Genomic DNA, 45,980 nt, shown 5'->3' with positions numbered 1-45,980 from the left:
GAACGGGGCAGGGGGAAAGGTACAAACCTTGATGCCACTTCACTCAAGTCGGGAAACCCGCCCACGTGAGTGGCTCCCCCTTGTGGGCAAAAGCCCCCTTGCTCCTTTTCTCCCTTGGTTGTTCGCGTAGCGTCCCGTAGGGAAGCCCCACCCCTTGTGGGTGGTTTTTCTCCCCTGCTCCCTGCTCCCCTGCTTTTTTCACCTAAACTGTATTGCCCTAGACCTTACGCAATCTATAGGAAATGCTTACTTATCAGCCTTAAAATTTCACCCTAATTAACCAAAGTTAATTAGGGTGAAATTGCTACTTTAAAAAAAAACGGAGAGGGAGGGATTCGAACCCTCGTTGAAGTCACCCCCAAACAGACTTTCCAGGTCTGCGCCTTCAACCACTCGGCCACCTCTCCAGGTGTCACAGTCTTCCATCGTAATATACAATTGTAGAAAATGCAAATATATTAAAAGTAAAAGACATTTTAGAGTAGATATCTAAAGGTCAAAAACCCAAATCCACAATCAAGATGTCCCGTACATACACAATTAAAGTCCGCGATCGCGCCACTGGCAAAGAATACACCCTAAAAGTCCCAGATGACCGCTACATCCTACACTCTGCCGAAAAACAAGGGTTGGAATTGCCTTTTTCTTGTCGCAATGGGGCTTGTACCACTTGCGCTGTCAGGGTTTTGTCGGGAGAAATTGACCAACCAGAGGCGGTTGGCTTGTCATTAGAGTTGCGTCGGAAAGGTTATGCTTTGCTGTGTGTAAGTTACGCTCGTTCTGACTTGGAAGTGGAGACACAAGACGAGGATGAAGTCTATGAACTCCAATTTGGGCGTTACTTCGCTAAAGGTAGAGTGAAAGCGGGTTTACCATTAGACGAAGATTAAGTAGTCGGACACAATAAGATTCATGGGTGGAGATAGGTGACAGGTTACAGGTTACAGGTTACAGTCAAAAATTTGCGTAATTAATTCTGTCTGATTACTTAAAATTTATTTTTCCGAGTAGAGGCCGTTTGGCTTCTGAATTATGGGGTTTAAAGGGGCAAATATGCAAATCTCTACAGTTTCAGCGCGTCTTAACTTCTGGACGCGCAAAATAGCTATATTAGCTTGCTTATTACTACTGGTAAGTTGTCAAGCCAAAAATCAGCCAGCAGACAATCAAATGCAGGTAAAAGTGGCGCGTGTGATGAGTGGGCAAAGTTTAGAAGTGCTGGGTATGGCGGAACAACCCAATTTTGCATCCCCAGTGCGGTTAATTGGGATTGATGCGCCCGATTTGCGGCAGAATCCCTGGGGAGATGAAGCTAGACAAGGCTTAGAAAAACTAATTGGTGGTGTAGAACAATCAGTAAAGCTGGAGTTTGATATTGAAAATAAAGATAAACTTGGACGGACTTTGGCTTACGTCTGGAAAGATAAACAGTTATTAAATGAGCAAATAGTTAAACAAGGTTATGCGCTGTTTGTCGGCCGATCGCCTAATCGCAAATACGATCAGCGCCTAGAACGCGCCCAACAGTGGGCAAGAATTATGGGAGAAGGTATTTGGAACCCAGAAAACCCCATGCGTCAAACTCCGGCTGAGTTTCGCTTCTTGAATCGATAAGAGTGTCTGTTTTCATTCATGATTGCTGTTTTGTCTCTGTATATAACTGGTGCGATCGCACTCCGAACCCTTTAAAGCCTATTTACCGAAACTACTAATGTATGATTCGGTGTTGAGTCATGAGTGCTGAGTATGGGACTATTGACCATTGACCATCGACTCTTGACTAACCCTATGACTCAACTACAAATTTTTCTCGACATTGCTACCGAAGCTGCTTTAGCTGCGGGTGTAGTTTTACAAGGTTACTTGGGTAAATTAGAAGATACAGTAATTGAAAAAGGCCGCCCTGGTGATTTGGTAACTGCTGCGGATAAAGCTTCAGAAGCAGTTGTTTTAGAAATTCTGCACCGTCATTTCCCCCAGCATTCTATTCTCGCGGAAGAATCAGGTAAAATCGGCAATCAAAATAATGAATTTCTTTGGGCGATCGATCCCTTAGATGGAACTACCAACTTCGCTCACCAATATCCTTTTTTTGCCGTCTCTATTGGGCTGTTAATTAATGGTACGCCGCAGGTGGGCGTAATTTATGACCCACTTCACAATGAGTTATTTCGGGCGGCTGCTGGCTTAGGTGCGACACGCAACCGCCGCCCCATCAAGGTTTCAGAAACAAATGATTTGGGCAAAAGCCTATTAGTAACTGGGTTTGCTTACGATCGCCGCGAAACCTCAGATAATAATTACGCCGAATTTTGTCACCTTACCCACCTCACCCAAGGAGTTAGACGTAGCGGTTCAGCATCCATTGATTTGGCTCATGTAGCTTGTGGCCGTGTTGATGGTTACTGGGAACGGGGACTCTCGCCTTGGGATATAGCCGCAGGCATAATTTTATTACAAGAAGCTGGTGGTAAAGTCACAGCCTACGATAATTCTCCTTTGCAAATAGATTCAGGGCGATTACTCGGTACTAACGGTTATATTCATGACATTCTCAGTCATGAATTAACACAAGTTCCTCCTCTATCTTCTTGGAAATAGAGAGATATAAAGATTTTTCACCTCTCATACAAGTAAATAGTCCAACCGCTAAGTTGTCTATGTGGCAGTAGTTGTAAGCCCTCTGTTAGTCTTTAGGTTTAGGGCTAAGTTGTTTTAAAGTTATTGATGCGGCGGTTTAAAGTTTTCTGTAGAGCGATGGCTGTTCATTTTGAATTTCTGCTGTAAGGACTCAATCTGATCAAGAATCTCAGCAAACTCCTGCCCAAAAGGAGTTAGATGATACTCAACGCGGGGAGGAAGTTCTGGATAAGTTAACTTCTCGACGATGCCAAATTGAACTAATCTCGCCAAACATTGATTAAGCACTTTTGTTGTCAATCCTTGCTTAGTTTTCACTAACGCGTTAGGACGATTAATTCCATGACGAATTTGCGTCAGAAGATGGATTGTCCACTTACATCCAAGACAATCCTCAAACATTGCAATTAGGGTGATTGTGGAGTTGGGAAAAAAATCCGAGCTTGTCTTTGCTGATGATGTCATGTTTGTAACCAAAAAGTATCTACCCTACTAAAAAGTACCTGCTTGAAGTTTAGCTAACTACGGTTTATCTTGATTGACAAAACACAACGAGCAAAAATATTAAGAGATGTCAATGTTTCAGATTCACACCGAAACGACTGCCCCACAGACTTCCAAGCTGCTTCTTGAGCAAGCTAGGAAGAACCTCGGTATGATTCCAAACCTGGAAAGGGTCATGGCTGAGTCCCCTGCCTTACTTGAGGGATATGTTCATCTTTGGGAGCTATTTGACACCACGTCATTATCGCCGATTGAACGCCAAGTTGTTTATCAAACCGCTAACTTTGAGAATCAATGTGAATACTGCGTTCCCTGGCACACTAAGCTGGCGCAAGTTGCAGGTATGACTCCGAATGAGATCGAGGCACTGAGACAGGGAGCGGAGTTGGAAGATCCAAAGCTTGAATCATTGCGGCAATTCACCAAGTCCTTAATCTTGAATCGCGGCAAGATAGCAGAAGCCGAATTGAAGGCATTTTTTGTTGCAGGATATTCTGCACAACAAGCACTTGAAGTGATCTTAGGAATTGCCGTTAAGACCATGAGCAACTATACAAATTCTATTTCAGGCACGCCTCTGGATAAAGCAGTTGAGAATCTAAGATGGAAAAAGCCAATTATCTCAATGCAGCTGAACATGGATACAGTGTAGGCGCAGTCGAACAACTCCCATGTAGCGGACGGGAGAATGAATGATACTGGTTCTGAGTTCAATGTAGAAACATAATAAAGTTGTACACTTTTAGTTCTTGCAAAGCTTATATTTACGTTGAAATTTACCAAAGGTTTAAAAAATAAAGTTGTACAATTTTCTCAGCATCACTCATATTGATAAATAAAAAAGTTTTAAAATTGATTGAAAAACAACCCCTGTAAGGATTTTAAAATATTGTTTACAGATTCAATGGCGATCGCTCCTCAGTCAAAGCTAAACCAGTAATTTTGGTTGGTGATGTATAGCAGTAACCAAGGCAGTTAGGACATCGGCCAATGATAAAACTCATGCACTAAAAGACTTTTAACCCTGTCACCTGTCACCTGTTCCCTGTTCCCTGTCACCTGCTATATATCCTCCTATCCCATAAGCTCTAGTTTCCCTCATACAGGGCAATCTTTCCCCTAGTGATTCTCCCTGTTGCAACACTATCAGCTTTCAGCTATCATCTTGTGTCAACCTGTGATAGACCTTCTCTAGTATCCAGTCCTTTACTGCTCCGCCAAATTCTTTATCATCTATAATTTTGGCAAAAATATCTTGATTTAAATCCATGCGCTCAATCAGCTTGGTGAGAAATATATCTTCAAAGCCATATTTAAAGTTTTGAATTGAGTTGCTTTTGGCTTGTTGTAATAATACTTCATCCTTAACCAATGCTTCCTCAATTTGGCTAAAAAAGTATTTATCTGCTTCAGTAAAATCGGTGCGAAATCTTTGGTTGAGAATATCGATAATTTCTGAAAGTTTAGCTTGTGCCTCTTTACGATTAATTTGATCATTAAAGTTAAAGTATTCAATGATTTCTCTGCCAGCGGCAGAAAAGCCATTAATAAAGTTTTTGAGATTAGCCGCTACATTATCTGGATCTGCTTTGAGTTTTTGAAAGGTAAACTGGCTAATATTATGAAAAGTTACGCCAGCTTTTTGGTTTAATAATGGCTCAGGATTTTTCAAATTCATGGACTTTACTTTAGTTTCGTAAAAGTCCATCACTACTACCTTTGTTGGCTCTAGAACACAGTCCAATCGACGCAACACCGTGAACGGCAGTATGACTTTACCATAGTCAGCTTGCTTATAATCACCGCGTAAAAGTTCAGCAATACTCCATATAAAACCAGCAAGCTTTCTTACTTTTTCCGTTCTGGCCATTCACAACTCCAAGGTAGACGCATCATCTGTAATTTCTCGCAGCATCTAGCACCAGCAATTTCTAGTTATTGAGTGCAAATCTGTTATTGCTGTCAAGTTTTCCATTATCAAGTAAAGCATTATTCTGTCAAATCTCTTCTAATGCGAGTTAGTACCTGACTTAAGCCGTCACTGTGAATCCATTGTTAAATATATGATATATAATATACATTGTATATTTATCTTACTTAGCCATAAAAAATAGCTTCTGCAAGTAATATAACTTGTTTAGAAGCCAATTGTTTTAAATTTTAAGGTATAAATTCATACTATTCTACCGTTACAGACTTAGCTAAATTCCGAGGCTGATCTACATCCAAACCACGACGGGCGGCGATGTGGTAAGCCAATAGTTGCAATGGTACTACTGTAAGGATGGGAGAGAGTAATTCATCTACTGATGACACAGGAAGTAAATCATTAAAGATTTCTGCGGCTTCGCCATCGTTGACTGGTGTTACCCCAATCAAGCGAGAATCTCTGGCTTTGGCTTCTTGAGAATTGGAAATGACTTTTTCATATACACTACCAGGAACGGCGATCGCCACTACAGGAACTTTCGCATCTAACAGTGCAATGGGGCCGTGTTTCATTTCCCCAGCCGGATAACCTTCAGCGTGAATATAGCTGATTTCTTTTAATTTCAACGCTCCTTCTAAAGCGATGGGGAAGTTAATTCCTCTACCCAAAAAGATGAAATCTTGGGTTTCAGCAAATTCATGGGCTAGGTGTTCGGTTAAACGTTCCTGACTTGCTAAAGCTTCTTCAATTTCTTGAGGAATTCGCCGCAATCCGTTAATAATATTCTCGATAGTTTCTCTAGAAACTGTTTGACGACGAGCAGCCAAATCCAACGCCAAAGCATAAAAGGCCATTAATTGCGCGATAAAAGTTTTTGTTGCTGCTACCCCAATTTCAATCCCCGCTAAAGTACTAATAATATGCGGAACCATATGACCAAGGTTGCTTTCTGGGCGATTGGTAATCCCTAGTAGTCGTGCTTGATATTTCGCTTCTTGACCTTGGCGGCGTTCTTTTTCCATCGCTAAAGCTGCTAAAGTATCGGCAGTTTCACCAGATTGAGTAACACCAATAATTAATGTATTGGGTGTTAATGGTGATGGTGCATAGCGATATTCAGACGCATAGTTTACCTGAGTCGGAATTTCTGCTAATTGTTCTAGTAAGTATTTTCCTACTAATGCGGCGTGCCAACTTGTACCACAGGCGACAATGTGAATTTGTTCTAAATCTGCGTACAGTGACTCAGATAAGCCGAGATTAATTGGTGATTGGGAAGCATCTCTTAAATTAGGAAAGTAAGCTTCTAAATTGGCTCTCACTACTCCCGGTTGCTCATAAATTTCTTTGAGCATGAAGTGTTTGAATCCCTGCTTTTCTACCATCGTGGAACTCAAGTTGAGCAGCCGGGGTTGTTTTTTCAACCTGTCGCCAGCAAAGTTGTATATTTCAACGCCTAACGGTGTGAGGCGAGCAATTTCGCCATTTTCTAAGGGTAGCACTGCGCGGGTGTAAGCCACGATCGCCGGCGTATCGGAAGCACAGAAAAATTCCCCTTGACCAAATCCAATCACTAAGGGTGCTTGTTGGCGAACAGCAATAAGTTCATCTGGATAATCAGCCGAAATAATTGCCAACGCAAATGCACCGTTTAGGTGATTCACAGCTTGGCGAACTGCTTCTAGGAAGGGGGAAGGGGAGAAGGGAAGAGGCGGAGATGGCGGATTCTCTAAATATTCAGCTATTAAATGTGGAATTACTTCCGTATCAGTTTCCGAACGAAACTCATGCCCTTTTTGTTTTAATTTTTCCCGTAACTCGCGGTAGTTTTCCACAATCCCATTTTGGATGACTGCTATTCGCCCCACTGTATCTAAATGAGGATGGGCGTTATGTTCTTCTGGTTTACCATGAGTCGCCCAGCGAGTGTGACCAATACCAATTGATGCGGGTGTTTCTATCTGTTCTAGCTTAGAACGCAGGTTGTGCAGTTTTCCTTTTGCCCTGACACAATTAATCTCACCTTCCCAAATTGTGGCGATTCCTGCGGAATCGTAGCCTCTATACTCCAGTTTTTCCAGACCAGACAGTAAAATTTCTGTTGCTGCTTGAGTGCCTATATACCCAACGATTCCACACATTGCTCACACCATTCTGGTTTTAAGATTATTAAATCCAGTATAGTTGCTGACAAAAAGGCGTGTATGGCTATAGAAGTGTTGAGTCTTGACAAAAAAAAGGAGCGAATTGCTCCCTTTGCCACTAAGTATTTTTATGGTTTTTGAAGTTTTACACTAAAAAAACACCTGGTAAGGTGGGCAGTACCCACCCTACGATGCTAAAGATGCTTGCTATGGATACACTTCGTTGTGAGTTAGATGAGAAATTTAAAGTAAATTCCTCAGTAAGCTAGACCCATGCTGCGAGTTGTTTCAGCCCCCAGGTAAACCCGGATGCTCAAAAAGTCGGTGGGGCAGGCAGTTTCACACCGCTTGCAGCCCACACAGTCTTCTGTGCGGGGTGAAGAGGCAATTTGAGCCGCCTTGCAGCCATCCCAGGGTACCATTTCTAGTACGTCGGTGGGGCAAGCTCGAACGCACTGGGTGCAGCCGATGCAGGTGTCGTAGATCTTTACGGTATGAGACATTGAAAAAAGGCTCCTTTCGAGTGTTCTTCTCTGCGAAAGAATCATAATCAAGGCATAGTTTACCGCAGTGGCTTATCCGCCGTAAGTAAAAGGCTACATAACTTTAAACAATGTAATAGGCACTTTTAAAAATTGCGATTTGCGAAATTTCTCTATTTCCTGATAAATCAGCTACATGACGGCAGTGTGTTTACCCAATTCGTTCACCACACTCAATACTTGGTGTAAAGATATATGAAGCAGAAGAGATATTAAAAACAGTAATTTGACCTTAGTGGATTGCGATGACTTGTCAAGGAACAGAAGTTTGTAACGAAGTTTTAAATATTGAGTAAAAATTCAGAATTCATGATTGCGATTAAAGATTAGCAAAAATCGCATTCAGCAATTTAAAGCGAGCTACTATGCCATTTGAAAATTAGTCGCTTCTTCTACAAGTTCATAACCATGTGCTAACTTTTCAATGGCTCGGTCAATTAAATCAAAACCTTGGTGGACTGTTTCAATCACACTTAACTGTCCACGCAAATCGGCTGCACCGACGAATCCTTTAGCATACCATGTCATATGCTTGCGGGCTTGACGAACACCGCGATCGCCTTTATATTCCCCTAAAGCTTGTAAATGATCTCTGGCACATTCTAAGCGCTGAATTGGGGTTGGAGGCGCTAATATTTCCCCTGTCTTCAAGAAGTGGTCAACTTCTCCGACCAAAAAGGGATAGCCTAAAGTCCCACGGGAACACATTACGCCGTCAGCGCCAGTTTGCTCTAAGCATTTCACCGCTGCTTCAACGGAAAATATATCGCCATTGCCAATCACTGGTATAGAAAGCACTTCTTTGACACGGGCTATCCATTCCCAACGGGCGTTGCCATTGTAACCTTGGGCGCGGGTGCGTCCATGCACAGTGATCATTTTTGCTCCCGCATCTTCCATGCGTTTGGCAAAGTCGAGAATGGTAATTTCTTTGTCATTCCAACCAATCCGGGTTTTGACTGTGACTGGTACATCAACAGCTTTGACAACTTCCTGCACAATTGCTGCTGCTACTTCCGGCTGACGCAACAATGAAGAACCGCCACCATTTTTAGTAATTTTATTTACCGGACAACCCATATTGATATCAACAGTATCAGCCCCTTCAGCAACGGCTTTGACTGCTGCTTCTGCTAAGAAATCGGGACGACAATCAAACAATTGAATACTAATTGGGCGTTCGTTGGGGTCTACTTCCATGATTTTCGGTAACTGCTTGACATAGTGCAGCCCCGTGGCGTTAACCATTTCTGTATACATCATCGAATCTGGTGCATAACGACGCACTAGACGGCGAAACACCAAATCTGTCACCCCAGATAAAGGCGATTGCAACACTCGGCTGTTGACTTCAAAAGAGCCAATTTTTAAAGGTTGGGAGAGTCTAGCTTGTAGGCTGGGAGACAGAGTAAGCATATCAACAATTCAAAATGCACACTTAATGATATCTTTTTATCCAGGATGCTTCTTTATTGTGGTAGCGATCGCTAAATACAATTTTGGAGCAATTAAATCTGCGCCTGGTATGGTCATTATTCCCACTGCATCAAGCCTAACAAGTCACTTTGATCCCAGTGTTCTACAAGTTTATCATCTCAGTCAATTTTGAGTTGACAGACTACTAAACTGTCCCATTAGAAAAGCCCAAAAACCTACGATACTCTTCCAACTGCTTTTGAAAAAGATCAAGCCGCTCTAAAAATCTACCAAGATTGCCATTATTCCCATTGTCGCCATTATTTGGGCTATCTTCATTTGTGCCGTTATAACTTTTGATGCTGATAGTATTATCGTAGTACCGGAATTGCGTCCAGGTTTGAGAATTCGTTGAAGTGTTGTGGCTGGAAACTTCAGCATTGGTTTTGCTATCGGGCAAAGAATTAATATTGAAGCTCAAAGTACTAGCTAATATTTGATTATCTGATTTTGGTGCATAGATGGGCAACAGCTTGTCGCCAGACATCGCTGGCTGCACGATTGAGCTAATGTTAATTGAGCCAGCATTGAAGCTAAAAGTCGCAGATTGCGTATTACTTCCTGCTGTCTCTGTAATTATCTGCCGCACTTGAGCAGGAGTTAAATTAGGGTTAGCACTCAGCATCAGAGCAACTACACCAGCTACATGAGGAGTTGCCATAGATGTACCACTGTAAGAAGCATACTGATTATTTGGCACTGTGGAATAGACCTCAACTCCTGGGGCTGTAACATAAGCCAGTTGATTTGTCCCAGACCGATTGGAAAAGTCAGCCAAATTATTATTTCTATCCACTGCGCCAACAGCAATTCCTGAGTTATTGGCATAGCGAGCCGGGTAACCTGGTCGAGAACCGCCATCATTACCAGCCGCCATCACAACCACTACCCCTTGACTACTGGCATATTCAATGGCAGTTTGAAGAGTGCGATTAGAAAAACTACCCCCCAAGCTCAGGTTAATAACATCAGCCCCATTGTTAACTGCATAGTAAATGCCGTTAGCTATGCCACTGTAAGAACCAGAACCGGCATCATTTAATACTTTAACGGGCATAATTTTGGCATCATAAGCAATGCCAGTCACACCATAATTATTTCTCTGTCCCGCAATAGTGCCAGAAACATGAGTACCGTGGCCATTCCTATCTAGGGTGTTGTTGTTGTTATCAGAAAAGTTCCAGCCACGGACATCATCAATATAGCCATTACCATCATCATCAATCCCATTTCCAGCAATTTCCTTCGTATTAGTCCAGATATTATTTTTTAAATCCTCGTGGTTGTAATCAACTCCAGTATCTATAACAGCAACAACAACACCCTTACCTGTATATCCCTTAGCCCAAACTTCTGGAGCTTTCACCAAGTCTGCTCCCCAATTATTACCCCCCAAATTAGGAACATCAGCAAAGGTACTCTTATTAACTGCTCTAGCTACGGCTGATGCTCCATTTATCAAGCCATAGCCATTAGTGGAATTATAGTTTTTGGTTTTTACCTCAGTCGTTTTTAAGTTTCCTTGCTTGATTAATTGCGCTTCATTGGTTGATTGATTTAAACTACTGCCGCTGAGGTGCAAGTCATATTTATTTTGGGTATGAAAAGCATCTGCTGAGGAGATAAGCTGAGAATTTAGCCCGTTATGAGAAAGTAATTTTTTACTAGTATCATCAATGGGCATAAGTATTTTCTCCTCAAATAAAGTTAAAAGTTCATATTTTTGGCAGCATAAACTGTTAAAACCTTTATTTGGAGGTTTTAAGAAGTAAATTTGCCTTCTTTGCCAATAATTACTATGAAATTAAATAGCAAAATGCTATTTTTTTTACAAAAAAATATTAATCATGATTTAAGGATTCACAACCCAAAATAGCCTTAGGTAAGGTTTAAAAAGGATTCAGCAAAATTCGATTTTTTCAAAGACACAGATAAATAATGATAGTTTGTTGATATTTACCTGTGTCTATTCCAGCTACAACGAATTTATAGCAATAGCCAAGGTAGTTAAGCAGTTAAACATTTAACTCTGTCACCTATCTCCTGCTATAAGTTATCTTTCTTGTGTCAGAGTGGGAGAACTTAACGGGAAAGAGCGTCACATTTAGCGTTAGCCTTTGAAAATGATGTCGTACAGTGACAGCAAAATCTCCACCACAATTAAAATCACCACATACCACTCTACTCGCTGGCTACTGCTATGCTGCATGAACTCCAGCACGATTTGTGCGGTTTGGGAAATTAGTTCTAGTTTTCGCTCCAAAGCATTGTGACGTTCACGGATTTCGTATTCATCCTCCAAACGCAGATATAAGTTTTCTAACTGTGGCGACTCCCACAGCAACTCCGGCTTATCGATAATCTCAACTCGACCCACAATTTTATGTTGAACTAACAGGGTAGTCCCAAGTTGACGTAATAATTCCCGACTCTTGCGTTTACTGCGGTTTTCACTCTGAAGACTAGCTGCAAACGGTTCAATTTGATCAAATACAGTTGCTAGGCTCGTTTCATAATGAGATAGAACAACACTCTTAGCAAGAATATCAGCCACTATCTGTAAACGTTCTACACTGAATTCATGCAGGAAAATCTTTCCTTCCTTGACTCGCTCACTTTCTGCAATATTGAGATGTACTTCCACTTCTTCCGTTTCCGGCTTAGTAAAAGAATCACTAACTTGAGGGGATAGTTTAGTCAAAAAGGCTACTTTTTCTACAGGCTCAAGGTTAAATAGCACAACTGCACCATAGCCCAGCAGCACCGCACAACCGTGTTCACCTACTGTAATCATTACTGGCATAGTCGCCAAGTAAACGTAATCCTCCAATCTTTGTAGGTTAATCTTTTTACCAAGAAATAGGGCCTGCGCTCTAAAGCTATCTCTGCCATGAAAAAGGAGTTTTTGCATTGTTGCCCTATACTATATTTTGTCTTTTAATCTATGAGCTTTAAGCCATTTGTTTTTAATTTGGTTTATTTTGCTCGCTTATGTATCATCTAAATTATCCCAAATTTTGCTCATCCAAGTGAGAAAAAATCACTTTGAGAAATCCGAGTACAGTTTATACACCAGTCCATTTGGAAATCAAATGGAGGGAAAATAACGGAAAATAATTTTTTCAGATTCTTGAGTTTCCATTAGAAAAATATCAATAAACTGACAGTATGAATAATGAGCTTGATAAATCCAAAACCTTGCCTAATAAAGCTTGTATCTTCACAGGCAAGGTTTTTATAACTTGTATGTACCCTATAGCCAATTATGACAAAAAGGAGAGTGCTTTAGTCTCGTTAAGGTTGACCAAGGAAGTCTTGTTTACCAAGTTCTACACCGCAATGTCTGAGAATGTCATATGCGGTTGTGACATGGAAATAAAGGTTTGGCAAAACAAAATACAAGAGAAATGGCATCCCTTGGAAAGTTAGAGTATTGTCACGTATTTGTAAAGTAATGGTTCTTTCCTCGGAACCATCAATTTGTTCAGGTTTTAATGTCTTTAAATGAGAAATAGTTTTGTGAATGCGCTCGATAAGTTGAGGAAACGTAGTTTCATTATCCTCAAATTTGGGTGCTTCTATCCCTGCTAGTCGTGCAGTACCTCTATTTGTTATGTCAGAGGCAATTTGTACTTGTTTAGATAATGGAAACATATCTGGCGATAGACGACTGTTGATTAACACAGAAGGATCTATTTTTTTGGTTTCTGCATACATAGCACCTTTTTCAAGAATACCTACAAGGTTATTCAGTGCGTGAATAGACACGGGTATGGAAGCTTTGTACATGGAAATAGTCATTGATATTTCTCCAGAAAAAGTTCAACCAATTTTGATCTGCCCCATCTCATCTTAGAGGACACTTGAAAAATTATGGCAGTCAATTTTTATGCCAACCGCCTCAGCATTACCCATATCATGGTTGCAAAACTTTATCTTTACTCAAGACTACAATGTAGTTTTTACTACATTTATATTTTCCAGGTGCAATATCTGAAACTAACCATGAATTAACTGTAACAAGGCTTCTGTTGATATCTTGCCACTCATATCCGCACCCTCCAGCAGACTATCTGCCAAATCTCGCTTGTGGTGATGTAACTCCACAATCTTGTCTTCAATAGTATCCTTTGCTACTAGACGATAGATAGTGACTGGGCGTTGTTGTCCAATCCGGTGAGCGCGGTCTGAGGCTTGGTCTTCCACCGCTGGATTCCACCAAGGATCCATGTGAATCACGTAATCAGCCGCTGTTAGGTTGAGTCCCGTACCCCCCGCCTTGAGACTAATGAGAAAGACATCCCCATCCCCAGCTTGAAACGCATCCACGCTTTTTTTACGCTCTGCCATTGGGGTACTGCCATCTAGATATTGATATTTAATACCTTGCTGCTCTAGATAATTGCGGATAATGTGCAAATGGTCAACAAACTGACTAAACACTAAAGCCTTATGGCGATTTTCCAGTAGTTCACTCAGCACCTCACCAAAAAGTTGCAATTTAGAACTGGATAATTCAGTGTCAGGCATCACCAAACTAGGATTACAACAAGCGCGACGCAGCTTCATAATCTCTGCTAAAACTTGCAAATGTTTCTTTCCTGCTTCGGCATCACTTTCGCTGAGTTTAGATATGGCTTGACGGCGCAATGCTTCATAAAATGCCTTTTCCTCTTGACTCAACTCGACATGAAGCAGTATTTCAGTACGAGAAGGCAACTCTTCTAGCACCTGATTTTTCGTGCGCCGCAACAGAAACGGTTGAATCAGTTTTTTGAGTTTGTTGCGTGCAAGTTTATCCTGATATTTTTCAATGGGGGTAGCAAAGCGTTGATTGAAGCTTTCAAAAGAACCCAATAACCCAGGATTAATAAAACGGAACAAATTCCACAATTCGCCCAGATGGTTCTCAATGGGAGTCCCAGTGGTAATTAGCTTAAAACCAGCTTTCAGGTTCATAGCCGCCTGGGAACGTTTAGTGGTCATATTTTTAATAGCTTGAGCTTCATCCAGGACAATAGTTTGCCACTGCACCTGAGAGAGCATTTGAGCTACTTCTTCCTGTTGCAATAAACCATAACTGCATACCAACATATCCAAAGGTTGTAAACCATCCAGTAATTTTTGGCGGTTAGCACCAGTAAATTGAATGATATTGAGAGTAGGGGCGAATTTCTGCGCTTCACTCACCCAATTCATGCACACGGAAGTTGGGGCAATAATTAGGGTTGGCCCTTCATGGGCGTTTCTGAGAATGACCGCCAATGCTTGCACGGTCTTACCCAGTCCCATTTGGTCTGCCAAACAAGCGCCCACACCCCAATGTGCCAAACGCGCCAGCCAACAGAAGCCATCCATCTGGTAATCACGTAGTTCTGCTTGAAACGTAGACGGGAGTTCCGGTTGAAGGTTCTGCACCTCCTTAAGACGCTGAATATGTGCCTTCCAGTGTTTATCTGCTTTTACCTTACCTACTTCGTCTACAAAATCCTCTAACCCCAATGTTGCCAAGGGGTGAAAACGAATACCTTTACTATGTTTTTCCGAAAACAGCCGCAATTCGTCTAGGCGTTTGCGAAAAGCTTGGGTTAAAGCCAGAAATTGACCATCACCAAGGGGGATAAAACGGCTGGGGGTTTTCTCTAATAGTTGTAGTAGCTGCTGCATATCCAGCACTAAATCGTTATTCAATTTCAATTCACCAGTGGCTGCAAACCAGTCTTGTTGACGTTGAATTGATAAATTAAAGTCTTTCAGGTCGGCATTGTGGCTAACACGCAGTTTTTCACCTTCTGGCCATTCTATGACGACGCTGTTTCCTAGTGCTTGCAGTTCTAGCAGCAGTTCTAAACAGTCTTCTGGGTCTTCTATTACCCATTCACCATCTTGTTCTTCAGTTCGATTCAAGGTAGGACAGGCGGCTACAGCGGCTTTGGCAAGTTGTTTTTCTTCAGGTAGATTTCGTCTGGTTTGGAGACGTTTACCGTCAATTTCGGCAATGACTGTTTCACCACCTGTACCCGGACGGAAGTAGGGGCCACCTTGGGCAAAGGGACGTGACAACAGGGTAACTTTCAATCCGGTATTGGCAGGTAAGAGGTGAATATGGGGTAGAGTTTGGGCGGGGACTTCTTCTGCGCCTTCCATTCCACCACCAATGTCAGAATGTACGGTGACGATGCCAGAGACGGCATTGATGGCTGCTAAAACTTGCTTTTCGGCAACGGCTGGTACGTTTAACTTATTATCTTTACCGATAATCTCCGCAATGCGTCGGTGTTCGGCAGTAATTTCAATAACTTTGATGCGGGTTGGGGTTTCTTTGATATGCAGAATATTCTGTGATTCGGTGATTTTGGAAGAAAATTCCAAGGTGAGCCGACCTTGTTTTTCTTTTCTAACTAGTAATTCTGGTTCTCCTTTGACAATTTCTACACGGATATTGGGTGTGTCTTCCCAAAAAACCAACGGGTGTCCAATTAAGGCAGAGATGGCTTTTTCACCGAAGGTATAATCAACTTTGCCATAATAGCCCTCGCTATATGTCTCAATACAACTACATACCCGCATATCTTGGGGTGTAATGTAATCAAACTCAGATAATCCATTGCTGAGACGCTTGAGGGCGATGGGGCGACCTTTACTCCATTCTCCTTTGGCATTCACTTTTTGTTCTTTTGGTTGCAAGACACATCTGCTGGGATAAAAGGTAATGAACCATGCTAAACGCAGTTCTGATTCTGGTTTGACCGTGGTTTGTGGTTGTTTTTGGAGATTTGCTAGGGCATTGAGGCACATTTCCCAAGCTTCTTGGGGTTGCATGAGGTCTATGATGGTTTGAATATTGCTATCTTCTCGTAGTGCCTCGGCTTGTTTTTTATAGTTACTACTGGGTTTGAGTCTGGATAGAAGTTCTGCGGTTTCCATTGCCAGCCAGTGATGACCGGATGCGATCGCTCTCCGATACAATGGTTCTAATAAATTAGGTAAGCGTCTTTTGGCATTGTCAGCGTCCATCCAATAAAGACACAAAGAACAAAACAGTGTTTGTAAGCTATTTTCTTCTTCCACAGAAGAAATGTGCGCGTTAACTACAAGTTCTTTTTGGGTAATATCACCTTGCTGGACTTGCAATACCATTTTCAATCTTTCATAAATAAACCTAAGCCAATGATCTGATTGACGAGACATCAAACTGGCGTAATCTTCTGCTTCTTGGAGGCGTTGCACTGAACCATCTTTTAACAGGGCGAGGATAAAAAATAATCCGCCCATTGTATTGAAATATATTTGGCGTTTCCCTGTCGCTTTTTTTAGGGCTTTGAGGGCATCTGTATAATATTTAATAGCTTGGTTGTTCTCACCTCGCAAAAAACTCAACCAGCCCCAAAAGACGGCGGCATTATTTTGATATTCATCAGATATACGCTCCAAACTCTGTTGTGCTTCTTCGGTACAACCGCGTAATAGTAATTGTTCCGTGAAAATTAGGTGCAGATAATCTGAGCAATGTTTTCCATCTGTCAAGCATTCTTCTTCCAAGAGTGTAAACGCATCTTCAGCAGCAGACAGTTTTAATGCTGAATTTAGAAGAATACTCGATATACAGCTTTGATATAATTCTTGTGGTAAGGTGTTAAACCAATCTGCATCGAATGGGTTATTGCATATCTGCTCGGCAATATTTTTTATTGATATTTTTTCTTCGCTATAACTGTATTTCTGGTAATCTTCAATTTGTTTATTAATAAAACTAGGGTCTTGACGATAAATACCAATGCGGATTTCCCTGATACACTGGCGTAGATTTTGGAACATCCGACAGCCGTTTTGCCAATGATTATGTACAGGTAGCTTTTCTTCTACTGTGGTGACTAGTACCTCGAATTGTCCGGTTTGTACAGCATGACGAGTAGCAATTTCTGTGAGTAGCGGATGACATTCAAAACCATACCTACTTTCTTTAACTAGCAAACCTGCTGCTAATAATTTATCAATTTTGAGGCTAATGGTTTTAGTAACAAAAGGTTTATTATTCTCATCTAAAGCGCCAGTTGGACTAAGACAACTTAGGAATGAATTTTTGTCTATCGGTGCATAAATTACCGAGAATAACTGAATGATTTTTTGGTCAGAAGAATGTAACTCGAAGTATTTCTGGGCGAGTTGTGTTTGTAGTTTTGTGAGATTAAGTGCAAAATGCGTCATGCTATTGATTTTTTATTTTAAAATACTATTGTTTATGAAATATTTGCCCAAGGGTAAATGACATTTCTGTCGGATTAAAAATATTAATTAGATAGCTGAATTGCAAAACAATTTTGGAATCATTAACTGCTACTGATATGGTTGAAGTATGACTTTTGACTTCACGACGGTACTAGACATCTAATCAATCGAGCAGTCTACATATTGACAAACCTGTCGTCAGAGGGAAGTGAGCCTTTTCTAGAAATGATACCAATAGTTTGATATGTTAGCGATCGCAGCTTAATATTTTACCTTTATGAATCGTTCCGCCTGCCTCATCTTTAATCCAGTTGCGGGTCAAGGCAACCCAGAAGAAGAACTGATGGAAATTCGAGCCATATTAGAACCAACAATTGACCTGGATATATATTTTACCACCGAAGAAGTTGGTGCTGATGAACTTGCCTGTACCGCAGTTCAGCGAGGAGTTAATGAGATTATCGCTTCTGGGGGAGATGGTACTCTCTCCGCAGCAGCAGCGGCTGTTATCAATACTGATATTCCCTTCGGCATTATTTCGCGGGGAACAGCTAATGCTTTCGCTACAGCATTGGGAATTCCCGACACAATTGATGCAGCTTGTCAAACAATTTTACAAGGAGCAACTCGCAATATAGATGTAGCTTATTGCAACGATCGCCCAATGATATTATTAGCAGGTGTGGGCTTTGAGGCAGAAACGGTAGAAAAAGCCAACCGAGAAGCTAAAAATAGATTTGGTATTATAGCTTATATCCTTGCAGGAATTCAGCAGTTAAGAGACTTACAGAGTTTTGATGTCGAGATTGAAACCGACGAAAAAATCATTAAAACCACTGCCGCAGCCGTCACAGTAGCAAATGCAGCACCGCCGACTTCGGTTTTGGCTCAAGGGCCAGGCGGCATTATTTATAATGATGGATTATTGGATTTAACGATTGTAGCTCCCATCAGCAAAGCTGGTGCGATCGCTGCTACATATCATCTATTTCAAAGCGCTTCTGCTGGTAATGCGGCGGAACGGGACGATATTGGCTACTTGCGAGCCAAACAATTTAAAATTACCAGTGAGCCACCACAAAAGGTTGTCCTAGATGGTGAACTAGTGGGGACAACACCAATAGAAGTTAAATGTGTACCAGAGGGTTTACGGGTTTTTGTACCAACAATAGAAGAAGTTGAACTATCGGAAAAACTGGAGGGACTGCCGAATTTAGTGATTGAGTTGAAAAATCCTCCAGGGGGTGGAGAGGACACAGGAGAGTCAGAGGAGTAAGTTGTTTTGAAACTTGTTTCTGATCCGGCGATCGCTAAAAAAATTCAGAAGATGAACCAACGGGTGCGTTGGCAAGATCCGTTAATCAAACAGCGTGGTATTGATCAAACTCAGTTGGTGCTGGAGGATAGTCAAGCTGATGATCCTGAATTTTCATTTTTGGTGGTGGGGGATAGTGGTTCAGGTAGACATGGCGGACAAAATCCCCAACGACGGGTAGCGGAACTAACCTTACCCCATCTCAATGACTGCCGTTTTATGCTGCATACAGGCGATGTCATCTATTTAGTCGGGTCGAGTGAGTATTATCAGCAGAACTTTATCCGCCCTTACAAAGAATATCTTGTTGGTGGTGAGCATCCGAAAAAGATTACCTACGACAAGATGACATTTCGTTTGCCGATTCTCCCAGTACCTGGAAATCACGATTACTACGATTTACCCATTGTCTTGAACTTATTATCGATCACAACATTACCGATTCGTCGTCTGTTGCGATCGCGCTTAGATTTAGATGTTGGTTTACATGGTTCAAGTACAGGTGATGCTTATGCCAAGGCATTTCTCGATTATCTCAACGCATTCAAATTTCCTGGAGATTTAGACCGGCATTTAGACACATACTATACAGCCAAAACAGACACAGGTCGTTGTTTGTCTTACCAACCAGGACACTTTACCCGTCTGCCTAATCGTTATTACACTTTCTGTTATCGTGGGATTGACTTCTTTGCACTAGATTCCAATACATTCAACGATCCGCCACCACTACCTGAAACTGAAGAAGGCGACGCAAAACGGAGAATTTTAGAACAACGCCGTCAAGAATTTGAGCAAGAAAAGCAGCAAATCTTGGAAACTTCAGCCAAGCTAAATCCTGATGATCCCAGCGAAGCCGAATCTTTAGACGACTTACACGCCAAACTCTCACAAATTGAGGAACTTGTTGTTGATATTGACAAACAATTAGCACCTCAACAAACAACGTACACAGATATAGAACAATTAGAATGGCTGAAACAGCGATTAATTGCATCTTGGCATAACTCAGAAATTCGCGGACGGGTGGTTTATTTTCATCATCCGCCATACGTGACTGAGGCGACAAAATGGCAACAAGCACAAACCCTAGCAATTCGGAACCGCTTGCGTGAAGTATTAGACGCAGTAGCAGCAACAGTGGGTGATGTAACTCAAGGTCATCCCATAGTGGATTTGGTGTTGAATGGTCATGCTCACTGCCTAGAATATCTGCAAACCTATGACACCGGACACTCTGATTCTTTTATCAACTGGATTGTTTGTGGCGGTAGTGGGTTTAGTTTGCGGCGACAGCGAACAGAAGGTGTAGATTTAGTAGAAGAAGATCAATTAATTGCGCGATCGCATCTATTTGTTGGTCGCAACGGTCACGGTTCGCAAAAACGCCGACCTTACTCATGTCTGCGTGTTGACGTGACAGGCGATCAACATCCTAAATTTATTGTCCGTCCTTTAGTTGCAGAATGGTATCAAAGGCAGTGGCATCATCCTCAATTGGAACCATTTGTTATTTAATATTGGCAATGTTGCTAACCATTAATAATAAATAATTAACCGCTGACGGACGCAGATTGAAACTCTCTTTTCTTTCTTAGCGCACTTAGCGGTTCGTAAAAAAGAAATAACTCGCCCACAAACGCGATATTTTAACTTTTATTAATCTAAAACTACGACTTTTGGACAAACACTTTACCACCTAAGAAAGTGTCCAACAAAGAATTTGATAATTAGCGTAGGAAGTAAGCCACTCCTTTTAGAAGTAGCTGGGATTTCACGAGCATGAATGAGAAAATACTATGCTTCAAATTGTAGAAAATTATTTAGGATGGCATAATCTGGGATTAGCCGCCATAGCCGAAGTGCAGGAAGTTTTAACTCCTGAAGAAGTATCAGTTGTCTTTTCCGGGCCAAAATTCTTGGTTTCGTTGCTGGCTGGTATCTTAATGGCATTTGCCTTTCAGCTATTACTAACTAACTTTGCAGTAGCTTTAAGAGTTTCTGCTATTGGAGATGATTCAAGTTCTAGCGATGATTCTGAAAGCTGGGGAACTAAAATTCGCAAAGTAGAAAATAAAGTTGGAATTTGGTCATTAATTAGCGCTACCATTGCATTATTTATCGCTTGTTTTCTAGCAGTAAAACTCAGCTTAATTGAAAGTGCATTTTTAGGCGCAATTATTGGTATAGTTATCTGGTCTGCATACTTCTCGATAGTAGTTTGGTTTGGTTCCTCAACAGTAGGTTCCTTAATAGGTTCAGTAGCAAATACTGCTAATGCTGGACTTCAAGCATTAATGGGAACTGCAACTAGTGCTGTTGGCGCGAATGTAGCAAAACAACAAATGGTTTCAACGGCTGAAGATATTACAGCCGCAGTCAGAAGAGAATTAACTTCGGGGTTTGATGCTGATAGTATTAAAAATACGCTGCAAAATTCTTTAGTTAATTTGCCAAAACCACAGTTGGATTTTAATGATATCCGCAGTCAATTTGATAAAATTTTCAGCGATATAGATTGGCAATCTATCCCTGATAATGACTTGACGCGAAATTTCAATCGTCAAACTTTTGTCAATTTAATTAGCGATCGCACAGATTTTTCTAAAGCAGATATCAATAAAATTGCTGACCAATTAGAAGCTGCTTGGCAGCAAACTCTGGCGCGGCGCAATCCTACACAACAAGTAATTAACTTACTTACATCTGCGACTCCTGAAGAATTACAGTCAGATGAATTAGGCGATCGCTTGCAGCAATTAGTTACCGTTAGTGGTAGTGGTAACGGCAAAAATGGCGGGATGAAACAAGCCATTCAATCAGGATTGACTGCTGCTTTACCAGTAGTTTTAGAAAGAGTGAATGTTTCGGATATAGATGTGAACAAAATTACCAATCAGCTACAAAAGCTGAAAGATAAAGTTCAGGATTTAGATATCGAGAATATCACTCATCAACTGCAAGAAACTATCGAAAAAACTACTAAATCTAGAGTTCCACGCTTCAACTCCCATTACCGTCAAGATGTAGAAGCTTACATTAAAAATTCTTTACCTTGGCACTTTAACCGCATCACAATTAAAGATGAATTCCGCGAAGTCATCTATGATCCACAAGCAGATGCGGCTACTATGCGTCGAGAATTAGAGGAACTCAACCAAGAAGATTTTGCTAATTTTCTGATTCGACGGAGTGATATTAGCGAAGCCAGAGTCAAGGAAATTGCACAGCAAATGGAAGACATTCGCCAAGAAGTTTTAGCAACTGTCAAACAGGCGGAAGTCAAAGATAAGAGTCAAGATTTGCGAAACCGCATCGAAAATTATCTGCGTTCCACTAGTAAAGAAGAACTCAAGCCTGAAGCTGTTGAACGAGATTTTTCTAAGTTGTTGACAGAAGTAGAAGATTTGAGCGATCGCTTACAGGGATTTGACCGTGATATCTTTGTGCAAGTATTACTGCAACGTCAAGACTTTAGCGAAGAAGAAGCGAATAATCTGCTGAATCAACTGGAAAGTGTGCGTGATTCTGTCTTGAAGCAATTAAAAGAACAAGCCAGAACCCAAACTAATCAACTACAACAAAAAGTTGCAGATTATCTGCGAAATACTCACAAGGAAGAACTGAATCCTGAAAGTATTCGCCGTGATTTCAGCACTTTACTTCAAGATCCTCAAACTGGATTTAACTTGCTGCGTCAGCGTTTATCCCAGTTTGACCCCTCCGGGGTTCAGCAGTCGCTCATGGGGGAAACCCCCAAGACCGCGCTGCTTCACCGTGATACCTTATTAAAACTGCTGAGTCAGCGTCAAGATTTGAATGAGGATGAAATCAATCAAATTCTCAATCAGCTAGAATCTGTCAGAAATAACATCTTGCATACACCGCAAGAATTCGCAGATCAAGCTAGAGAACAGTACCAGCAAACCACAACTGCGATCGCCAACTATCTCCGCAATACCAATTTAGAAGAACTCGATCCAGAAGGTATCCGCAGAGATTTGGAAAAATTGTTAGCTGATCCGCAACAGGGGGTTTCTGCATTACGCGATCGCTTATCTCACATTGACCGAGAAACTTTAGTTAAACTCGTCAGCCAACGAGGCGACTTAAGCGAAGAGCAAGTTCAACGAAGTATTGACCGAGTTCAAGATGCTATTACTAACATTATCAAAGCGCCCCGCCGCTTGGCAAATCGCACCGTTCAACGAGTTGTAGATTTTGAAGCGAAGTTAGAAGACTATCTACGCCACACCAACAAAGAAGAACTCAACCCCGAAGGTATTAAGCGCGATTTACAGATGTTACTGCAAGATCCTAGCGTTGGAATTGGTAACTTAAGCGATCGCTTCTCTCAAGTTGACCGTTCAACATTGGTAGCGTTATTATCCCAACGCGAGGATATTTCTGAACAAGAAGCTAACCGCATTGCTGATCAAATAGAATCGGCGCGTGATGCAATTGTCAAACAATTCCAGCAGATTCAACAAGGAGTGCAATCAGCCACAGAGCGAGTTACAAGCAGAATTCGCAACTATCTCAACTCCCTCAATCGTCCTGAACTCAATTATGAAGACATTAGACATGATTTTGCAAAATTGTTTGATGATCCACAAGCAGGATTTGAAGCATTGCGCGATCGCCTGAGTCAATTTGATCGTGATACTTTAGTGGCGCTGATCAGTTCTCGTGAAGATATTTCCGAGGAAGACGCTAACCGAATTATCAATCAAATCGAAGCCGCACGAGATAGTGTTCTGCAACGAGCCGAACGCATTCAGCAGATCACCAAAGAACGCTTACACAGCATCCAGCAGCAAGCGAAAAAGCAAGCTGAAGAAACTCAAAAAACAGTTGCTAACGCCGCTTGGTGGCTATTTGGCACAGCACTCACCTCTCTTGTAGCTAGTGCGATCGCTGGTGCTATAGCCGTAACGGGTGTAACTATCTCGACTATTGGATAGTTGTTTCCTTAAAATACAGCAAATAGCCATCACCAAACAGATCACCAAATGTAACGTTAAAGTCCATTTGTTACCGAGGGTCTGGGTGATGGCTTGTTCAGTAGACGTAATAAGTAATCAGACAGAATTATAGCAGGTGACAGGGAACAGGTTACAGGTGACAGGGTTAAAAGTCTTTTAGTGCATGAGTTTTATCATTGGCCGATGTCCTAACTGCCTTGGCTACTGCTATAATTACACAAATTTTTGACTGTAACCTGTAACCTATCTCCACCCATGAATTTTATTGTGTCCGACTACTTAGTTCCTAAGTTTCCATTCAATAGCCAAGGATTGCTTTTAAATTGTCATCATTAAGTTATGTACTTCTGCAAATTTACAGAGTTTCATAGACAATATCATGAGCGAAACAGTGGTTAATCCATATCTTGATGGCAACTTTGCGCCAGTTCGTGAAGAAATTACTGCGGAAAATCTGCAAGTAATTGGTGAACTACCACCCGAACTATCAGGTATGTTTGTGAGGAATGGCCCTAATCCGCAGTGGTCGCCCATTGGTCAATATCATTGGTTTGATGGGGATGGGATGCTGCATGGTGTCAGGATTAATCAGGGTAAAGCTGTTTATCGCAACCGCTATGTACAGACACAAAAATGGCAAACTGAGCATGAAGCGGGTAAGGCGGTTTTGACTGGGTTGTTAGAACCGCCGCAAGCAGATAATCATCCTGGTATCTCTGGAAATACTGCAAACACAGCCTTAGTTTGGCATGGTGGACAGCTATTGGCGGTTTGGGAAGGCGGTGCGCCTCATGCAATTGAGGTTCCAGAGTTAAAGACAATTGGTGCTTACACCTTTAATGACAAACTAATTTCTGCTTTCACTGCTCATCCCAAAGTAGATCCAATTACGGGTGAGATGGTGTTTTTTGGCTACTCCTTTATGCCACCATACCTGCAATATGGCATAGTTTCCGCAGCAGGTGAGTTGTTATGGACTGTACCAATTGAAATCCCCACTGCTGTGATGATGCACGATTTCGCCATCACAGAAAACTACACAATTTTCATGGATTTGCCGTTGACTTTTAGCCCAGAACGGATGCAACGAGGAGAACCAATGATGATGTTTGAGCGCGATCGCCCAAGTCGTTTTGGCATTCTCCCACGTCACGGCGACAACAGCAAGATTCGCTGGTTTGAAAGCCCGTCTTGCTATGTGTTTCATACCCTGAACGCTTATGAACAGGACGATGAAGTAGTATTAATCGCCTGTCGGATGAGTTCTACTTCTGTGTTGGGTTTTAGCGGTGCCGATGATCCTGATGCAAATATTCCGCGACTGCATCAATGGCGGTTTAACTTGACTACTGGTGCTGTTTCTGAGTCAAAATTAGATGATATTGCTGGGGAATTTCCCCGCGTCAACGAGAATTTCTTGGGGCGACAAACTCGCTACGGCTATGTTAATAAAAGCGCAGATACTCCCGTGCCTTTGTTTGACGGTGTAATAAAATACGACTTTAGTAATGCTACATCCCAAACTCATGAATTTGGACAAGGACGTTATGGCGGTGAGTCTGTATTTGTCCCACGTCCCAACGCCACGGCTGAGGATGATGGTTGGTTGATGACTTTTGTTCACGATGAGACTGCAAATACTTCAGAATTGTTGGTGATGAATGCTCAAAATGTTACCGCTGAACCTGTGGCGCGGTTGCTAATTCCGCAACGCGTACCCTATGGGTTTCATGCTGCTTGGGTTACTGAAAAACAGTTGACAGGATTTTAACTAATTAGATATCTCCGAAAATGAATGTAGAGACGTTACATGTAACGTCTCTACAAGGGTTTCAGGTAACGCATTATGAATTTATGGAGATGTCTATTGGGATAAGCTCTCTAGCCTAAAATCTAGAAGTGGCTAGAGAGCTTATTCCACAAGATAAGGATTGTATTACGCCAAAATGAATACTTGTTCCTTGACCATTAAAGAACTTACAGATGCTGTGGGTGGTGGTATTACTCCCCGCATGGTGCGACATTACCATCAATTGGGGCTGTTGCCGCAACCTGTGCGATCGCCTAGCAACTATCGTCTCTACACTGAACAAGATGTCATCCGCCTGCAAAGGATTGTGGCACTGAAGCAGCAAGGGTTCCAACTCAACCACATCCGCAATATTTTGGAAGTAGAACCAGAAACCGACACTTTGACAGCGCAGTTACAGCAACAATATTGGGCGATTATGCAACAAATTGCCCAATTGCGACAAACAGCCTCAGCATTAGAAGGATTATTAGGGCGCGATCGCCATTGTCAAATTATGCAGGCGGAAGTCCTCGCTCAACTTAAATTGTTAGAAGTAGAAACTCAAGTTGGCTTAGGGGGACTAGAAAAACTTTGGAGTGGTTTAGATGCAGAGATACACACCCACTCAGAAGCATTTGCCGAATCTTTACAACTTTTGTTACCTGATTTATCAAACCGTTCTGAAATTGAGCAACACCTAATTGCTCAGTTGGTTTTAGCCTGTGGTGATGTGAGTTTAGCATCCTTCGTCAGGGTGAGTGCAGGTGCGATCGCGGCTAGTCGTCAAGCCTTCTCTTCCGGCTGTGAGATTGTTGTGGATATTCCTACTGTTGCAGCTGCTTTAGATCAAACAAGATTAGCTCACTTGGGCTGTCGAGTCACTACTTTGATTAACGATCCCCACGTCACCACCGCCACAGAAGCCGAACAGGAATTTTGGCAACATCAAGAATGGCAAGAAAAACTACTGCAAGCTTCCAATGGTTGCGTTTTAGTGATTGGTTATGCACCTTCGGTTCTCCTCGCCACCTGCGCTGCCATCAAAGAGCAAAAAATTCAACCAGCTTTAGTAATTGCGATGCCTATCGGTTTTAGCCATGCTCCCGCTGCTAAACGCCAACTCATGCAACAACAGATTCCAGCGATCGCAATTGAAGGTACTTTGGGCGGTGGACTACTTGCTGCAACTGCTTTAAATGCCTTGGTTGAATCTTTGATTGAGAAGCCAGATTGTCATTGCTACTTGAGTTAGGAAGTTGAACTATCTGGGAAAACACATGCCAAAAGCCAGCAACAACCTTAATTTTCCTTGAAGACGAATTTTTTGGCGCAAAATTGCCCAAACAATATTTTGTTCTTTGGCGAGAAACTTTAACCAAGTTTGGCTGTCAGCGGTAATGCTAAGGTTGGCGATTCCTATATGTCCATCTTCAACTTGAAGGGTTTGATTACGAATAATCACAGTTGCTTTACATGGCTCTGCACCTAAAAATGTAAAGTGGTAAGTCGCATTCAATCTTTTTGATTGATCGCGTTGAAATGTCAAAGGCATCCCCCACAAGAATCCGCGAATCGATTTGGGTTGTAGACTATTGCCAACTTGTTTTACCTGCTTGTGAGGAAACCGACGACTGACATACGCTTCGGCATCTGAGCCTGGAACCACGTAAATCGTCTCTTCTTTCTCCTGTAAGGGTTTGACTACTTCTTGAATAAATTCTTTGCGCTGCTGCAAAAAAGGAGCAATCACATCCTCTCCAGCCGGGCAAACTGCCATACAATAGGCGGCTTTATAGTTGGCTCCATAAGATAAGCTCTGCCACATAGAGGCGGATTCATCTGCACTGACATGCTGGCGATATTCCCGCCTATTTTTACTTTCGACAACAGTTTCTACCCAATCTGTAAAACCTCCAAGAAACTCACGATAATTGTGGGTATAGCAAGCCGAAAAGTTAAAGTCACCATCGGTACTAATCGCACCCACGGGACAGGCGGAAACACAAAGTTTGCACTCCAAGCAAGGGTTATAGTCGATGGGTTGGTGATAAGTTGTCACTTCCACATCAATCAAAATCGTTCCCAACAAGATGAAGTTGCCGAATTTGGGATGGATGACATTGCGGTGAATCCCCATTTGTCCTAAGCCAGCAGCCACGGCTACAGGTTTGTGGGAAACCACCCAGACTTTTCCGGGAAATTGACTCATTTCCATCGGAAATCCCATTGCTGGATTTAAGCCGCGAATTCCCTTTTCTCTCAGCGCCGCTAAAATCCGATGGGCAATATGATTGACTTCATCACCTGTGTTGTGAAATTCAACATTAGCAACCGACCGTGCTGGACTACGAACATTTTCTTGATTCATGCGGCACACAAAACTAATTAGGGTTTTGGTTGGTGCAAAGGTAGTCAGAATATCTTGACGTTGATCTGCTATTTCCGGTCGGTTAATTTCAACAAAGCCTACATCATCCGCGCCAGCTTCTAAACAGAGGTGGCGGAGCCATTCTTCATCAACTTGCGTGGGTGGTGTAATATTCGCCCCGGATGCTTCCTGTTTGCGCCAGTGTCTAACTGTTGGGTGTTCGTCAAAGTTGGGCATATAACTCTCCTTGATTAAAACTTCCAGTCCATCAGGAAAATAAGTGTATGTACACTTATTTTCCAAAAAAAACTAAATTTGGCTGACTAAAGCTGTTGTGGCGCTTAAATGCGATAACAAAGTAGACCAACGCTCATGTCCTAGCTTTTCTACAATACAGGCTTGCGCTTGCTGCCATAGGGGTAATGCTTTCGCCAAGGTGTTCTGCCCTGCTGTTGTCAAAGTGACTACTCTTGTCCGTTGATCTTGCCCAGGCTCAATCTGGATGAATCCCTCGCGCTCAAGGGGTTTGAGGTTGCGTGTCAGGGTGGTGCGATCCATAGCCAAGCCTTGTGCTAGTTCATTAATTGTTCCGGAACCCACAATGGCGATCGCTACTAAAATCGTAAACTGAGTTACCAGCAACCCGCTTGGCTGCAATTCTTGATCGAAAAATTGTGTCACAATTCGTGAAGCTTTACGCAAGTTAAAGCAAGTACACAAAACTCCAACCTGGTTGAGTTGAGCTAGATTGATGGGAACTGCTGCTTTATTCATAGGAATTAAGTGTATATACACATAAGCTATATGTCAAGCTTAAATTTTGGTAGGAGCGATCGCAATCTGGCCGTGAATACAACAGAAAAAATTTTAAAAAAAATAAATTTAGTATGAATACTGACAAAAGTCAAGATAAAGTTAGAGCCAACAGAGTAAGCATAATATTTATATTACGTATATTCCTAGATTTTACGTAGTTAGTCCTGGACTCGCTGTTGTAGCAACTGGCGTGAGACTTCCAGGTATTTGGATTGAACACGGAACAAGATACTTGACACCGGATGTATAATGAGCGCGTCTCCTCCTGGATCACAAAATCACATTGAGGATTGGTCGGTTTGCTGTTTTCTGTACCTTGGATTAGGAGCATATGTGGCAAGAACAAAAAAAAGATAGTGCGATCGTCAACCTGGTATTATCGTTAGCCTTAGCAACCACCCCAATGGCAGCGACTCTCTTCGTGTCGACACCAGTGTTGGCACAATCTGCCACTGACACTCCCTCTTTCTCACTACCGCAAACAGTGGAGAATGGATCTATAGTGCGTGTTGATGGTTCCAGTAGCTTGGTGCTGATCAACCAAAACCTGAAAGCAGGTTTTGAGAAACAGTTTGCTGGTACAAAGGTAGAAGTTGCCAATAACGGTACAGATGCAGCGCTGAAAGCTTTACTTGAGGGACAAATTGATGTGGCTGCTATTGGGCGAGGCTTGACTCCTCAAGAAAAAGCCCAAGGTTTAGAGCAAGTCCGCCTGCATAGAGAGAAAATTGCGATCATTGTGGGTGAAGAAAATCCTTTTAACGGCAGTTTAACGGATAGACAATTTGCCAGAATTTTTCGGGGGAGAATTACCAATTGGTCGCAGTTGGGAGGAGGGATGGGAGGTAAAATTCGGGTAATCGATCGCCCAATTACCAGCGACACCCGTGAAGCACTCAACAACTACCCAGTTTTTAAGGCGGCAAAATTCGCCACAGGTGCTACTGCTACCCAATTATCTGAAGACAACACCGCCGATATCGCCAAAGAACTAGGTAAAGATGGCATCAGCTACGCCAAATATAATCAAATAGCAAAATTGCCTGGGGTGAGGGTTCTCCAGTTACATCAAGCCTTGCCAGATGATCCTAAATATCCCTTCTCCCAACCCTTAGTTTACGTTTACAAAAAGAATCCTAGCCCAGCTGTGGCAGGTTTTCTCGGCTTTGCTCTAGCAACACCAGGAAAACAAGCTATAGAAACAGCCAGAACAGCAGAAGCGGAAGCGATTGCTAAAGGTGAATCGCCTAACCTTTTGTTAGCTGTCGATCCCACATCTACTCCAGAAGCAACTATTAACCCTGGTACAGAAGCGACACCACAAGCCACTGCTTCTCCCTTCACTACAACAGCGCCAACAGCAACCACAGCGCCAGCTGGAACATTAAGTGAACAGCAACTACTCACTCCCACAGATCCGGCGGGAACATCAGGTGAACAGCAGCCACTCCCGCCAGCTGCCAATAACCCCATCGCTCAAGGACAAATACCCCTTTGGTGGTTGGTGTTACCTTTAGGTATCATCGCCGGATTGTTGTTGTGGATGGTTAGAAGCAGTCCGTCGAATTCAGAAGCAGTAGAAGACAAACCACCAGCAAATCCTCAGCCGCCTGCACCAGAAGTAGCAGCAACTAACGCTACTGCTATCAGCGAACCTTTAGCTGAAGCTTCACCTCCTCATTGGGCAAACGGAGATACACCACACAATAACGGTGCTAACATCCTGGAAGGTACTACCGCAGCCACAACAGCAGATACAGCTTTAGCCGTGGGCGCAGGAGCCGTTATCGGTTCAATCATTGTCGGCAAAGAAGCAGAAAATCACAAAATAGAAGAGAACGGTTACGATCTCGGCATATCACCGTGGGATATGGAAGCACCAGCCGCAGTGGTCAATACTGCATATCCACCAATTTTAGATCGGTCGAAAACAACACCGAATTCTGACGAGCCAGAGGTAACAGCAACGATAGTTGAAACCACCCAAGATCCAATTACCCCGGTAGCAGAAATCCAGACTACTGATACAGATGCAAATGTGACTCTTGACTTGCCAGAAATTCCAGACGACTCAATAGATGAGGATGATTGGGGTTTTGAACTGACTGAAGATGTGACAGCAACAGACTCTCAGTTAGACCCGGAAGTAGAGAAATTGAATTTTGTAGCAGACGCAGCAGAACCTGATCTAGAAGAGACAGAGGAGTTGATTGTGACTAATTCAGATGGTTTAGGAGGGGCGGGGATTGGAGCTTGGTCTAGTGTTGATCAACCAGAATCAGCAGGGGCAATACCAACCAGTACCACAGCTGAAATTTTAGCGATCGCCGATCCACAAAGCAATATAGTTCTGACACCTAAAACTCATGATTTGGCTGATGTTGCTTGGGAAATTTCAGAAGCTGGCAAGCAAATGCTCCAGAATGCTGGCATATTCCAATTGGCATTGCGACTTTATGATGTCACAAATGTTGACATGAGTTATCAGCAGCCACAATTAATCCAGCAGTATGAATATGATCTCACCTCATCTTGTGGCTCGGTGACAATTCCCCAAACCGATCGCGATTACATAGCAGCAATTGGCTATGCTACAGAAGGCGATCGCTGGGTAACTATTACTTATTCACAAATTGCCCACATTTTTGGTATTCCCCAGACAAATACTAAAGCGGCAAATGTTGTATTAGTTGATGAGACAAGCAGTGTGACTCTCACACCTCGCACTCACCAATTGGCTGATGTCTGTTGGGAGATATCCGAAACTAGCAAACAAATCCTCCAGAATGCGGGAATATTCCAATTGGCTTTGCGGCTTTATGATGTTACTGATATTGACATGAGTTATGAGCAGCCCCAATTGGTGCAGCATTACGAATTTGATTTAGCCACATCTAATAACTCTGTGGGGATTCCCCAAGCCGATCATGATTACGTAGCCGAAATTGGCTACCTGATCGTTGGCGATCGCTGGGTAAGCATCGCTCGTTCATCAATTGTACGCGTCTTCAGTCCACTCTATACAGAAGATGAAACATCTATAGACCAGGAATCCTTTGAATTCCTAGAAGACGATAGTACCATTACCCTGACACCGCGTACTCCTAAATGGGCTTATGCTGCTTGGGAGCTTTCTGACACACGCAAGCAAATGCTACAGAATGCCGGAATAGTGCAATTAGCATTGCGGCTTTATGATGCTACTGATATTGACATGAGTTATGAGCAGCCCCAATTAATTCAGCAGTATGAATGTGAAGAAATCACACACGATCGCTATGTGGCAATTCCCACGAGCGATCGCGACTACATGCTGGAGTTAGGTTATATGACAGAAGGTGATGGTTGGGTAACAATTACCAGTTCTTCTGCGGTTCGCGTCTTCAGTCGTCCCCAAAAAGATTTCTGGTTTGTCGCAGATGCAGAGTTAATTATCCACGGCGCAACAGAACCCAATGCAAGTGTCAATATTGCAGGTAATCCCATCACTCTCAAACCAGATGGAACATTTCACCTCCGCGTCCCCTTCTCAGAAAACTTGATTGATTATCTGATGACAGCGGTTGCTGCTGATGGAGAAAATTCTAAAACAATTCATAAAAAGTTCTCCCAAGAAGTTCCAGAAGCATAGTTGTTAAAGTAAGGGAATATGAAATAGGAAACAGTAAATAAAATCTGTTTCCCATTTCCAGAAATACACTAAAGATGAGCAAAATCTACCCTAAATTAGGAATTTATTCTGATTTCTGAATTTTTATTCAATTAAGTTTAGGAGATTGCTTTGCTAGATAATGTTCGCAACCGCTTCAGAAATTTTAAGCGAAAAAGAGTTGAACCTTTACAACTACAACAGATGGTGTGTGAGTTGTTTGAAGAGTCCACTCCTAACAAAGAATATTTAATCCTAATTATTGGTTCTTGTGCGATCGCCACATTTGGGTTACTCAGCAACAGCGCCGCTGTCATTATTGGCGCAATGATTATCGCACCCCTAATGTTGCCAATTCGAGGTTTAGCCTTCGGTGCGTTGGTGGGAAATGTCAGCCTATTTCGTCAAGGCGTAGTGGCAGTTTTATTTGGTACATTCTTAGCACTTTTAATTTCTTCTACTATCGGTTGGTTAGTTAATCTACCTAGTTTCGGTAGTGAAGTCCTATCTCGTGCCAAACCTAACCTGCTCGATTTGGGGATAGCAGTCGCCGCAGGTGGTATCAGCGGCTATGCCAAGGTGAATACCAAAATCTCGGCTACTTTAGCAGGGACGGCGATCGCTGTTGCTCTCATGCCACCAGTTTGCGTTATCGGTTTAGGTCTAGCAAAATCTAACTTGTCACTCAGTACAGGAGCAACTTTACTCTACTTAACGAACCTTTTGGGCATCACTCTTGCCTGTATGGTGACATTTGTAGTCAGTGGCTATTCTCCCGTCCATCGCGCCCGAAAGGCACTAATCTGGACATTGACATTAACAGGTATTTTACTGATACCTTTAACAGTGAGCTTTACGCGATTAATTAGACAAGCACAACTCGAAACCAATTTGAAAAAGGCTTTGCTCAACCGAACTATAACTTTTCAGCGTTTAGAACTATTGAAAACTGATACTAACTGGCTGAGTAACCCGCCCCAACTTCGCTTGAGCGTTCGCGCCCAGGAACCTGTAACATCAAAGCAAGTGCGTCTTTTAGAAGCATTTCTCGAAAAAGAAATGGGGCAACCTTTTATCCTGATTTTTGAAGTTAGTCAAGTGCAAGAAATCAGGCGAGAAACGCCTAATTTTTTAGACAAAATACCAACAGGCAAGATAAATTTTCCAAAAGCTAACGACGAAAACTAAACTACTTACCTTAACCTGTGGGATTTGGTGGTAATTGATGGTAAATATTTTATTTAGCTGGAATACTCTTATGGTATTAGAGTCTGCCACGAGTGAACTTGTAATTGAAGAACAACTCAAGCAATTTCTACTAGTACTCTCTGTTTCTTTAGGCGTAGCAACATTACCGCAAATTTTTAGTTGGTTGCGCCGCATCCCTTACACACTCCTACTAGTAATTGTGGGATTGGGGTTAGCATTCGTCAATGTGCGATTAGTGAATCTCTCCCCAGAATTGATTCTGGTAATTTTCCTCCCACCACTGTTGTTTGAAGCAGCTTGGAATGTAAAATGGTCAGATTTAAAGCGAGATTTACTACCGATTTGTCTGTATGCAGTGGTTGGGGTGGTAATTTCTATTGCCGGAGTAGTGGTGGGGCTGAATCAATTTGCTGGAATGGAACTGAGTATTGCTTTATTAATTGGGGCTAGTTTATCAGCAACCGATCCAGTTTCGGTAACGGCTTTGTTTCGGGAACTAGGAGCAAGTAAACGCCTAACAATGCTGATGGAAGGGGAAAGTCTATTTAATGATGGCATGGCGGTTGTGGCTTTTGGCTTATTAGTTGCCTTGCCTTTGGGTACTGCAAAACTGGATTTACAATCTGCTTTATTAGAATTTTTTCAGGTAGTAGGCATTGGTATCGGGATTGGGGGACTAATTGGGTTTGGCATTTCTTACCTGACACAACGTTTTGATTTACCCCTAGTAGAACAATCTCTTACCCTAGTTTCGGCTTACGGCACTTACCTAATTACAGAATATTTGGGTGGTTCTGGAGTGATTGGAGTAGTCACCACAGCTTTAATTTTAGGTAACTTTGGTTCACGTATTGGCATGAATCCGCGCACACGGATCATTGTTACTGAATTTTGGGAATTCTTAGCTTTTTTTGTTAATTCAATTGTTTTTCTCTTAATTGGCGATCAAATTCGCTTTGCTGTTTTAGGAGATAATCTAAAAACTATCGGAGTCACAATCGCCGCCATGATTGTGGCACGAGCCGTATCTATTTATGCTTTAAGTGGTGTTAGTAACTGGTTAACTAAATCCGAAATTTCTTTATCTGAACAAACTGTACTGTGGTGGGGCGGTTTACGAGGTTCTGTCGCCATTGCCTTGGCTTTGAGTGTACCAGCCGTACTCCCTGACAGAGAAGAAATTATTGCCACAGTATTTGGAGTAGTTTTATTTACGCTGTTAGTACAAGGTTTAACTACCCAACCATTGTTAGGAAAACTACAACTTTTAGGTTCGCAACCATTACGCCAAGAATACATGGAAGCAATTGCGCGTCAAGTTGCTCTCCAGCGATCGCTAGAATATTTAGAAACAACACAAAAGCGTCCGGGAATTCAGCCAGAGTTTTATCACTACCAGAAGAGGTTGATTTCAGGAGAACTTGCTCTGTTGCAAGAAAAAATTGACAAATTAGTTGATGAGTACCCCAATTTGCAAGAATTTACAACGGAAGAATTGCGAGGGGAACTTCTGGCGATCGAAGCAGACACATACGCTGAGTTTGTCCGCGCAGGTAGGTTAAATAAAGAACTTGCACCTTTTCTGCAAACAACTCATGACAGCGCCAATCAAGAGTAAGGGCTATATTAAGATGAGGTTACGTCCTAACTTCTGGATTGCTAATTTTTTTGTGTTACTTCTAGATAAATATGCTCTAAACGCACAGGCTGACGAGCGATCGCATCAATTTTTATCCCCTCAAATCTCGCAAGAATTTCTTTTAATTCCAGCGGTTCTGGTAGCCAAAAACCTAACTCGTTACCATAGCGTTTAAGAGTAAAACCATATTCTTGAGCGCGGGCGATCGCTTGTTCTTCTTCTGTAGTTTGTACTACTAAAATTTCTGCGGCTGGAATTAAGTTACGCAACTGTGCCAAACTACCCTCAGCTAAAATTTGCCCATTCTTAAGAATGCCAATTTTATTACAAAGACGCTCTGCTTCATCTAATAGATGAGTCGTCAATAAAATTGTAATTCCCTGATTTTTCAACTGGCGAATCAACTCCCAAATTTCGTACCTTGATTCAATATCTAACCCAGTAGTTGGCTCATCCAAAATTACTAACTTTGGTTGATGCACTAAAGCAACTGCAATATTCAACCGCCTCTGCATTCCACCACTGAGAGTTTCAACTGGGCTTTTTGCCCTATCTAATAAATTCACAGCCGCCAAAGTTATTTGTAACTGTTGTTGGCGTGTTTTTCTATCTAATCCATAAATATCGGCAAAAAATTTTAAATTCTCTGCACAAGTGAGAGTTTTATAGAGTAAATTTTCTTGAGGTGCAATCCCAATTAGTTTTTTTGTTGCATCGGAAATTGGTTGATGATTAATTGTGATATCACCACTATCAGCCTTAAGCAAATTGCAAATAATATTAATTGTTGTTGTCTTACCAGCGCCATTTGCACCCAATAAACCATAAATTTCTCCTGCTTCTATATACAAGTTCAAATCTTGGAGGACTTTTCTTTGATTGTAAGATTTATTAAGATTTTTAATTGCCAGCATATTTTTAACACTATATTATAATTCCTAATATAGATACCCGACTTCTTCAAGAAGTCGGGTATCTATTCATTCACGTTATTCATAATCTTCTTTCAACTATTAACATCCGCCTATAAGATAACCAACCACCAATCATCATTACTATAGAAAACACAACTAAAAACCAAAAATGTGGTGCAATTTCACCAATTACTTTACCTTGAGTTGATACTCCTACAAAAGCTTCATTCATATGATAGATGGGGTTGTATTTAGCAATATTAATTAAATTTTTAGGAAATAGTGAACTAGGTAAAAATGCGCCACCTAAAATTAATAAAGGCACTCCAAAAGCTGCTACTAAAGCATTGACATCTTCAATTCGCCTAGCTAATTGTGTACCCAAAATAAAACCTAAGCCCACATACGCAGCGATACTCATGAAAATAATCATCAACCCCAAAAAAATAGAACCTTTAAACGTAGCACCCCAAAAAGCAGCAACAGTATAAACTAGCAAAGTTTGTCCCAAGCCAATGCAACTATGGGCTAAAAAAATTCCTAGAAAATAGGATATACCACTCAAGGGAGAGAGAAACAGGCGTTTGAGAGTTTGCTGTTCTCTTTCTGCTACGACAGTTGCAACGCTACCACCCAAACAGCTAAAAAATAGTGCAGCCCCCACTAATGTTGAAGGTGCAGTATATTCAAAAGCACTATTAATTGGTAGTTTTGCTCGTTCTGCCAAAATAAACCCACCAAGTATTAATACTGAAATGGGAAAAATACTCCAAAAAATCAGGCTGCGTCGGCGGCGTAATAATTCAATTAAGATGCGCTGAGTGACAGCTATAGTTTCACGCCAATATTTCATCTGAGAAAGTGAGAACATATTCCAGAATAAATTAGAGACGCGAAGTTTCGCGCCTCTACACAAACTACAACCTGACTAAGACTGGTTGGCTATCTACTGCACTGACAGTATTTGATTCTGTATCTGTGCAGTAAATTTCGCAGGAGTTATTGGGACTTTCGATGAGTTTGACTTTGTAAAGCTTGGCTCCTAGATTTTGGATAGGCGATCGCAGTAAATTACTAATATACAGTGCAATATTTTCAGCTGTTGGTACAACTCCGGCAAAATAAGGCACATCTTTGTTCAAAAAGGTGTGATCAAATGGTTCTACCACATAATCTGCGATCGCTTGATGTAATGCACCTAAATCAATAATCATCCCAGTGCGCTGATCAATTTCGCCTTTTACTGTCACTTCTAAATGATAGTTGTGTCCGTGACCGTTAGGACGCGCACACTTACCATAAATCTCAGTATTATCTTCTAGGCTGAGATCAGGATGCGCCAGCCGATGGGCAGCGCTGAAGTGTGTACTGATAGAGAGGTAGGCTTCCATTGAGTTTCCCATATAATCTGCCCAAAGTTCAGGATGTTCAAATAACTGTACACGGACTACAGGCAGGTGAGGTGCTAACCGCCGCCAGATAACCCGTGCAATATTTTCAGTAGTGGGTAGAGTTTCTTGAAATTCTGCCCAGACATCATTGAGATAAGAAAAATCTAGAAGGCTTGTAATTTCGCGTCTAATTACTTGTTTGACATCAGACAAATTCAGCACCATGCCATATTCATCCAATTCCCCAGCCAGGGAAATGAATAAGACATAGTTATGTCCGTGTCCGGGAAATTTTGCGCCAGCACCAAATTTCTCAAAATTCTCAGCTTCACTCAGTTCGGGTAGCCAATAGCGATGACTAGCCGAGAATTGAGCGCGGCGATTTACAATACATTGCATGAGTACACTGGGAAAAAATTTAAACTTTCTTAATCTTTACACTCTTTCCAGCATAAACTAATTTCTTTGTCTGTGGTGAAGGGAATAACATCTTGCTGGTATCTCTTGATTTAACGTGAGTTCGACAAATTTTAACAACCCCTCTCCAAACCTCTCCCCTGTGAGGAGCTACGGTGTACACACAAATCATCTGATCCCCCTAAATCCCCCTTAAAAAGGGGGACTTTGATTCTAATTTCCCCCTTTTCAAGGGGGGCTAGGGGGGATCGAAATGCTGTTATGCAACTTTATACAACTTGTGTGTACACCGTAGCCTACAGGGAGAGAGGCTTCAAAACCTTTATTTTGTGTTGAGCTTTAAAGATATTTAAGCCCCTCTCCGACGCGGAGAGAGGTGGGGGAGAGGTTCATCGAATTCACGTTGATTCAACTTCACCCAAAAAAACGTTCATAGTTATCATGGCTACCAATTCAAAACCATTTCACCGTGTCTTCTTCTAAAATCCTAATTGCCCGATACCCTCGCGTTATTTTGACAGACCAAACCGCCTCTTCGGTATTGATGCACTTGAAATGTAAAGACGGATGAAATGGATTGTCTGCCCAAAGCCTATACGATTTTCTAGCACTTTGCCTAATTTCGTTGGTTAACTGTTGATACTCAGCCCAAAAAGAAGGAAGAACTACTGACCTCATAACTGGTCATAATCCATTACAGTCGCTTTTCCTTCTGCGATTTCTTGTTTAGCTTGTTTAGCAGCAGCAATCAATTGTGATTGAGTTCTTTGAAAAGCATTATTCCATCTCATCTCATCTTGCAATTCATCAATGTAGTCTCGCAGATGTTCTGCAATGCGGTCTTGTACCTCAATCGGTAAAGATTCCATCATTTTGACGACAGTGGTGATTGCTGTTGATGACATAATGTATGCTTCTTATGCAATGCTTTGGTTTTAAGCTAACACTAAATTGATGATTATTTTAGAACTGTAGCGATCGCATATTTTCTGCCACAGTCGAAAGTAAATTGATCAGGACGTGGTGTGCGATTGGTTAATGGTGGTGTATATCAACCACAAGTTGCTAGAGATGGATTGTAACCATAGAGCCACTCCTCAAACTCACGATCGCTCACTTGCGCTTTCTCCATCATGCCACGCAAATATACTTCGCTATCAGCTTTGTAAGCTCGATTCGCCTGTACAGCATTGCGGATTTGAATGATTTGTGTGCGGGGCTGACGACTTTTTTCGTAGCAAGCAAGAGCTGTTGCAAGATTAGGAGCATGGCAAAGAAATTGAGAAAGTTCCCAGGCATCTTCAAACGCTGTATTTGCTCCCTGTCCTAGCAATGGTACCATTGGATGGGCAGCATCTCCTAAAAGCGTTACCCTGCCTTGACTCCAGTTGGATAATGGCGGTCTGTCACATATCGGTCGTTCGATAATATCCTCAGCATTGGTTGCTTTGATGATTGCTTGTACTGGTTCTGCCCAATTGGCGAATTTCTCTTGGACATAAGATTTAATATCAGATGCACTCTGCTTTAACGGTTTGCCTGGCGATAAAGCAGCAGCACTCCACATTATGTATCCGCCACCCAAATCAAAGAACCCGAAGATTTTTCCATCGGGTGCTGTCATTGACATAACTTCATCAGGATGCAGCATTTCGTGGCTGTACTGAAGAACAGCCCGCCAAGACATCCGTCCAGCATAGCGAGGCTCTCCGTCACCAATCATGGTTTGTCTAACTGCCGAGTTCAAACCATCAGCCCCAATTAACAGTTCTACCTCTACTGTCTTGTTCCCATCAAAGTAAACTTTAATGCTTTTGTCATTTTGCTCAAAATTAATGCACCGATAATTAAGATGGATATTTTCAGTTGGTAATGCAGAGGCGAGAATCTCTTGCAAACGTGACCAGCGAATCTGCAACATTGGCTGACTATATTTATCAATTAAGTTTACAGATTTCTGAGCAATAATTTCACCAGTGCTTTTTTTTAAGGTCAGCATTCGAGTTTCGCTACCCGCCTGCTTGAGTAAGTCGGTGATTCCAGGAACAATTGCTTCGAGACAATGCAAGCCGTTCGGTACAATACTTAGACCAGCACCTATTGGGCGCAAAAAACTTGCTTTTTCATAGACTTGAGCGTTGATACCTTTTTTATGAAGTGCGATCGCTACTGTTAAACCGCCTAGTCCAGCACCAACAATAGCTACTTTTTTGATCATAAACAGAAATCAGGCAACGATTGCACAAAATTATACATTTAATACTAATTATCTCTTTTATAGAGAAACCAAGAAAAAATTTCATTAACCTTTAGAGGGTTGTAATAAAGTCCATCCATGTTCCCGATTGTGTGCGGTGGATGGGGTGAAAAGTTCATTGTTCTAGTTATCCGATCGCTATCAACGTTCCGACGTTACAACCAAATTACAGCTATGATGACAGTGCATAGCATACTACTTCAATGTTGTGACCATCTGGATCTAAAACAAACGCTCCATAGTATTTGGAATGATAATAATGAGAGCGCAAACTTGGTGCGCCATTATCTGTGCCACCCACTGTGAGCGATGCTGTGTGAAAAGTGTTAACCTGCTCACAAGATTCGGTTGTGAAAGCAACATGAATTCGTGGAATATTTACCTGTTCATCAACAATCCAAAAATCCGCTTTTCCATCTGTGCCAAAACCAGCCGCATATTTAGAAACGGGTGAGGTAATATCATACTCTTTGCATAACTTATATCCAAGTGGGGCTAATGCAACTTTATAAAAATTCTTACTGTGTTCAAAGTTACTAACATTAATTGCAACGTGGTCGATCATAAATTCCTCTTTGGTAATACTTAGAATAATTTTTATTCCACATTGAACAAAAATATGGTGGAAATCTGTAATTCAACTAGCAAACCAGTAATAATTAGGAATAGTGTTAATTAATATCTCTGTAAACTTGCTAATCCATCTGTCTGAAGATACATGATTTTTTTTGAGCTTTGAAGCTATATAGAAAGAACCCTATCGCCTGCGGCACCTCCCCTTGCTAAGAAAGGTAGGGTGGGAGGGGTTAAAATAATGTGCAGCTTCACAAAAAATTGGTATTAGCTTTATTAAATAACTGAAGCTTGCGCTTCATAGTGTAATCTCATAGCTATGCGGAATAGTTCTTGTCCTGTGTGCAGATAGCGATCGTCGTAGCTAAGGGGAAAGTACGCCAATTCTTCCACGCCATCTGCTAATTGATTGAGGCTGTAGTAAAGATGAGCCGCAGTTCTCGCTAAACTAGGGGGATTGGGGAGAGAACGAAAGATAATTTGAGCTTGTTTGATTTCGTCTCGACAAGTATCTAAATATTCCTGAAATTCTTCTAATAATTCATCGTCAAAAGGATCGGCGGCTAATTGCTCAATTTGCTCTTCTAAAGAATCAAGAATTTCACTCAGTATGCAGTTGACTGGTTGATAGATTAAGCGTAGCCATTCTTCGACTTGTTCATCAGCATTTTTACCTGATTTTCGAGTGGCTTGGTAATGTTTTTGAGCGGATGCGGCGCGTTGTTGGCGATTTTGGCAGTCATCCTGCAACTTTTGGTCATAATCAAGGCGATTTTGACTATCACCTAAGACTTCATAAGCAGCATTAATGCGGATAATTTCTTCGCGATCGCCTGTTTGCTGATTGCTATCGGGGTGAAATACCTTTACCAAGCGGCGGTAAGCTTGCTTAATCTCCGCTTGGCTGGCATTAGGATTAACTTTCAGAGTTTCGTAGTGGTTAGAAGTTGGCTTAGAATCTACCATTAACTTAATTTATCGTTAGCTGACGCTGGTGGCTACTCTGGCTTCCAGGTCTTGGAACAACGGTGTACTCAGATATCTTTCTCCAAAACTCGGCTGAATCATCACAATTAAGCGTCCTTCGTTTTCTGGACGTTGGGCGACGCGAATAGCCGCACACAAAGCCGCACCACTGGAAATCCCAGATAACAGGCCTTCTTCTCTGGCTAACCTGCGGCTGTAGTCGATTGCTTCTTCATCACTGACGGTAATCACTTCATCAATGAATTTCATTTTCAACACTTGGGGAATAAACCCCGCACCAATCCCTTGGATTTTGTGCGCCCCTGGTTTTCCCCCAGATAAAACTGGGCTATTGGCTGGTTCAACTGCGATCGCCTGAAAACTTGGTTTACGTGCTTTCAGGGCTTCTGCTACACCAGTGATCGTACCACCTGTACCAACTCCTGCAACAATCATATCTACCTCGCCATCGGTGTCTTCCCAGATTTCTGCGGCGGTAGTTTCTCGATGGATTTTGGCATTGGCTGGATTGCGAAACTGCTGCAACATGTATGAGTATGGAGTGATATTTACTATTTCTTGGGCGCGTCGAATCGCCCCACCCATACCTTCAATTCCGGGAGTAAGTTCTAATTCTGCCCCATAAGCCCGCAACATTGCCCGTCGTTCACCACTCATGGTATCTGGCATTGTCAAAATTAATCGATAACCTCTAGCTGCGGCTACCATTGCGAGGGCGATTCCCGTATTACCAGAGGTTGGTTCTACTAGTACTGTTTTTCCCGGAGAAATCAATCCCTCTGCTTCTGCGGCATTAATCATACTTAGCCCAATTCGGTCTTTAACTGATGCCGATGGGTTCATACTTTCGAGCTTCACTATTATTTGCGCCACACACCCCTCTGCTTGGGGAATGCGATTCAATTGTACTAAGGGTGTACGACCAATAAGTTCTGTGATGTTACGAGCAATTCTCATAATATTCCTTTTTTATAGTCAATATTCCATAGTCAACGGTGAGGCACAAGAAGCAGAGTAGCAGGCACTATGACTAAATGTAATACATGATGTCTAGCTGCTTGCGGGAATCTCTTTTTTCACAAAGATTTTGCAGCGTGCAGTTTTGTAAAACGGAATTTGCAGCTTGACAGGCTTCTTGCCAGATTTCATCGATAACAGCACCATCTACACTTTTGATACTGGACGTTTCTTCCCCCGCCCGCACATCTAGACCTTCCAAACATTCTAAAACTTCATATATTGTAATTTTCCACGGTTCTCTCGACAACAGATAGCCGCCTTTAGAGCCGCGTTGACTTTTGATGATCCCCCCCCGTCTCAAAGTTGCCAGTAGTTGTTCTAAATAGCGATCGGGTATGTTTTGTGTAGCTGCGATTTGCCGAATTTGCATCGGTTCGCCGTTTTCGTAATGAGTCGCCATTTCTAGTAAGGCTAGAATTGCGTACTCTGATTTACAAGATAGTTCCACGGGCGTGTTGAAGTATGAAGTATGAAGGATAAAGTATGAAGTATGAAATTTCATACTTCTTTTAGTATACTCCGGTTCATTGCTGGGGTTTTTGTATTTTTGCAATTAACGTTGAATGAGGGATGATGAGATTTGAGATGCGATCGCTATGCTGAACAATTAAAATACCTAGGCAAAACTCGCAACATCGGTAATGCTGGGTAAGTCTAAATGATTAGCTAAATAATCTGGGAATGTGAGGAATGTCAAATCTTGTCAAGCGCAAATCTCGCCAACTCAAACGTCAATCTTTCGGTGTACTTTTGGTACTTTTGGCTTGGAGTCTAGTTATAGGTTGGCTATTTGCTTCCGCAACTAGCGTCTACAGTGCTACCCCTAGTGCAGAAGTCGGGACAGTTGATGTCATCCCTGCTCAATACGAGTTAGGGCAAGAACTATACATAGAAAATTGTGCTAAATGTCACCTTGCCATCCCACCAGCAGTTTTACCCTCTCAAACCTGGAAAAATCTCCTGGAAGACTCCCAGCACTACGGTGTGCAACTCAAGCCGTTAGTTGATCCACCACGGATTTTGGTGTGGCGGTATCTTTCTACTTTCTCTCGCCTACAACGAGAAGACGAAGAAACACCTTATCGCGTCAATAAATCTCGTTATTTCAAAGCTTTACATCCCAAAGTCGATTTACCACGTCCGTTACAAATTAATAGCTGTGTTAGCTGTCATCCCGGTGCTGGTGAGTATAATTTTCGTCGCCTTGCTTCAGAATGGGAAAATTCTCAGTAATTATGTGAGGCTCAGATCCCCTACTTCTTCAAGAAGTCGGGGATCTAAATCTCCTACTTATCACTCAAAGGAGTCCAGTTACCAGAAGGAACAAACGCCGCCCAAAATTGCGGATGCTGATAATCTTGACTATTGAGCATTTCCAACTGTGCAGTACGTAACGCTTCATGTCTCCCCTTACCCGCCTGCAAGTTCTGGTAATACTTCACCATTAAATCCTTCGTCGCCGCATCATCCACCAGCCACAGACTTAACACCTGAGTTTGGGAACCAGCAATTACCAACGCCCGACGCAAACCATAAACCCCATCGCCAACTTTCACATCACCCTTACCAGTGTCACAGGCAGAAAGTACAACTAATTGATTGGAACGTAAATCTAAACCAGCTACTTCTAACGCCGTCAACACACCATCATCATTACCGTTTGTTGCTTGCTTGCGTTGATTAAATCCAGCCAACGCCAAACCAGAACGTAACAAGGGATTTTCAACTTGTAAAATCTTTTGTGGACGCGGTGTTTCTTCAAAATCTAATGATGCTTTGAGATTTTGTGCCACGTCGGTAATGAAGAAACCGTGAGTAGCCAAGTGTAAAATACTCGGACTTTGTAGTTGTTTAACTGCGGTTTCTGTGGCATCTTTACCTAACAGTAATTTCGCATTCGGTAAAACCTTTTTAATAGCTGCGGCTTCTTCTTTAGTAGCAGCTAATGGCTCAAATTCCAAGTTTGCCAAATCACCAGAGCGGCGATTTTGAGAACCGCGTACACCAGATGTTTTAGCAGTGGCTACAGTTTGCTTTTGGTTATTGTAGTCAATATCTGCCAGCACTACAGGCGCAGAAGTATTGTTAACATTTGACCCAAAGCCTAATAAATCTCGTCCACTGGTGAGGTAAGAAAAAGCGTAACGCTGAATCAGAAATTTATCTTGCTCATCCTTTAATGCTTCAAAGGGAATTAATGTTAATTGCCCATCGGGAGAAATTAAAAGATGACTGGCATCACCCAATAAAGGGCGAATAGGCGCGATTAATTTCTCATCTAAAGTACGGGCAAGTTTTTTGATTGGTCTACCTGTGGCTAATGCTGCACGCAAATCAATAGCTAATTTATCAATTTCTGCGACTTCGCCTAAATCAAGCCATGAGGGTTCACCAGATGAACGTAATACAGCCGCAGCATAACGTGGTTTACCCCACTGTTGAGCCTGCGTTTTGGCTTTGGCGTTGTATGGTTCATACTGCACAATTTCTACCAAGGCTGCATCTTTGGGGATTTTGGCTTGGATGGCGGCTAACTCTACTGGTTGTGTTTGCTGACGGAATTCGGCACTTTTGCTACTAATTGCTGTTTCTAACTTTTCTCTTCGTGCTTCTAGTTGCTCAAGTTGAGCTTTCGGGTTAGCAGCTTGTTTTTCTGGTTGGGAGAATACTAAGGCTGAGAGTTGCTGTTGTACTTGCAGCCATTGAGTGAATAATTTTTGAGTTTCGGGGTTTTTGTCAAGTTGAGCACGTAAGATTTGGATGCTGTCAGCTACGGCATCTAACACTAGCCCTTTGCGACGGAGTACAGTGGTCAGAGCCAGAGATGCGGCAGCTGAATTATTGCGAGCTTCCTGCAAGGACAGTGAAATACTACGATAAGTTGCACCTGCAAAAGTTCTAAGGTAACTCTGTTTTCTTTGTTCTGAACCAACAGCAAAAATCAGATTGAGATTTTGCCCTTCAATTTCTAGTCCACGGCGTAAGAAATCGGTAGCGCGAGTGATATCACCCTTTGCCAAATACAGTGCTGCCAAATTATTCAAGCTAGTGGCAACGTTGGGATGTTCCTTGCCCAACACCTTCTCTAAGATAGCCAGAGAACGAAGATACAAAGGTTCTGCTTGTTGATAATTTCCCTGTGTGCGATACAGTTGTGCCAAATTATTCAAGCTATTGGCAACG

General features: G+C 42.1%; 35 protein-coding genes and 1 tRNA gene. 14 read left to right on the top strand and 22 right to left on the bottom strand.

Annotation, left to right across the window (positions count from 1 at the left end; genetic code table 11):
• Window positions 1–320 precede the first annotated feature (320 nt).
• A tRNA-Ser gene (locus tag IQ259_RS18105) sits at window positions 321–407 on the bottom strand.
• Between the two features lie 114 nt (window positions 408–521).
• Between IQ259_RS18105 and IQ259_RS18100 the strand changes: the two genes are divergently transcribed.
• The 3 genes from IQ259_RS18100 to IQ259_RS18090 all read left to right on the top strand — a co-directional run bounded on the left by IQ259_RS18100 (window position 522) and on the right by IQ259_RS18090 (window position 2,601).
• A complete protein-coding gene (locus IQ259_RS18100) occupies window positions 522–890 on the top strand; it encodes a 2Fe-2S iron-sulfur cluster-binding protein (RefSeq protein ID WP_193887260.1) in 369 nt (122 codons plus the stop codon).
• A gap of 163 nt (window positions 891–1,053) precedes the next feature.
• Window positions 1,054–1,614: a thermonuclease family protein gene (locus IQ259_RS18095; RefSeq protein WP_193887258.1), complete on the top strand. Its 561-nt coding sequence runs from the start codon at window positions 1,054–1,056 to the stop codon at window positions 1,612–1,614.
• Between the two features lie 174 nt (window positions 1,615–1,788).
• Entirely contained in the window at window positions 1,789–2,601 is an 813-nt protein-coding gene (locus tag IQ259_RS18090; protein WP_193887266.1) for an inositol monophosphatase family protein, read from the top strand.
• Between the two features lie 120 nt (window positions 2,602–2,721).
• Here the strand turns inward: IQ259_RS18090 and IQ259_RS18085 are convergent, their stop codons facing one another.
• Window positions 2,722–3,105, bottom strand: coding sequence for a helix-turn-helix domain-containing protein (locus IQ259_RS18085; RefSeq protein WP_228014615.1), 384 nt, complete (start codon window positions 3,103–3,105; stop codon window positions 2,722–2,724).
• A 112-nt stretch (window positions 3,106–3,217) separates the two neighbouring features.
• On the opposite strand from IQ259_RS18085, the gene IQ259_RS18080 reads away from it, so the two are divergent.
• Window positions 3,218–3,796 (top strand): carboxymuconolactone decarboxylase family protein, encoded by a 579-nt coding sequence (locus IQ259_RS18080; RefSeq protein WP_193887256.1) that lies wholly within the window; start codon window positions 3,218–3,220, stop codon window positions 3,794–3,796.
• A gap of 501 nt (window positions 3,797–4,297) precedes the next feature.
• Here the strand turns inward: IQ259_RS18080 and IQ259_RS18075 are convergent.
• The 4 genes from IQ259_RS18075 to dusB all read right to left on the bottom strand — a co-directional run bounded on the left by IQ259_RS18075 (window position 4,298) and on the right by dusB (window position 9,176).
• On the bottom strand, window positions 4,298–5,014 hold the full coding sequence (locus IQ259_RS18075; RefSeq protein WP_193887254.1) for a type I restriction-modification system subunit M N-terminal domain-containing protein: 717 nt from the start codon (window positions 5,012–5,014) through the stop codon (window positions 4,298–4,300).
• A gap of 308 nt (window positions 5,015–5,322) precedes the next feature.
• The gene (gene glmS, locus IQ259_RS18070) at window positions 5,323–7,215 is read right to left on the bottom strand and encodes a glutamine--fructose-6-phosphate transaminase (isomerizing) (protein ID WP_193887252.1); all 1,893 of its coding nucleotides are present in this window, start codon (window positions 7,213–7,215) and stop codon (window positions 5,323–5,325) included.
• A gap of 260 nt (window positions 7,216–7,475) precedes the next feature.
• Window positions 7,476–7,721 carry a photosystem I iron-sulfur center protein PsaC gene (gene psaC / locus IQ259_RS18065; RefSeq protein ID WP_012411495.1) on the bottom strand — a complete coding sequence of 82 codons (246 nt, stop codon included), beginning with the start codon at window positions 7,719–7,721 and terminating at the stop codon, window positions 7,476–7,478.
• A 402-nt stretch (window positions 7,722–8,123) separates the two neighbouring features.
• The gene (dusB, locus tag IQ259_RS18060; protein ID WP_193887250.1) at window positions 8,124–9,176 is read right to left on the bottom strand and encodes a tRNA dihydrouridine synthase DusB; all 1,053 of its coding nucleotides are present in this window, start codon (window positions 9,174–9,176) and stop codon (window positions 8,124–8,126) included.
• Between the two features lie 25 nt (window positions 9,177–9,201).
• On the opposite strand from dusB, the gene IQ259_RS18055 reads away from it, so the two are divergent.
• Complete coding sequence (locus tag IQ259_RS18055) at window positions 9,202–9,369, top strand: hypothetical protein (protein ID WP_193887248.1); 168 nt, start codon at window positions 9,202–9,204, stop codon at window positions 9,367–9,369.
• 12 nt (window positions 9,370–9,381) lie between these two features.
• Here the strand turns inward: IQ259_RS18055 and IQ259_RS18050 are convergent, their stop codons facing one another.
• From IQ259_RS18050 to IQ259_RS18035, 4 genes are all read right to left on the bottom strand, one after another.
• Window positions 9,382–10,920 carry a S8 family peptidase gene (locus IQ259_RS18050; protein WP_193887246.1) on the bottom strand — a complete coding sequence of 513 codons (1,539 nt, stop codon included), beginning with the start codon at window positions 10,918–10,920 and terminating at the stop codon, window positions 9,382–9,384.
• A gap of 426 nt (window positions 10,921–11,346) precedes the next feature.
• Window positions 11,347–12,147: an RMD1 family protein gene (locus tag IQ259_RS18045; RefSeq protein WP_193887244.1), complete on the bottom strand. Its 801-nt coding sequence runs from the start codon at window positions 12,145–12,147 to the stop codon at window positions 11,347–11,349.
• A gap of 383 nt (window positions 12,148–12,530) precedes the next feature.
• Complete coding sequence (locus tag IQ259_RS18040; RefSeq protein ID WP_193887242.1) at window positions 12,531–13,037, bottom strand: DUF1993 family protein; 507 nt, start codon at window positions 13,035–13,037, stop codon at window positions 12,531–12,533.
• Between the two features lie 198 nt (window positions 13,038–13,235).
• The gene (locus IQ259_RS18035) at window positions 13,236–17,444 is read right to left on the bottom strand and encodes a DEAD/DEAH box helicase (RefSeq protein WP_193887240.1); all 4,209 of its coding nucleotides are present in this window, start codon (window positions 17,442–17,444) and stop codon (window positions 13,236–13,238) included.
• Between the two features lie 298 nt (window positions 17,445–17,742).
• Between IQ259_RS18035 and IQ259_RS18030 the strand changes: the two genes are divergently transcribed.
• The 5 genes from IQ259_RS18030 (at window position 17,743) to IQ259_RS18010 (ending at window position 26,809) form a co-directional block, all read left to right on the top strand.
• Window positions 17,743–18,741: a YegS/Rv2252/BmrU family lipid kinase gene (locus IQ259_RS18030; RefSeq protein ID WP_193887238.1), complete on the top strand. Its 999-nt coding sequence runs from the start codon at window positions 17,743–17,745 to the stop codon at window positions 18,739–18,741.
• A gap of 6 nt (window positions 18,742–18,747) precedes the next feature.
• The gene (locus IQ259_RS18025) at window positions 18,748–20,298 is read left to right on the top strand and encodes a metallophosphoesterase (protein ID WP_193887228.1); all 1,551 of its coding nucleotides are present in this window, start codon (window positions 18,748–18,750) and stop codon (window positions 20,296–20,298) included.
• A gap of 281 nt (window positions 20,299–20,579) precedes the next feature.
• Window positions 20,580–23,744: an MFS transporter gene (locus IQ259_RS18020; RefSeq protein WP_193887226.1), complete on the top strand. Its 3,165-nt coding sequence runs from the start codon at window positions 20,580–20,582 to the stop codon at window positions 23,742–23,744.
• A 400-nt stretch (window positions 23,745–24,144) separates the two neighbouring features.
• Window positions 24,145–25,536 carry a carotenoid oxygenase family protein gene (locus IQ259_RS18015; RefSeq protein ID WP_193887224.1) on the top strand — a complete coding sequence of 464 codons (1,392 nt, stop codon included), beginning with the start codon at window positions 24,145–24,147 and terminating at the stop codon, window positions 25,534–25,536.
• Window positions 25,537–25,711: 175 nt separating this feature from the next.
• On the top strand, window positions 25,712–26,809 hold the full coding sequence (locus IQ259_RS18010; RefSeq protein WP_193887222.1) for a precorrin-8X methylmutase: 1,098 nt from the start codon (window positions 25,712–25,714) through the stop codon (window positions 26,807–26,809).
• Window positions 26,810–26,818: 9 nt separating this feature from the next.
• On the opposite strand, the gene IQ259_RS18005 is transcribed toward IQ259_RS18010, so the two are convergent.
• Window positions 26,819–28,162, bottom strand: coding sequence for a 4Fe-4S binding protein (locus tag IQ259_RS18005; RefSeq protein WP_193887220.1), 1,344 nt, complete (start codon window positions 28,160–28,162; stop codon window positions 26,819–26,821).
• Between the two features lie 72 nt (window positions 28,163–28,234).
• Window positions 28,235–28,699 carry a MarR family winged helix-turn-helix transcriptional regulator gene (locus tag IQ259_RS18000; protein WP_193887218.1) on the bottom strand — a complete coding sequence of 155 codons (465 nt, stop codon included), beginning with the start codon at window positions 28,697–28,699 and terminating at the stop codon, window positions 28,235–28,237.
• Window positions 28,700–29,072: 373 nt separating this feature from the next.
• On the opposite strand from IQ259_RS18000, the gene IQ259_RS17995 reads away from it, so the two are divergent.
• The 3 genes from IQ259_RS17995 to IQ259_RS17985 all read left to right on the top strand — a co-directional run bounded on the left by IQ259_RS17995 (window position 29,073) and on the right by IQ259_RS17985 (window position 35,217).
• On the top strand, window positions 29,073–32,372 hold the full coding sequence (locus tag IQ259_RS17995) for a DUF4912 domain-containing protein (protein WP_193887216.1): 3,300 nt from the start codon (window positions 29,073–29,075) through the stop codon (window positions 32,370–32,372).
• Between the two features lie 150 nt (window positions 32,373–32,522).
• Complete coding sequence (locus IQ259_RS17990) at window positions 32,523–33,578, top strand: TIGR00341 family protein (RefSeq protein ID WP_193887214.1); 1,056 nt, start codon at window positions 32,523–32,525, stop codon at window positions 33,576–33,578.
• A 70-nt stretch (window positions 33,579–33,648) separates the two neighbouring features.
• Entirely contained in the window at window positions 33,649–35,217 is a 1,569-nt protein-coding gene (locus IQ259_RS17985; protein WP_193887213.1) for a Na+/H+ antiporter, read from the top strand.
• Between the two features lie 41 nt (window positions 35,218–35,258).
• Here IQ259_RS17985 and IQ259_RS17980 read toward each other — a convergent pair whose 3' ends face one another.
• From IQ259_RS17980 to IQ259_RS17940, 9 genes are all read right to left on the bottom strand, one after another.
• Complete coding sequence (locus tag IQ259_RS17980) at window positions 35,259–36,152, bottom strand: ABC transporter ATP-binding protein (protein ID WP_193887210.1); 894 nt, start codon at window positions 36,150–36,152, stop codon at window positions 35,259–35,261.
• Between the two features lie 79 nt (window positions 36,153–36,231).
• Complete coding sequence (locus tag IQ259_RS17975) at window positions 36,232–37,005, bottom strand: ABC transporter permease (protein ID WP_193887209.1); 774 nt, start codon at window positions 37,003–37,005, stop codon at window positions 36,232–36,234.
• 64 nt (window positions 37,006–37,069) lie between these two features.
• On the bottom strand, window positions 37,070–37,942 hold the full coding sequence (locus IQ259_RS17970) for a 6-carboxytetrahydropterin synthase (protein WP_193887207.1): 873 nt from the start codon (window positions 37,940–37,942) through the stop codon (window positions 37,070–37,072).
• 692 nt (window positions 37,943–38,634) lie between these two features.
• On the bottom strand, window positions 38,635–38,865 hold the full coding sequence (locus IQ259_RS17965) for a hypothetical protein (RefSeq protein WP_193887205.1): 231 nt from the start codon (window positions 38,863–38,865) through the stop codon (window positions 38,635–38,637).
• Window positions 38,866–39,011: 146 nt separating this feature from the next.
• On the bottom strand, window positions 39,012–40,178 hold the full coding sequence (locus IQ259_RS17960; RefSeq protein ID WP_193887203.1) for an FAD-dependent monooxygenase: 1,167 nt from the start codon (window positions 40,176–40,178) through the stop codon (window positions 39,012–39,014).
• Window positions 40,179–40,389: 211 nt separating this feature from the next.
• The gene (locus IQ259_RS17955) at window positions 40,390–40,782 is read right to left on the bottom strand and encodes a VOC family protein (protein WP_193887201.1); all 393 of its coding nucleotides are present in this window, start codon (window positions 40,780–40,782) and stop codon (window positions 40,390–40,392) included.
• Between the two features lie 284 nt (window positions 40,783–41,066).
• Complete coding sequence (locus IQ259_RS17950; RefSeq protein WP_193887199.1) at window positions 41,067–41,756, bottom strand: J domain-containing protein; 690 nt, start codon at window positions 41,754–41,756, stop codon at window positions 41,067–41,069.
• A gap of 15 nt (window positions 41,757–41,771) precedes the next feature.
• Entirely contained in the window at window positions 41,772–42,734 is a 963-nt protein-coding gene (gene cysK / locus IQ259_RS17945; RefSeq protein WP_193887197.1) for a cysteine synthase A, read from the bottom strand.
• A 73-nt stretch (window positions 42,735–42,807) separates the two neighbouring features.
• Window positions 42,808–43,245: an Rrf2 family transcriptional regulator gene (locus IQ259_RS17940; RefSeq protein ID WP_193887262.1), complete on the bottom strand. Its 438-nt coding sequence runs from the start codon at window positions 43,243–43,245 to the stop codon at window positions 42,808–42,810.
• 242 nt (window positions 43,246–43,487) lie between these two features.
• Here IQ259_RS17940 and IQ259_RS17935 point away from each other — a divergent pair, with 242 nt between their 5' ends.
• Window positions 43,488–44,030 (top strand): cytochrome C, encoded by a 543-nt coding sequence (locus IQ259_RS17935; RefSeq protein WP_193887195.1) that lies wholly within the window; start codon window positions 43,488–43,490, stop codon window positions 44,028–44,030.
• A gap of 53 nt (window positions 44,031–44,083) precedes the next feature.
• On the opposite strand, the gene IQ259_RS17930 is transcribed toward IQ259_RS17935, so the two are convergent.
• Window positions 44,084–45,980: CHAT domain-containing tetratricopeptide repeat protein (locus IQ259_RS17930; protein WP_193887193.1), on the bottom strand; the 1,897-nt coding region annotated here is incomplete at its 5' end.

It is taken from the genome of Fortiea sp. LEGE XX443 (assembly GCF_015206815.1).
In the GTDB taxonomy this organism is placed as follows: domain Bacteria; phylum Cyanobacteriota; class Cyanobacteriia; order Cyanobacteriales; family Nostocaceae; genus Nostoc_B.
The sequence above is the reverse complement of the archived record's forward strand: the minus strand, read 5'-3'. Positions and strand labels throughout refer to the sequence as shown.

What these genes read in the sequence shown, in the direction of transcription:
- IQ259_RS18100 (WP_193887260.1), top strand. Translation starts at nt 522, where the DNA reads ATGTCCCGTACATACACAATTAAAGTCCGCGATCGCGCCACTGGCAAA.
- IQ259_RS18095 (WP_193887258.1), top strand. Translation starts at nt 1,054, where the DNA reads ATGCAAATCTCTACAGTTTCAGCGCGTCTTAACTTCTGGACGCGCAAA.
- IQ259_RS18090 (WP_193887266.1), top strand. Translation starts at nt 1,789, where the DNA reads ATGACTCAACTACAAATTTTTCTCGACATTGCTACCGAAGCTGCTTTA.
- IQ259_RS18085 (WP_228014615.1), bottom strand. Translation starts at nt 3,105, where the DNA reads ATGACATCATCAGCAAAGACAAGCTCGGATTTTTTTCCCAACTCCACA.
- IQ259_RS18080 (WP_193887256.1), top strand. Translation starts at nt 3,218, where the DNA reads ATGTTTCAGATTCACACCGAAACGACTGCCCCACAGACTTCCAAGCTG.
- IQ259_RS18075 (WP_193887254.1), bottom strand. Translation starts at nt 5,014, where the DNA reads ATGGCCAGAACGGAAAAAGTAAGAAAGCTTGCTGGTTTTATATGGAGT.
- glmS (WP_193887252.1), bottom strand. Translation starts at nt 7,215, where the DNA reads ATGTGTGGAATCGTTGGGTATATAGGCACTCAAGCAGCAACAGAAATT.
- psaC (WP_012411495.1), bottom strand. Translation starts at nt 7,721, where the DNA reads ATGTCTCATACCGTAAAGATCTACGACACCTGCATCGGCTGCACCCAG.
- dusB (WP_193887250.1), bottom strand. Translation starts at nt 9,176, where the DNA reads ATGCTTACTCTGTCTCCCAGCCTACAAGCTAGACTCTCCCAACCTTTA.
- IQ259_RS18055 (WP_193887248.1), top strand. Translation starts at nt 9,202, where the DNA reads ATGATATCTTTTTATCCAGGATGCTTCTTTATTGTGGTAGCGATCGCT.
- IQ259_RS18050 (WP_193887246.1), bottom strand. Translation starts at nt 10,920, where the DNA reads ATGCCCATTGATGATACTAGTAAAAAATTACTTTCTCATAACGGGCTA.
- IQ259_RS18045 (WP_193887244.1), bottom strand. Translation starts at nt 12,147, where the DNA reads ATGCAAAAACTCCTTTTTCATGGCAGAGATAGCTTTAGAGCGCAGGCC.
- IQ259_RS18040 (WP_193887242.1), bottom strand. Translation starts at nt 13,037, where the DNA reads ATGACTATTTCCATGTACAAAGCTTCCATACCCGTGTCTATTCACGCA.
- IQ259_RS18035 (WP_193887240.1), bottom strand. Translation starts at nt 17,444, where the DNA reads ATGACGCATTTTGCACTTAATCTCACAAAACTACAAACACAACTCGCC.
- IQ259_RS18030 (WP_193887238.1), top strand. Translation starts at nt 17,743, where the DNA reads ATGAATCGTTCCGCCTGCCTCATCTTTAATCCAGTTGCGGGTCAAGGC.
- IQ259_RS18020 (WP_193887226.1), top strand. Translation starts at nt 20,580, where the DNA reads ATGCTTCAAATTGTAGAAAATTATTTAGGATGGCATAATCTGGGATTA.
- IQ259_RS18015 (WP_193887224.1), top strand. Translation starts at nt 24,145, where the DNA reads ATGAGCGAAACAGTGGTTAATCCATATCTTGATGGCAACTTTGCGCCA.
- IQ259_RS18010 (WP_193887222.1), top strand. Translation starts at nt 25,712, where the DNA reads ATGAATACTTGTTCCTTGACCATTAAAGAACTTACAGATGCTGTGGGT.
- IQ259_RS18005 (WP_193887220.1), bottom strand. Translation starts at nt 28,162, where the DNA reads ATGCCCAACTTTGACGAACACCCAACAGTTAGACACTGGCGCAAACAG.
- IQ259_RS18000 (WP_193887218.1), bottom strand. Translation starts at nt 28,699, where the DNA reads ATGAATAAAGCAGCAGTTCCCATCAATCTAGCTCAACTCAACCAGGTT.
- IQ259_RS17995 (WP_193887216.1), top strand. Translation starts at nt 29,073, where the DNA reads ATGTGGCAAGAACAAAAAAAAGATAGTGCGATCGTCAACCTGGTATTA.
- IQ259_RS17985 (WP_193887213.1), top strand. Translation starts at nt 33,649, where the DNA reads ATGGTATTAGAGTCTGCCACGAGTGAACTTGTAATTGAAGAACAACTC.
- IQ259_RS17980 (WP_193887210.1), bottom strand. Translation starts at nt 36,152, where the DNA reads ATGCTGGCAATTAAAAATCTTAATAAATCTTACAATCAAAGAAAAGTC.
- IQ259_RS17975 (WP_193887209.1), bottom strand. Translation starts at nt 37,005, where the DNA reads ATGAAATATTGGCGTGAAACTATAGCTGTCACTCAGCGCATCTTAATT.
- IQ259_RS17970 (WP_193887207.1), bottom strand. Translation starts at nt 37,942, where the DNA reads ATGCAATGTATTGTAAATCGCCGCGCTCAATTCTCGGCTAGTCATCGC.
- IQ259_RS17965 (WP_193887205.1), bottom strand. Translation starts at nt 38,865, where the DNA reads ATGTCATCAACAGCAATCACCACTGTCGTCAAAATGATGGAATCTTTA.
- IQ259_RS17960 (WP_193887203.1), bottom strand. Translation starts at nt 40,178, where the DNA reads ATGATCAAAAAAGTAGCTATTGTTGGTGCTGGACTAGGCGGTTTAACA.
- IQ259_RS17955 (WP_193887201.1), bottom strand. Translation starts at nt 40,782, where the DNA reads ATGATCGACCACGTTGCAATTAATGTTAGTAACTTTGAACACAGTAAG.
- IQ259_RS17950 (WP_193887199.1), bottom strand. Translation starts at nt 41,756, where the DNA reads ATGGTAGATTCTAAGCCAACTTCTAACCACTACGAAACTCTGAAAGTT.
- cysK (WP_193887197.1), bottom strand. Translation starts at nt 42,734, where the DNA reads ATGAGAATTGCTCGTAACATCACAGAACTTATTGGTCGTACACCCTTA.
- IQ259_RS17935 (WP_193887195.1), top strand. Translation starts at nt 43,488, where the DNA reads ATGTCAAATCTTGTCAAGCGCAAATCTCGCCAACTCAAACGTCAATCT.